The sequence below is a fragment of the Allosphingosinicella sp. genome (genome assembly GCF_035626655.1).
GTDB lineage: Bacteria > Pseudomonadota > Alphaproteobacteria > Sphingomonadales > Sphingomonadaceae > Allosphingosinicella.
The window spans coordinates 1-56,725 of the sequence record NZ_DASPNF010000020.1 but is presented as its reverse complement, the minus strand read 5'-3'; the positions used below and the strand labels follow the sequence as shown (position 1 = coordinate 56,725).

Here is a 56,725-nt window from a genome sequence, read left to right as displayed (position 1 = left end):
CACCCCGTCTTCTTCGCGAGCTGGCGCAGGAAATCCGTCTCGCTGAAATCATGGCCGTCCAGCGCGACATAGAGCGAGGGATTCTCGATCATGATCTGCCGGCCGAGCGCATGCTGGACGATGTCGATGTTGCGCGCGACGCGCAGCAGGGCCTCCAGCGTGCGCGGGAAAGGCAGCAAGTCGGGAAAGCAGGTCGTCCCCTCGCGCGACCAGGCGAGATGCTCGGAGACGAACATCGGCTTGTACTCATCGACCAGCTTCTTCAGCCGGGCCAGGTGAACCCGGTCGGGTTCTGCGGCGCCGGCGAGGCTGAGGCCGACGCCGTGAAAGGAGAGGGGCCGCGCCTCGCGAAGCGCGCGGAGCATCGCGAGCCGCGGCCCTCCGTCCACCATGTAATTTTCAGGGTGGACTTCGAACCACAACCCGGCCGCCGGCTCGGCGAGAGCCTCGTCGAAATGGCAGGGCTTGAAGCCAAGGCCGGCGGTCGGGGTCATGGCTTTTACCGGTTCACGGGGGTGAGGGAGCCCGGCCCGCGCGGGGTCTGGATGCGGGTGCAGGTGCCGCGCGCGACATATTTCCAGGCATTGCCCTGATAATTGCGCACCGACGTGCCGGCGCAGCTTGTGCCGGGGCCGGCGGCGCAGTCATTCTGGTGCGCCAGGCTGATCCCGTAGCACTTGTCCATGTTCGGCTGCGGCCGGACCGGCTGGGCGCTCGCGGCGCTGGCCGCGACGACGGCGGTGAGGACGGCCGCGGCAGCGGCGATCTGGGTGGACTTCATCTTGATCAACTCCTGTTCGGGTTCGGGGCGCCGCGGACCGGGGGCGGGCCTTGGCGTGGCTCAGGGGTAGGCAAAGGGGAGGCGCGCGTGAAATCGCGCTTCGCTATGGTGTCGATGCGCTCATGTTATTGGCGCCGCGCATGGCGCGCCGGCAAAGCTGGCGGCCTTCATTGCTCCGGTGTAATGACAGAGATGGAGGGGATCCCGGCATGGAGATGCAGCAGGTCCGCTATTTCGTCGCCCTCGCGGAGGAGCTCAATTTCACGCGCGCCGCCGACCGCTGCAACGTCAGCCAGCCGGCCCTGACCCGCGCCATCCAGCAGCTCGAGCACGAGCTTGGCGGTCCGCTGTTCCATCGCGAGCGCGGCAACACGCATCTCTCCGAGCTCGGCCGGATGATGCAGCCTTATCTGCAGACCATTCACGACCAGACCCTGGCCGCGCGCGAACAGGCGAAGGCGGTCAAGAAGCTCGACAACGTGACGCTCACCATCGGCACGATGTGCACGATCGGCCCGAACCTGATCGCCGATCTGCTGCTGCGCTTCAGCGCCGCGCATCCGGAGGTCGAGGTGCAGGTGATCGACGCGGGCGGCCCCGACATGATCGGGAAGCTGGAGAAAGGCGAGCTGGAGATCGCCGTGGTCGGAATGCCGGACGAGCTGCCGGACACGCTCCACCAGCTGCCGATCTTCGAGGAGAATTTCGTCATCCTGCTGCCGCCCAATCACCGGCTGGTCGCGCACAATCCGATCCAGGCGAAGGAGCTGAACGACGAGCCCTATGTCAGCCGCTCGAACTGCGAGGTGTTCGCGCCGGTGCGCGCGGACCTGAACAGCCGCGGCATCTATCTGCGCAAGGTGTTCTCCTCGCCGCGCGACGACTGGGTGCAGGGGATGATCCGGGCCGGGCTCGGCCTCGGCTTCTTCCCGGAGTTCGCGGTGACGCATCCGGATCTGGTCGTCCGGCCGCTTGTCGAGCCGAGCTACAGCCGCACCATCTATCTCGCCACGGTGCGCGGGCGCCCGCATTCGCCCGCCGTCGGGGCGTTCGTGCAGGAGGCGCGGCGTTATCCCTGGCCGCCCAGGGGGCAGGGCCCCCGCTATGCGGAGATGCCCAGGATCAGCGCGGCGGGGTGATCGTGAAGCCGAGCTGACGGACGATGAAGAGGCTGTCGGTGACGCTCCATTCCTCGACGATGCGCCCGTCGCGGAAGCGGGCGAAGGCCATGCCGCTCAGACGGACGCGCCGGCCATTGCCAGGAAAGCCCTGAGCACGGGCACGGTTCGTGCCGACCCCGCTCCAATGAAAGGCCACCAGGTCACCGGTCGCCACCGCCCGGTCGACGCGGGCGCGGAGGTCCGGGAAGGCGGTGCGCAGGTCGCGCATGTTCGCCAACGTGTCCGCGAGCGCATAGTCGCGGTCGTCGCCATGATAGACGTAATCCGGGTGGAAGACCTGATCGGCGATTTCGAACCGGCCCTGGCCCAGCATCTGCTCGATGCCGCGCCGGACTATGGCCTCGTTTTCGGCGGGTCCGGCAAAGGCCGGGGCCGGGGCGAGGGCGATGATCAGGGCCGTGAGGCGGGTGAGTCTCATGAGGCGTCCTTCTCTCCTTCGACGAGCAGATCGTGGCATTCGGCGAGCGCGTTGAGCGCGGGCGGGAAGCCGGCATAGATGGAGACCTGCATCAGCAGTTCGACGATCTCCGCGCGGGTCATGCCGAGATTGAGCGCGGCGGTGACGTGGACGCGCAGCTGCGGGATCCGGCCGAGCGCGGCGAGCGCCGATATGGCGGCGGTCTCGCGAGTCCCCAGATCGAGGACGCCGCGCGAATAGAGATCGCCGAACGGGAACTCGATCGTCATCCGCGCGAAATCCGGCGCGATCTCGGCGACCTTGTTGGTCACCTGCTCGATCGACTCCCCGCAAAGCGCCCGCAGCACCCTGATGCCCCTGCGGTAGCGATCGTCGGCGACGTCCATGTTCATTCCTCTTCGGACAGGCCGCGGCCGAGCCAGGCGGCGAAAGCGAGCGCGGCAAAGATGCCGGCGACGGCGGCGGTCCAGCCGGCCCGGTCGAAGAGCTGGCCGACCAGAGCCGCACCGGCGAGGCCGCCGCTATAGTAGAAGGAGAGATAGAGGCCGCTGGCGGCGGCGCGGTCGCGCTGTGCTCGGCGCCCGACCCAGGAGGTCGCCACCGCCTGGGCGAAGAAGGTGCCGACGCCGACCAGAACAAGGCCGGTCAGAACAGCCGGCAGACTCGGCAGGAGCAGCAGGGCGAGCCCGCCGAGCGCCACGGCCAGGGCCAGCGGCAGCACAAGTTGCGCGCCGAAGCGGGTCACCGCCGACCCCGCGAGCGGGGTCGTGATCATCGAGGGCAGGAAGACGAAGAAGACGAGGCCCGTCGCCATCACCGACAGCGCCAGCGGCGGCGCGGCGAGGACGAAGCCGATATAGGTGAAGGTGCCGATGAAGGCGAACAGGATCAGGAAGCCGACGGCGAAGGCGCGGCGCAATTTCGGATCGGCGAGATGCTCGCGCCAGGCGGACCAGAGGTGGCGGCCGGGCTCGGCAGCCGCCGCCGCAGGCTGCATGCCGGTGAGCGCGGCACAGGCCAGGGCGGCGCCCGCAAGGTTCAGAGCGGCGAAGAACCAGAAGGTCGCCTCCGCGCCCGCGAAGCTGGCGACGGTCGCGGCGCAGAGCCGGCCGATCAGGTTGGAGGCGACGCCGCCGGTCACATAGGCAGCGAGCGCGCCGGCCGCGTCGGCCTTGCTGCAGCGCTCGCCCAGATAAGCGAGGGTCAAGGTGAAGGCGCTCGCCATGCAGAGGCCCTGGGCGACGCGCAGCAGGGCGAAAGTTGTGAGAGTTGGAGCCGAAGCGAGCAGAGCCGTCGGAACCGACAGCAAAGCAAGGCTGAACCACACCCCCCGGCGGCGGTCGATCCGCTGCCCGAGGGCCCCGACCAGCAGGCCGGCGATCGCCATGCCGATCGTCGAGGCATTGGCGGCGACGCCGATCTGGGCGGGAGTAACGGCATAGCTGCGCGCGAGCGCCGGCAGGATCGCCTGGGTCGCGAACAGATCGACCAGGGTGAGGAAGCCGATCGTACCGATCACCAGCGACCGGCGCAGCGCGCCGGGGGAGACGTGCGCTTCGTCCGGCATCGCGGCGGTCAGGCTGAGCTCGGCCATTTCAATCTCGCGGCAAAAAGGGGGCGGGTGGCGCTCCGCCACAGGGGCAAGGCGGAGCGCCACCCTGGAGTGCCGGCGCGCAGGGGAGGGGGCGGGGAGCGCGCGCCGGGCGGGGAGCTAGTCCTGGGCCTTCACGTCGGCGGAGAGCAGGACGGCCGGCTCGCGGCCCTCGTTCACCCAATAATGGGCGATGCCCTCGGCCTCGCGCGAGACCTCGCCGGCGCGGTGGACGATGCCGACGCCGCAGGTGGAGCGATATTCGGTGACCTCCCCGCTGACCGTGATGATCAAAGCGGGCCGGCCGTCATGGCTGTGCCAGGGCACGACGCCGCCCGGCTGCACGACGAGGCGGCGCAGGCGGAGGTCGCGGCCGTTGACGCCGATCTCGGCGCCGAGGTCGACGCTGCCGATCACGTCGTCGGTCACGTTGGCGGGCGCGGTCGGATGGCCCGCAAGCGGGTTGGCGCGGATCTGGTCGGCGGGGCACTGGCCGGCGAAGGCGGGAGTGGCGGCGGCGAAGGCGGCGGTCCCGATGAAGGCGAGGCCGAGGCCCCGGATGGTCGATCTGATCATTGCAAACTCCTTGGAAAGCGAGGGCGGCGTCACCAGGGCGGTCGCGGAAGTGAGGGACTCCAAAGCTCCCGTGTCAGCTTGCTCCGGACCGGCCTGGTGACGAGCTGGAAATTACGGGGCGGCGGGGCCGGCGTGAAATCGCGTCTGGTTATGGAGTTCATGCACAGCCGGCATTTCAGCCGGCGCGCGCGATCCGCCATCCTTTGCGAAAGCCAGGCAAAGGAGCATAGCCATGGACGCTCAGGTCCTCGAGAAACTGGACGCAGCCCCCTCGCTCGCGGGACGCGTCGCCATCATCACCGGCTCGACCAGCGGCATCGGTCTCGGCGTCGCCCGCGCGCTCGCTGCGGCCGGCGCCGACATTGTCATCAACGGCTTCGGCGACCATGACGAGATCGATTATACCTGCGCCGAGATCGAGCGCGATACGGGCGCGCGCGTCGACTATGACGACGCGAACCTGATGGATCCCGCGGCCGCCGCGGGCCTGGTGACGAGCACGATCCGCGGCTTCGGCCGGCTCGACATCCTCGTCAACAATGCCGGCATCCAGTTCGTCAGCCCGGTCGAGGAATTCCCGGCCGAGAAATGGGACGCGATCCTGGCGCTCAATCTGTCCGCTGCCTTCCACACGTCGAAGGCCGCCTTCGCCGCGATGAAGGAGCAGGGCTACGGTCGGATCATCAACGTCGCGTCCGCCCATGCCCTCGTCGCCTCGCCATTCAAGAGCGCCTATGTCGCCGCCAAGCACGGCGTGCTGGGGCTCACCAAGGTGCTGGCGCTGGAGGGCGCGGAGCACGGCATCACAGCCAATGCGATCTGCCCGGGCTATGTCTGGACGCCTCTGGTCGAGAACCAGATCGGCGCGACCGCCGAGGCGCGCGGGATCAGCCGCGAGGCGGTGATCCGCGACGTTCTGCTCGCCGCGCAGCCGACCAGGCGCTTCGCGGAAACCGACGAGATCGGCGCCCTCGCCGTGTTCCTCGCCGGCCCCGACGCCCGCTCGATCACCGGCACCGCGCTGCCGGTCGATGGCGGCTGGACGGCGCATTGAGATGAACGCGACCCGCCCCCGCGTGGTGATCGTCGGCGCCGGCTTCGGCGGCCTCGCCGCGGCGCAGGCGCTCCGCAAGGCGCCGGTCGACGTGACCCTGATCGACAAGCGCAACCATCATCTGTTCCAGCCCCTGCTCTACCAGGTGGCGACCGCGGCTCTGTCCCCGGCCGATATCGCCGCGCCGATCCGCGCGATCCTCGCGAAAAACCTGAACACCCGCGTCCTGCTGGATCGCGTCGAGGGCGTGGACGCGGCGGCGAAAGAGGTCCGGCTCGGCTCGGGCGCCTCGGTCCCCTATGACTGGCTCATCCTCGCGACGGGCGCGCGCCATAGCTATTTCGGCCGCGACGACTGGGCCGAGCATGCGCCCGGCATCAAGACGATCGACGACGCCACCGCGGTGCGCCGCAAGGTGCTGCTCGCGCTCGAGCGGGCGGAGACCGAAACCGATCATGAAAGGCGCAAGGCCCTGCTCACCTTCGTGGTGATCGGCGGCGGCCCGACCGGGGTCGAGATGGCCGGCGCCATTGCGGAACTCGCCCGCAAGTCCGTCTCGCGCGACTTCCGTTCGATCACGCCCCATTGCTCGCGCGTCATCCTCGTCGAGGGCGGGCAGCGCCTGCTCGCGACCTTCCCGGAGACCTTGTCCGCCAAGGCGAAGCGGGCGATCGAGAAACTGGGCGTCGAGGTGCATCTCGGCGGCCGGGTGACTTCGGTCGGGGCCGATCATGTGCAGGTCGGCGACGAGATCATTCCCGCCTTCACCGCGATCTGGGCGGCCGGCGTCCAGGCCTCGCCCGCCGCTTCATGGCTCGGCGTCGAGACCGACCGCGTCGGCAAGGTCCAGGTCGCCCCGGATCTCCGCGTCGAGGGCCATGACGGCATCTTCGCGATCGGCGACACGGCCTGCTGCCCAGGTCCGAACGGCCGTCCGCTGCCGGGCGTCGCCCCGGTCGCCAAGCAGCAGGGCAAGCACGTCGCCGCGACCATCATCGCCGCGCTCAAGGGCCGCCGCGCGCCGGGCGCGTTCCGCTATCGGGACTATGGCAATCTCGCCACGATCGGCCGCCGGGCCGCAGTGATCGACTTCGGCAAGGTCCGAATGTCTGGCTTCCCCGCCTGGGTGCTGTGGAGCGTCGCCCATATCTGGTTCCTCGTCGGCTTCCGCAGCCGGATCGTGGTCGGGCTCAGCTGGGTCTGGAATTACCTCACCTTCGCGCGCAGCGCGCGCCTCATCACCGGAGAGATCAGATGAACGGGCTCCAGGAGGAGATCAGTGCACTCGGCCAGACCGTACTCGTCCTGCAGGGCGGCGGCGCGCTCGGCGCCTATCAGGCGGGCGTCTATCAGGCGCTGACCGAGGCCGGGATCGAGCCGGACTGGGTGATCGGCACCTCGATCGGCGCGATCAACGCCTCGCTCATCGCGGGCAGCCCGAAGGGCGAACGGCTCGCGCGGCTGAAGGAGTTCTGGCGCCGGGTCGAGCACGGCCACATGATCGGCGGACCCCTGCTGCCCGCCTGGGCGGCGGCGGCGATGCGCAACGCGCTGGCGGTCACGGCCGGCATCCCCGCCTTCTTCCGCCCGAACCCGGCCGCCTTCGTCAGCCAGCATGCGCCCCTGGGGCCGGAGGATGCGGGCTATTATTCCGTCGCGCCGCTCCGCCACACGCTTGGCGAGCTGGTCGATCTGGATGAGGTCAATAAAGGCGAGATCCGCCTCACGGTCGGCGCGTCCAACGTGAGGACCAGCGAGATGCGCTATTTCGACAGCCGCGACATGAAGCTGTCGCTCGACCATGTCCTGGCTTCCGGGGCGCTGCCGCCGGCTTTCCCGGCGGTGCGGATCGACGGCGAGCTCTACTGGGACGGCGGCATTCTTTCGAACACGCCGGTCGAGGTCGTGTTCGACGACAATCCGCGGCGCAACTCGATGGTCTTCGCGGTCCATATCTGGAACCCGAACGGCGACGAGCCGGAGACGATCTGGGAGGTGATGAACCGCCAGAAGGACGTGCAATATTCCAGCCGCGCCCACGCCCATATCAAGCGCCAGCGCCAGCTTCACCGCCTGCGCCACATCGTCGCCGAGCTGTCCAGGCTGGTCCCCGAGGAGAAACGGAGCAACCTCGTCTCGGACATGGCGGCCTATGGCTGCCTGACGCGGATGCACGTCGTCCGGCTGCTCGCCCCGGCGCTCAGCTATGAGGATCACGCCAAGGACATCGACTTCAGCCCGGACTCGATCCGCCAGCGCTGGGAAGCCGGCTACGCCCACACCATGAAGACGCTCGACAAGGCGCCCTGGCGCGCGCCGGTCGAGCCGGCCGAGGGCTTCGTCCTGCACGAGGCCTGCGGCGGCGAGATGATCGAGACGGCGGCCGCGGCATGAGCGCGCTCACCATTCCGGTGCTGCTCGGCTCGGTCCGCCGCGACCGCGTCGGTGACCGCGCCGCGCGCCTGGTCATGGACGGGCTCCATGCGCGCGGACACGAGCCGGTGCTGGTCGACGCGCTGGCGCTGCAGCTTCCTTTGCTCGACCGCATGTACAAGGAACATCCCCCAGGCGAGGCGCCCGAGCCGCTGGAGCGGCTCGCCGCCCTCTACCGCCGCGCGGACGGCTTCCTGGTGGTCAGCGGCGAATATAATCACGGCATCCCGCCGGCCCTGAAGAACCTGCTCGACCATTTTCTGGAGGAGTATTTCTGGCGGCCGTCCGGCATCGTCTGCTACTCGGCCGGCGCCTTCGGCGGCGTCCGCGCGGCGATGCAGCTGCGCATGAGCCTCGCAGAAATGGGCATGCCGAGCGTCCCGAGCCTGCTGCCGATCCCGCGGATCGCAGAGGAGCTGACCGAAGGCGGGCAGGGCAGTGAGCGGATCCTGCGCTCTCGCGACCGTTTCCTCGACGAATTCCTCTGGTACGCCCGGGCGCTTCGGCCCGCAAAGGCAGCCGGGACGCCTTATTAGGCCGAGGGTCCCGACAGGCATATTTGGAGATTTTGCGGAGGTTCGCGCATTGCGGCCGGTGGTTCCGGCCAGGCCATTGAAAAAAGCTGGTGACCCCTACGGAAGGGCCACAAGCTAGTCCTATCAGAGACTTAGGTTGGCGAACCTTTTACGCATCTCGAACGCTTGCTCTGTAGGCCATGATACCTCACGCTAGCGGCAGCGAAAGGAATGGCTGTGGATAGCTCTTCAACCATCGACACTATCGCGAGCATTGCATCCGTCGTCATGTCCGCGACATTGGCGACAGTCGCGCTGGTGTTCACCTACCGACAGAACGTCGGTTGAAAGCCGATCGTGCTCTCCCTAGGTTCCCAACTCTCAGGAACTGGCGGTTCTACCGACCACCAGATTGGCGTCCGCATAGAATTCTGGAACCGGCGGAAGTACCCCGTCGTCGTGCGCCACATTCAGACAGTCGTCTCGGGTGTCGAAATTCGGGAGGGTCTCGACGTCGGTCCCGACAATGAGTTTGTCCAACGCAATGTTGTGACCCAGAAGGTGGATGCGGCTGTCGCGTCTAATGCGCACGGCGCGTATCGGATCGCCGGCACGATCGGTGAACAGTCGCTCGACGCGTTGCGCGTGACGTTCAAGGTTTCAGTCGTCTATTTCGACCCGATCAAGGGAAAGGCGATGAAAGCGACCCTAGAGCACAAGCTCTTCCATCCGGAACTAGGTTGGTCAAAAACGGAGGCGGAACGGGAACAGGCTCGGGAAGCGTTTCGGGTCGCAAGCGAGCAGAAGAAAGCGAGGCGACCTGACCTCGATCGACAAATTGCCCGGCAATGACTCGCCACTTGGACCGACGCCCAGCTCGTCGAAGCTTGGGAGAAGATCGCCGGAGGGTGAGTTTGAAAACTCCTGCACGTCCTTCTCGGACTGATGCTTGCGATTGCGCACGCTACGTAGATGACACCGTAGGAGCGGGATCTAGACGCGGAAAATACCCGCCGGTCCCCGGCTATTGGCGAACCGCGCTGACGGGCTAAGTGCCTTTACGGCTTGCGATTTTTGAGAGCAGGATCGCGATTTGGCGAACCCTCCCCAGAGGGAAAGTCAGTTGGAAACTCCTAAACTATTGAAAAACCACAATAGTGGTGACCCCTACGGGACTCGAACCCGTGTTTTCGCCGTGAGAGGGCGACGTCCTGGACCGCTAGACGAAGGGGCCGCATTGCGCTGCGGCGTGGCGCATATGGGGGACAGGGGTCCGCTGTCAAGCAGAGCGGGGCGGCCGCATGGCGACCCTCCCGCTTTTTTCCGCCAATCGTGTGACGGCCTACTTGCCGCCGCTGCCGTTGGTCTCGGCTTCGCCCTCGCCCTCGGCAGCACCCTCTTCGGCGCCTTCTTCGGCCGGCGCCGCGCCTTCCTCGCCCTCGGCCGGGGCAGCGCCTTCGGCCGGTTTGCCGGCGACCGCATTGGCGTCGGCCGCTGCCGGCGCGGCCGCATTGGCGTCGGCGGGCGCCGCCGCATTGGCGGCGTTGGCGGTAGCGGCGTTGTTGGCGGCGCCACGGTTGCAGGCGGCCAGGGCGAGCAAGGCGAGCGCGGCGACGGAGGCGGTAAGCAGCTTCATTTCAGGGATCCCCCCAGGATTGTTTTGGCGCTGAAACCTAGCGAAGCCCAGGGGGCGAGGGAAGGGGAATAAGGGGCCTGCGGCGACCACGGTATGGCGCCGCGCACGGCGGCGCAGGCCTGTCCATTGGCTGCTTTATCGGGCGGGGAAGCTGTGCTTAGATGCCCGCTTCGCGCCGCGAGGGAGTCCTGCCTGCATGGTGAGATGGTTGCCCAGCTTTCGCCCGAAGCCGTCCGCGGCGGCCGCGGTGCCGAAGCCTGTGCCGCCGCCAGCCCAGGCGGCGCCGGCGCAGCCGCTCGACGGCGGCAGGTACCGGATCGAAAGCTATTCGCGCACCCATGAGGGCTGCGTGCGGACGCACAATGAGGACAGCCATGTCGCCCGCGACGATGGCGGCCTCTGGGCAGTGGCGGACGGCATGGGCGGGCATGAGGGCGGCGAATGGGCGTCTGGCCGGATCGTCCGCGAGCTCGGCCGCATCGATCTCGCGCTCGGCTATCAGGATACGTGCGAGGAGGCCGCCCAGGCGGTGACCGCCGCCAACAGGCAGATCCTGGCCGAAGGCAAGCGGCGCGGCAAATCCATGGGCTCGACCGTCGTCATGCTGGTCATCGAGGAGACGCGCTACGCCGTGCTCTGGGCCGGCGACAGCCGCGCCTATCTGATGCGGGGCGGCAAGCTCGAACGGCTGAGCCGCGACCATACCCAGGTGCAGGAAATGGTGACTCGCGGGCTGATGACCGCAGAGCAGGCGACGGGCCATCCGATGGGCCATGTCCTTTCCCGCGCCGTCGGCGTGCAGAAAGCGGTCGAGATCGACCGGGCCGAGGGTGAGATCCAGCCGGGCGACATCTTCCTCCTGTGCAGCGACGGCCTGCACGGCGTCGTCGGCGAGGAGGCGATCGCCGCCCATTTCGCCCGCGAGGCGCCCGAGCAGGCGCTCGACAGCCTGATCGCCCTGACCCTCGAGAAGGGCGCGCCCGACAATGTCACGGGCGTCGCGGTCTGGATCAGCGAGCCGACCCTCCTCTCCTTTGCGGAACCAAAGCCATGAGCGACGAGAAAGACAAGGACGCCAAGGGCATCCCGCCTGCGCCGGGCAGCGAGCCCGAGGAGGAGCGCACGGTCTTCATGCCCGGCGGCTTCACCATCCCGCCCGCCGCCGACGAGACGCCCGCGCCGGCGGAGCCGCGGCCCCTGCCCGAGGAAGCCGCCGCCGCGCCGCCGCCCGAAGCCCCGGCGCCGCCCGAGCCCGTCGCCGAGCCGCCGCCGCCCGCGCCGGAGCCGGCCCCTCCGCCACCTCCACCCCCGCCGGCGCCCGTGCCGACCAGCGCCGGCACCACCGGCGGCGGGATCCAGCCGCGCAGCGACGCCGTCGGCATCAAGGTCGGCGACGTGCTCAACCACATCTTCCGCGTCGACCGCTTCCTGGCGCGCGGAGGGATGGGCGAGGTCTTCGTCGGCTGCAACGTCAATGTCGACGAGAAGGTCGCGATCAAGGTGATGCTGCCCTCGCTGGCCGGCGACGAGAAGGTGGTGGCGATGTTCCGCAAGGAGGCGCGGACGCTGACCAAGCTCAACCATCCGGCGCTGGTCCAGTATCGGGTGCTCGCGCAGGAGCCGCAGCTCCACGTCCTCTACATCGTCACCGACTTCATCGAGGGCACCAATCTCGGCACCGCGCTCGGCACGCTGAAGCCGACTCCGGACGAGCTGGCGGGGCTGCTGCGCCGGCTGGCCTCGGGACTCGCGGCGGCGCACGAGCTCGGCGCCGTCCATCGCGACATGTCGCCGGACAATATCATCCTCGAGAATGACGACATTCACCAGGCGACGATCATCGATTTCGGCATCGCCAAGGATCTCGACGCCAGCTCGGCGACGATCGTCGGTGACGGCTTCGCCGGCAAGCTGAACTATGTCGCGCCCGAGCAGCTCGGCGATTTCGGCCGCGAGGTCGGGCCCTGGTCCGACGTCTACAGCCTCGGCCTCGTCATCCTCGCCGTCGCCCAGGGCAAGGCGGTCGACATGTCGGGGTCGCTGGTCGACGCGATCGACAAGCGCCGCAAGGGACCGGACCTGTCGGCGCTGCCGAATAACCTGCTGCCGATCGTCCGCGACATGCTGAAGCCCGATCCCAAGGAGCGGCTGCGCTCGATGGACGAGGTGCTCGGCCGGCTCGAACGGCTGAAGCTGCCGCCGGAGGAGCTGGTCGACCAGACCAGCCCGCCCGCGCCGCCGCCGGAGCCGCCGCCCGTGCATGAGGCGACGGTACCGCCGGCGGAGACCACCTATTTCGAATATGCCGAACCCGAGAGCGGCGGCGGCTCCCGGCCGCTGCTGATCATCCTCGCGGTGCTGCTCGTGATCGCGGCGGCGCTCGCAGTGACCGCCTATCTGACCGACGGCACGTTCGGCTTCGGCGGCGGGAATGACAGCCAGTCGAGCAGCGGATCGACCGGGGGCGCCGATCCGCGCACGGAGAACCGCCCCCCTGTGGAAATTGCCCGCGCGACGATGAACTCGGTGCTGCCCAATGTCGGCTGCACCTGGCTTGACGTCAGCAATATCGGCGCCGGTCCGCCGGTCGCCGTGGTGCTGCGCGGGGTTGCCGGCAACGTGCAGGCGGCGAGGGGCGAGGTGGGCCAGGCGCTGTCGCGGGCCGGGCTCGCCAATGCCTCGACCAGCTTCAGCGACGTGGCGACGATCATCCCCGCCGGCTGCTCGGCGCTCGACACCTTCCGGGGCATCCGCAACGGCGGCTTGCCGCGCATCTCCTCGCCGCAGACGCGGTACGAGCTCTCCATCCTCACCGAGGGCAGCAATGCCGGTCAGCTCGGCGCCCAGGTGCCGATCGAGATCGAAACGAACGGCGTGCCCGATTTCGCCCTGGCCGGCATCCAGCCGTCCGGGGAGATCACGCCTTTGCTGCTCAGCCGCAGCGCCCTCCAGCAGGAAGTCGCCAACGGCAACAGCCAGGTCAGCGATCTCGGCGGCGGCCGCTACCGGATCACGATCGACATCACCCACAATGGCTGGTCGGGCTTTCTGCTGCTGACCGGGACCGGGCCGTTCGATGCCGGCCTGATCGCGCCCCCCGTCGGCGAGCGCGGCCCCAATTGGCAGCAGCAATTCCTCGCCGCGGCGAGCGGCGGCAACTGGCAGGGGAACATGGCCTGGGTCCGAACCCAGGACCAGCAACCGGACTGAGGGTAAGGGCCTAGTTCAGCCCGTCGCGGAGCTGGCGCTCATAGGCCTTGCGGAATTCCTTCGAGAACACCTCCATGAAGGCCTCGTCGGATTCCTTCTTCACCGCCACGAATTCGCGCTCGTAATTGCGCCACAAAGCGGCGTCGCGCGCGCCCGGCAGGATGCGGGCGAGCAGGCCCATATTCTCGGCGCGGCGGCGGATCGAGCCCGGAGAGAAGCGGTCGAGCGTCGCACGCAGGGCGCCGGGGATGGCGCGCAGGGTCGCCACCTGGTGCGACTGCAGGTCCAGATAGGCGTCCTCCACGGCCTTGTCGGCCTCGAGGAAACCCGGCTGCGGCGGCATCAGCAGCTGCGCCAGCGCCTGGTCGGGCGAGCGCGCGAACTTGATCGGATTGTTGCCCTCGAGCGCGAGCCCGGTCATCTCGGCGCCCATCTGCGCCTTGGCGCGGGCGCGGGCCTCGACCATGACCAGCAGCCCCGCGACGAGCCGCTTCAGCAGGCTGCCCGCCTTCTGCACGGTCTCCGGCGTGCGCTCGACCTGGCTCTCCGCGATCGCGGCCGCCTCGAGCAGGGCGGTGAGCAATTTGTCGACCGTCGCCGGATCGGCGCCGACCACCGGCGCCGCCGCGGCATCGGCGACCCCGAACAGGCCGCGCTCCCGGTCGATCCTGTTGATGTCGGCCAGCGAATCGAACATCACCGTGGCATGGTCGGTGACGGGTGCCGCCTGTGCCTCGGCCGCCTCGGCGACGGGCTCCGCCGGCTGCGGAGGCACCGGCGGCGGCGCCTCCGGGATGTCGGCGCTGCCCGGCGGGATGGTGATCTGCTGCTCGGGCGGGACCGGCTCCGGCGCCGGCTCGGGTGCGACCTCCATCTCGAACGAGGCGATCACCTCATATTGGCCGATGCGGATCAGATCGCCGGCATTGAGCAGATGCTCCTCGGTCATCCGCTCGGTCGCGTCGTTGACGAAGGTGCCGTTGGTCGAAATGTCCTTCAGGACGAAGAAATCGCGGTCCCGGCGGATCTCGCAATGGCGCGAGGAGATGGCATTGGCCGGATCGGGCAGGTGCCAGTTGCAGTTGCGCGAGCGCCCCAGCACCGCCGTTTCGCCCTCCATCAGGTATTGCGCCGCCATCCCTTCCTGCAGGACTTCGGGATTCCGGATCGTGAGAATCAGGATCATGAAGCGGCCATACCCCCTGCAAACCACGCGACGAAAGGGCGCAGTCTGCGACCAAGGTAGCAAGCCGTGCTACCAACCTCAACCGCCGCTCCTTGCCGCCGAATCGGCCATGAGCTAGAATCGCGCGCCTTCGGACGGGACTATTTTCCGTCCGGTTCGAGAGGAGTTTTCGATGCGCAAGCTCGGTCTTTCCCTGCTGGTTTCGGCAGCCATTGCCGCGCCGGTCGCGGCCTGGTCGCAGGAGGGCCAGCCTTCGGCCAGCACCGACGATTATGTCTGCGCCTTCTCCGGCGAGTGCGCGGACGAGGCGACGGACGAGACGGCGGACGCGCCGGCCGCCACCGGCCCCGGCCCGCGCGTCACCGCCACCCGCGGCTTCGCCATCTCCACGAGCCGGACGCCGGCGCGGACCACCAACAACCGTCAGCGCCGTCCCGTCGCGAACAACAGCGCGCGCCAGGGCGCTTCCGCCCCGCGCCGCTTCTCCTTCGCGGTCAGCCAGCCGGCGGGCGCGCGCAACCAGCGCGTCAACCTCAGCCTGACCTTCCCGACCGGCTCGGCGACCCTGACTCCGGCAGCCGCCGCACAGGCCCGGACCTTCGGCCAGGCTTTGATGATGCCGCAGCTCGCCAATATGCGCTTCCGCATCGAGGGCCATACGGACGGCGTCGGCAGCCGCGCCGGCAACGTCGCCCTGTCGCGCCGCCGCGCGCAGAGCGTCGCCAATTTCCTGATCTCGATGGGCGTGCCGAGCAGCCGCATCGAGGTGCAGGGCTACGGGCCGGACCGGCCGCTGCCGGGCACCAGCCGCAACAGCCCCCAGAACCGGCGCGTGGAGGCGGTGAGGGTCAGCTAAAAAAGGGCGGCATCAGCCTGCCGGCACGGCAAGCGCCTGCGCGGCTTCGCGGAGCTGCGCCTGGGTGCCGGCATCGCCCTGGAAGGCGGCGAGCCCGGTGCGCAAAGCCTCGGCGGCGAGCTGCGGCTCGTTCAGGGCCATGCGCGAGCGCATCATCATGATCCACCCCCGGGCGTCGCGCGGATTCTGCCGCAGCCGCGCGGCGAGCCGCTCGACCATGCCGCGGCCCATCTCGTTCTGCTGGGTCGGGGTCATGCCGCTGGCCGCGCGCAGCTGGTCCTGCGTCGGGCCCGGAATGCCTGCGGTCGCCATCTCCGTGCCGGACGTGCCGCCCGCGGGCGGGGCGGTTTCCGGCGGCAGCCGGCCGCTGATGTCGATATTGGCGCGCTGGGCGATGAAGATGGCGGAGCGGCGCACCTGCGGCGGCAGCGGCTGGGCCTGCGGATCGCGCAGCAAGGCGATCAGGTCGTCGACGGCGCCGCGATGGTCGCCGCGATCGTCCTTGATCGTCGCCAGATAGAAACGCGACATCGCATTGCCGGGCGCCGCCTGCAGCGCGGCTCGGAGCAGCCGTTCCGCCTCGGGCGGCGCCGGCTGGCGCGCGCGGGTCGCCATGATCAGCAGCACTTCGGCGAGGAAATTGTTATAGTCGGCGCTGCGCGGCTGCAGCTCCATCGCCCGGCGGAAAGCGACACTGGCCTGCTGGAAATCCTCCATGTTCCGCCAGGCCATGCCGAGCCGGAACCAGCCCTCATGGTCATCCGGATTGCGCCGGACCTGCTCGACCAGCCCGGCGACCAGCGCCTCGACGCTCGGCGCCTGCCCGGCCGCAGCCGCCGCGTTGGCGCCGGCACTGTTGGCGTCGGCGGTCGCGGCGCTGCCGTCCCGCCGGAAGGCGAGCGTATAGACCAGCACGCCGATCGCGATCAGGGCGGCCAGAGCGAGGGCGATGGTGGCGGGCTGGACCCGGCGCGGGGAAGCGGCTGCGTCTGTCATCGCCGCGGATCATCGCGGCAAATGATCCGGCGTCAAGACCGGCTCGGCGTTCAGGTCGTGCCGCGTCTCAACGCCTCGCGCTAAGCCAGCGCCCGTGCTGCAAAATCTGGGGGGCGACGGGCCCTCGGCGCTGGCGTCTCGTCGCAACTCTGTTAGATTGCCGATTCTGGAAGATTGCGGATTTTCCGGTGTGCGGGGGCGCGGCCGGAATTCGCCTGTCGGGGAGCTGCGTCGGAGTGTCGGCCGCCTACAAGATCGCGATCGTGGGATCGGGCCCGGCCGGGATGAGCGCGGCGGGACGCGCGGCCGAGCTCGGCCTGTCGCACGTCCTGCTGGAAAAGACCGACCACCTCTCCGACACGATCTACAAATATCAGAAGGGCAAGCACGTCATGGCGACGCCGAGCCAGCTCGTGCTGCGCTCGGATTTCGATTTCGACGCGGGCAAGCGCGAGAAGATCCTCGGCGTGTGGGACGACCAGACCGCCGCTCGCAAGGTCAATGCCCTGGTCAATGCCGACGTGATCTCGATCAGCGGCGAGAAGGGCAATTTCACGCTCAAGGTGAAGGGCGGCAGCAATCCCTGGCAGCGGCCGGCGGAATCCGGCCGGCCCGACGCCCGCAACAGCGCCCCCGACAAGGCCGGCGCCACGCAGGAGATCAAGGCCGAATATGTGATCCTCGCCATCGGCACGCAGGGCAATCCCAATACCCTGCGCTGCGAGGGCGGGGACCTGCCGCACATCCAGTATCAGCTCGACGATCCCGGCGAATATGTGGACGAGCATATCATGGTGATCGGCTCGGGCGACGCGGGCATCGAGAATGCGCTCGGCCTCGCTGCCGATCCCGCCCAGGCCAACACCGTCTCGATCATGAACCGCAGCGCCGAATTCGCCCGGGCCAAACAGGCCAATGTCGACCTGCTCATGGAGGCCGGGAGGAGCGGCCGGGTCAACATTCTCTGCGAGACGACGCCCAAGCGCGTCCTGCCGGGCTTCCTCTACATGGAGACCCGCGACGGCGAGCAGAAGATCAGGTGCGACCGGATCATCGCCCGCATGGGCTCCTCGCCGCCGCGCAAGTTCGTCGAGCAATGCGGGATCGAGTTCACCAGCGAGGACCGCGACGCCTATCCCTCGCTCTCGCCGCAATTCGAGACCACGGTACCGGGCATCTACGTGATCGGCGCGCTGGCCGGCTATCCGCTGATCAAGCATTGCATGAACCAGGGCTATGACGCGGTCGAGTTCATCAACGGCAATGTCGACCTGAAGCCGGCCGACGAGCCGATCCTCGAGAAGAAGTTCCAGGTCCTGCCGGGCACGCGTACCGTCACCGAATGGCTGGCGTTTTTCCGCCGGCGGGTGACCGTGCTGAACGAGCTGTCGATGCTGCAGATGCGCGAGTTCATGCTCGATTCCGAGCCCCGCGCCTATCGCGCCGGCGAGATCGTGTTCGAGAAAAGCGATCCGGGCGCCTCGCTCTTCGCGATCGCCGACGGCTCGCTGATCGTCGAGATCGATCCGTCGCGGCCGGGCCAGGGCATCCCGATCGCGCAGGGCTCGATCGTCGGCGAGGTCGGGCTGATCTCGGGCCGCAAGCGCAGCGCCACGGTGCGCACCGCCTCCGGCTCGATCGTGATCGAGATCCCGCGCAACGCCGCGCTGAAGCTGATGGCGACCAATAGCGCCGCCAAGCGCGAGATCACCCGCATCGTCACCGAGCGCATGCTGCGCTCGATCGTCGGCGACGCCAGCGAGGAGGATCTGAAGGACCTGCTGGAGACGGCGGAGATTCAGGAGATTCGCGCCGGCCAGGCGGTGATCAACGAGGGCGACGAGGGCTATGACGTCTTCATCATCCGCCAGGGCTCGATGACCGTCGAGAAGGCGATCGGCGGCAAGCCGGTCTTCCTGCGCTACCTCCCTGCCGGCTCCTATGTCGGCGAGATGGCGCTGATCGACGGCGGCCGCCGCACCGCGACGGTGCGCGCCGCGATCAAGTCGGAAGTGATCAAGCTGAACGGCGACGCCTTCCGCAAATTGCTCGCCGGCAAGCCCGCCCTGCTCGAGAAGATGAAGACGGAAATGGCCGCGCGCCAGCAGACGACGAGCTTCATCGAGGCACGCAAGGACGGCTTCGGCGGCGCCGTCGACATGTATTCCTCGGTCGCCGGCTTCCTCGTCTCGGAGGGAATCGGCGAGGCGACCGACGTGCTGCTGATCGACGAGAAGCTCTGTGTCGGCTGCGACAATTGCGAGAAGGCCTGCGCCGACAGCCATGACGGCCTGTCCCGGCTCAATCGCGAGGCCGGCCGCACCTTCGCCCACCTTCACGTGCCGACCTCCTGCCGGCATTGCGAGCATCCGCACTGCATGGCCGATTGTCCGCCCAACGCGATCAATCGCGGGCAGGACGGCGAGGTCTATATCAACGACACCTGCATCGGCTGCGGCAATTGCCAGCGCAACTGCCCCTATGGCGTGATCCGCATGGCCAAGCCGCCGCCGAAGAAGCCGGGCCTCCTGTCATGGCTGTTCTTCGGGCGCGGTCCGGGCCCAGGCGAACCGGACCATAAATGGACGGATTCCAAGGTAAGTTCGGAGACTCCAAAAAAAGCGATCAAATGCGACATGTGTTCTGGTATCGAAGGCGGGCCGGCCTGCGTTCGCGCATGTCCGACGGGTGCTGCTATACGCGTATCGCCGGAAGAGTTCCTCACCGTAGCGAGGATGGGACAGGGGGGCTGATCGAGGGTGGCAAGCAGGGGGATTAACAGAACCGAATTGGGGGACGGGACGGCTCATGAGAGCTTCCTGCGCTACCGCCGCTATCGCTGGTTCAAGATCGCGACGTTCCTCTCCCTATTCCTCATCGTCGTCTACCTCTTCGTGGACGTCTCGCCGCGGCACAATGGCGGCTCCTGGCTCGGCTATACGCTCGGCACGATCGGCGCGCTGCTGATCGTCTGGCTCGCGCTGCTCGGCATTCGCAAGCGGGCGATGACGCGGGGGCGCTGGTCGCTCAAGGCCTGGACTTCGGCCCATGTCTATCTCGGCCTGGCGCTGATCGTCATCGGCACCCTGCACACCGGCTTCCAGTTCGGCTGGAACGTCCACACTCTTGCCTGGGTGCTGATGCTGCTCGTGATTCTCTCGGGCATTTACGGGATCTCGGTCTACGCCCTGCTGCCGCAGGGCCTGTCCGACAGCCGCTCGGAGATGACCGGGCCGCAGATGATCGAGGCGGTGAACAGCCTCGACAAGCAGATCCAGCAGGCCGCGCAGCCGCTCTCGGACGAGGACAGCGCGATCGTGCTCGGCTCGCTGGGCGAGGACCCGTTCGGCGGCGGCGTCTGGCGGCGCCTCTCCGGCTCCTATCCCAGATGCGGCAACATGGCCGCGCTCCGGATCATGCGCGAGCGGCAGGAGCAGAGCTCGGGCAAGGAGGAACAGGCGCTGGAGCAGGTCGTCGGCCTGCTCGAGAAGAAGGCGGCCGCCCTGCAGCGGCTGCGCGGCTATATCCGTCGTCGGGCCTTGCTCGAAGTATGGCTGTTCGTGCACATTCCGACGACCTTCGTGCTGCTTGCCGCGCTGACCGCGCATATCGTCAGTGTCTTCTTCTACTGGGGCTAGGGGGGAAGTAGAGCATGGCGTTCCTGCTTCGCAGCATCTCCCGCAGCGCCGACGGACGCGAGATCGTCCGCACGTCGAAGGTCAATGACGACCTGCTGAAGATCGGTCGCGACCCGGATTGCGATATCCGCCTGAACGACCTTGCGGTCGCCTTGCACCATGCCACGCTGGAGCAGGTCTCCGCCTCGAAGATCGGCGTCTCGGCCGAGGCCGGGCTGACCGTCGAGATCGATGGCAGCGTCACCCAGTTCGGGCAGATCAACCTGACCGTCGGCGGCGCCGTCAAGGTCGGGCCCTTCCTGCTGCGCATCCTGCCGCCGGAGATCGGCAGCGAGGACGTGCCGATCGACATCCAGCGGGCCGATACCGCGGAAGAGGACGACCGCTTCGACACCCGCCGCTTCGCGCTGCAGAGCGTCATGCCGGGCAAGCGCACCATGTCCTGGGTGCTCACTCTGATCGTGCTGGCAATCTTCCTCGTCTGGCCGATCATCTCCTTTTACCAGAACCGCGACACCGCCGACCGGATGGCGATGGGCGGCTTCCACGCCGACACGCTCTGGAGCACCGGCAGCCTGTCCACCGCCCATGCCGCGCTCAACTCCAACTGCCAGGCGTGCCACGTTCGGGCGTTCGAGCCGGTCCAGGACAATGCCTGCCAGGCCTGCCACGTGAACGTCCACGACCATGCGCCGCTGAACCTGATGCAGGCGGCGATGCCGCAGCTGACCGGCCTGCGCGGCTTCCAGCAGGGCATCCGCAACACCTTCGGCCAGACCGCGGGCCGCTGCGTCGAATGCCATACCGAGCATGAGGGGCCGCAGCGAATGGAGCCGACGCGGCAGCAATTCTGCGCGGACTGCCACACCGACCTCAACGCGCGCGTCCGCCAGACCCGGCTCGGCAACGCCTCGGACTTCGAGCGGCAGCATCCCGAGTTCCAGCCTTTGGTGCTGACCAGCTGGGACAATGGCCAGCCGCGCTACCAAAGGGTCGCGCTCAACCGGCGGCCGCTCGAGATGAGCAACCTGCGCTTCCCGCACGACGTCCATCTCAGCGCCACCAACGGCGTCGCCCAGGCGGCCCGCGCCAACGGCCTCGGCCAGCGGCTCGAATGTTCGAGCTGCCACACGCCGACGCCCGACGGCGTGCGCTTCCAGAATGTCGACATGCAGCGCAATTGCGGCACCTGCCACAGCCTGAGCTTCGACCGGATCGGCGGTACCTTGCGCACCCTGCGGCACGGCTCGCCCGAGCAGGTGATCGCCGACATTCGCGGCCTCTACCGCGCCGGCGGTCCCGCCTTCCCGCCGGAGCTCAGCCCGGGCGGCCGGGTGCGGCCCGGCGACGTCAACCAGATCCGCGCCGCCGTGCAGTTCGCCCGCGCCCAGGCGGACACCTCGCAGCGCGGCGAACGCGCGATCCGCGCGATCTTCACGGGCGAGAACGGCACCTGCTCCGAATGCCATGTCGTCGTTCCGCCGGCCGGCGGGACGCTCGACTACCGGATCGCGCCGATCCAGTTCACCAGCCGCTACATCTTCCACGGCTGGTTCGATCATCGCGACCACCTGATCGTGCAGCGGCCGAACGAGCGGCGGCTGGAAGGCTCGGCCGGCTGCCTGAGCTGCCACAACGCCAATGCCTCCGGCAGCTCCAGCGACGTGCTGCTGCCCAACCTGGCGAGCTGCCGCGCCTGCCATGGCGGCGAGCGGACCCGCCTGCCCGTGCCGTCGACCTGCGCGATGTGCCACGATTATCACATCCCCGCCGGCGCGCAGGCAGGGTCGCGCCAGCAGGGCTCGCCGACCCAGGCCCTGCGCGACCGGGTGCGGGGGCGGCCCTGGACGTCGACGGTGGCGAATCCGGCCCCGGGCGCGCGCAGGCCCTGATATGCTCGTCGCACAGATTACCGACCTCCACCTGGGCTTCGATCCGGGCAATCCGGAGGAATATAACCGGCAGCGCCTCGATCAGACGCTGAAGGTGCTGGCGTCGATGACGCCGCGGCCCGATCTGCTGCTCGTCACCGGCGACATCGCCGATAATGGCGACGACCGCGATTCCTACGAGCGCTTCAAGGCGGCGACGGCGGACCTGCCGTTCCGCGTCTGCCCGGCCATGGGCAATCACGACAATCGCGCGATCTTCCGCGAGGTCTTCCCCGGCACGCCCGCGGTGGACGGCTATATCCAGTATGTGGTCGAGGATCTGCCGGTCCGGATCATCGTCCTCGACACGCTCGAGATCGGCCGGCATGGCGGCGGCTTCGACGAGGTCCGCGCCAGGTGGCTGGAGGCGCGGCTCGCCGAGGCGCCGGAGCGCCCGACCCTCATCGTCCTCCACCATCCGCCGATCGCCACCGGGCTCAGCTGGATGACGGAGAATCCGGAGGCGCGCTGGGTGAAGAAGCTCAGGCCGATCGTCGAGGCGAACCGGAACATCGTCGCCATGGTCTGCGGCCATCTCCACCGCCCGATCGTCACCCGCTGGGCGGGCACCGCGCTCGCCGTCTGCCCCTCGACCGCGCCGCAGGTGGCGCTCGACATGCAGAAGATGGACGCGGATCATCCCGACGAGCGCCCGATGATCGTCGCCGACCGGCCGTTCTTCGCCCTGCATTACTGGAATGGCGACGGCCTGATCACCCATTTCGAGACGGTCGAGGAGCATGAGGTCCTCGCCCGCTTCAACCCCCGCCGCCAGGGCCTGATCCGCATGCTCAACAGGGAGCGGGCGATCGGGTAGGGGGAGGTGCGATGGCGAGAAAGCGGCTCACTCCGGTCGCCAGAAAGCTGCGCGCCGATATGACCGATGCGGAGCGATTGCTGTGGTCGCGGCTTCGTGGAGAGCAGCTGGGCGCGAAGTTCACCAAACAGTTTTCAATCGGGAATTTCGTCGCTGATTTTGCGTGCCGGAGCGCGAAGCTGATCGTGGAATTGGATGGTGGACAGCATGATCGGCTGGCCAAGGCGGATGCGGCGCGGACCCAGATGATCGAGGCGCACGGCTATTTTGTAATCCGCTACTGGAATAGCGACGTCATGGAGAATCTGGACGGCGTCCTGGCGGACATTCTTCGCCACCTCGATATCGCCCGGAATCGCTAGACCTCCTCCCCCTCAAGGGGGAGGGTAGGGTGGGGGTGTCGGGCGCTTGAGATCTTCCGCGAACCGGCGAGCCCCCTCACCCTAACCCTCTCCCCGCCGGGGAGAGGGGATTAGCGGCTCGCCACGTTGGCCTGCGGTCCCACCCAGTCCGCCATCGAGCTCTCCATCGTGTCGGTCACCCGGTACGGCCGCCCCTGGCGGTTCAGGTAGAGGCGTTCCATCTCGCTGCGGTTGAAGGGGCGGGAGCCGAGTCGGCCGAAGACCGCGATCTGGCCGCCCGTCTCGTCGACGGCGCGGTCGCGGTCGAGGCCCTTGGCGACGGCGAAGGCGCGGCTGGGCGTGCGGGCCCAGGCGATCAGCTCCGGCGCGGGCCGCGGCGAGAAGCCGTAGAAGTTCGGATTGCTCTCCGGGCTGAACAATTGCAGCACCTTCATCCCGTTGCGCCCGTCGGCGACATAGGCGAAGAGCGAGGCGTTGGTGGAGGCGACGGTCACGTCCTGCGTATCCGGCGTCTGACCGAGCCAGAAGGCGGGGTTCGGCATCCGCCAGAACACCTGCGGCTGCTCGGGCCGGGTCACGTTGACGATGACGAGACCCTCGGCGCCGGCGGCGACATAGGCATAGGTGCGGGCGAGATAGACGCGGCGCGCATCGGCGAAGGGCACGGTCGCACCCGGCACCGGCACCGGCTGGTCCATGCGGGTGACGTCGAACAATTTGAGCCCTTCGGCGTCGGTCACCCAGAGATAGCGGAACTGCAGCGCCGTCGCCCGGGCATCGTTCAGCGCGATGGTCGCAGTCACGCGCGGCGCCTGCGGGTTGGCCAGGTCGAGCACGACCAGGCCGGCATTGGCGGTGACATAGGCATAATTGCCGGCGAGCGTGATGTGCCGCGCCCCGGTCAGGACATTATTCTCGTTCCAGGCATTGGCGCCGTTGGCGAAGGCCGTGCGGCGCAGGCGGTTATTCCTCGCCTCGCCGTCGGCGAGGGTGTCGACATTGACGAGAATCAGGCCCTCCTCGGCGTCGGTGATCACCGCATAATGGTAGATCGGCTGGAAGCGCTGCTCCTGATTCTCCTCGAGCAGCGAGATGGTCGAGCCGTCCGGCTGGGCGCGCGGCGTCGTCGCCATGGCCTCGTTGCGGTTCGGCGCGATCGGCTGGTTGGTGGGCAGCGCCATGCAGGTCGCGTTGCGGCTCTCGACATGCGTGTCCTGGCCCAGCGGCGAGACCGGCGCGGTGACGATCCGCTCGGAGAAGCCCTTATTGGCGATCGAGGCGATGTCGTAGACGCGGAAGCCGCCGGACCCTTGCGCCACGAACATATATTCGCCGCGATTCTGCAGGCAGCCGACCCGGTCGGGCGTGCCCTGGACGATATTGTAGAATTGCTCGAGCGCGCGGGTCTCGCCGGAGAGGTTGCGGTCGAAGGTCCGGCCGCGCGTCCAGTTGATCAGCTCGCGATTGTTCCGGTCGACATGCATCCGGTAAAAGTCCGGATAGGCGAAGCGCTGCAGATAGGAGCCGATCACCGCCTGCGGCTCGTCCCATTCAGTGACGCGCACCGCCTCGAAGCCGCCCTCCAGGCCGATCCAGGCGTGCAGGCCGACGAAGTTCACGAAGTTCGTGCCCTGCAGCAGCAGCTGCGCCATGATCGCATTATTGTCGTTGTTACTGCTGACATGGCAGTCGGTGCACTGCTTCGTCTCGGTCGTGCGGACTGTGTGCGGGAAATGCGGCGCGAAGGCCTGGCTCGAGAAGCCGGAGGCCGAGACGGGCGGCTGCTGGATGTAGATCCGTTCCCGGTTGATGTTCGTCGAGGAGAGCACCAGCGCCGAGGTCGAGCGGACCGGGGCGATGATATTTCCCTTGCTGGTCTGGTGGCGGCCGAGCTGGAACATGTCCTCGCGCGCGACCTGCGGATTGTAGGTCGCGAAGTTGCGCGTCTCCTCGCCCTCGTAGCGATGGACGTTGGTGCGGAAATTGGCCTCGATCGGCAGGTGGCAGCCGCCGCAGCTCGTCGTCCAGCTGAGGTGGCAGGTGAAGCAGGCCATCTCTTCCGTGGGATGGGCGAGGTCGGCGTCCGCGATGCCGGTGCCGAAGGTGTAGCGCCCGGTCTCGGCGCCGGCGCGCGAGACCAATTTGGAGCGGGCCGAGCGCAGGTTGAAGCAGGGGCCGGGCTGGCGCTCGCCCGGCTCGCCGCAGCGGGGCAGGGTCGCATCGACGGAATCGGCGACCTGCTGCACGGCCCAGCTCAGGCTCGGATCGACGATCGAGCGCTGGACGAGGACGCGCCGGTTCGGCGTCGCGCAGCGCAGGTTCGGCACCTCCTCGCGCGCCAGTTCGCAGTCCATCCACTCGAAGCGGCGGCGGCCGTCCTCGTTGCGGATCACTTCCAGGTTGGTGCCATGCGTCGGCGCCGCGGGACCGGAGGTGCGCAGGTTGGCGGGCGCGCGGGCGGTGCCGTGGCAGTCGCGGCAGCCGATCTCGATCGCGTTCGCCACCTCGCCATAGATGAAGCCGTTGCCATGCGCGTCCTGGCTGAAATGGCAGTCGGCGCATTGCAGGCCGAGCTCGGCATGGATGTCCATCATGTGGACCGAGCGGCCCGGATTGACCCCGGCCGGGACGAACGCGCCCTCGCCCTGGCGGCGGAAGGTCTCCGGATCGCCCGGCGGGATGACGTTGCCGCGCGCGTCGAGCAGATTGCCCTCGCGGTCGCGGCGGAAGATGCCGCGGAAGTTCCAGCCATGGCCGTGATAGTCGGCGAACTGGGTGGTGCGGGCGAGCGGGTTCACCCGGTCATAGACCTCGCGCACGAAATTGGGATCGGCCCATAGGCCCCGCGGCGCCGCCGCCTCGGGATTGCGGTTCAGCACGTTCACCAGCTGCTCCGCGGTCGGATAATGCTGGCGGCGGAAGAGCTGCTCCTCGGCGGCGTTGCGCGCGGGCAGGCGGTTCTCCGGCCCCGGCCACATCAGGTCGGCGTCGGACTCATAGTCCCACATCGTGTAGCCGAGATAGGTGTTCAGGAAGATGTTCGGCTGGTGCATGTGGCAGACCATGCACTGCGAGGTCGGGATCGCCCGGGTGAAGACGTGGCGGATCGGGTGGCCGCTCTCGCCGACCGAGGCGTGGTTCCCGTCCGCCGGCGCATCATGCGAGGGCTCGCGCCGCGCGCCGCCGTCGGGCAGATGCTCCGCCCCTTCCTCCTCGACCGCGCCCAGCCGGTGCGCACCCTGGCGCAGGCTGGCGATCGTCGGATCGACCGTCGCCGTCTGGCCGTCGCGGCCATATTGCGCGTAGGTCATCGAATGGCGCGGCTCGCGGTCGTTCGCATAGACGACGTGGCAGCCGGCGCAGCCGGAATGGCGATAGTCGCCCTGCTGGTCGTTCGTGCCCATGAACCACATGAAGGGGTCGTTGAGGCGGGTCTTGTGGATGTTGAGCACGGGGATGGCGACGCGGATGCCGGTGCCCGGGCCGCGGTTCGACTGCCTGAGGTCGGGCCGGCCGGGCTCCTCGAGCCGCTGGATGATGCCGCCGATATTGGGCAGGCCGACCTCCGGGAACTGGGTGCCGATATTGCGGCCGCCGCGCTCGAACACGCGGAACACGTCCGACGGCGGTACGACCTGCCAGGTGGGCAGCGGATACATGGCCGCGAGCACGCCGCGCGCACGCTGCTGCGGGGTCATGCCGTTCGGCCCGAGCGGCGAGGTGATCAGCGCAGGCTCGCCGGCGCGCGTATAGGCCTCGCCGATGATGTAGTTCTTGAAGGGCAGGATGCCGTTATTATAGGCCGCGCCGCCGATCAGCATCGCGCCCGTCGACATGAGCGAGCGCTCCGCCGCCTCGATGATCTCAATATGGCAGGCACCGCAGCTGTCGCGGACCACACGATAGTCCGACGGGTTCATGAAGCGCACGAATTCCGGCGCCTCGCGGTTCATCAGGGCATAGGTCCGGGTCGGGTTGGCGCTCGACGGGAAATGCCAGGAGGCCGGATAGCGCGGCAGCACGTGGGCGCGGGTCTGCGCCTCGAAATAGGGCGCCGTATTCTGCTGCGCCCCCTCGGGGCGGGTGATGCGCGGATTGCCGCCATGGCAGTCGGTGCAGCCGAGGACCACGGCCGGCGAGCGGTGCATCGTATGGGCGTCGCTGTCGGTATGGCAGGACTGGCAGCCCTGGCTCTTCGCCTCGGCGTCGCGCCATTCCTGGGTGCGCGGGGCAGGGGCGGCGCGGACCAGGCTGTAGTCGCGGACCACCGCCTTCTCGCCCTCCGAGGCGCCGAGCCGGGACGCGCCGAACAGCGAGGCGGCGAGGATCGCCGCTCCCATGATCGCCAGCCGCCCGAATTTCGCCAGCCCCATCATCCCCTCAATAGGTCAGGATCGCATTGAACAGGACCGAATAATATTGCCGGTCGCGGTCGTTGTTGGTGAACAGGTCGCGGAAGCCGGTGCCCGCCTGCAGAATCGCGCCGGACAGCCGGAAGACGATGTTCTGCGTCGCGCGCGGGCGCCAGATCGCCGCCGCCGAAATGTCCCAGCCGATGTCGCGCCGGATCGTGCCCTGGACGCGCAGCGCCTGCAGCACGTCGGTGCGGTGGAACCAGAGGTGGTTGACGTTGCCGGAGATGCGGATGCCCGGCGTCAGATCGAAGTCCGCGCCGATGCCGAGCAGCATCGTGCCCGGATTGACGAAGTTGGACTGGCCCTGCTCCTTCGACGAGCGGAGATTGTTGAGGATGCCGTTGCGCTGGTCGAGCGCGACCGCGCGGCCGCCGCCCGCGAAGGGGATGGTCTGGCGAATCCAGTAGCTGGTGTCCGCGCCGGCGAAGATCGGGTTCTCGAAGATATTGTCGAAGCCGCGCTCGGTATCGTCATAGGGATTGCCGTCGCCACTCGAGAAGAGGCCGGCGCCGCGGATGCGGATCCAGTTGAGGTCGATGCTCGGCTCGGCCGCGAAGAAGAAGCTCCGGAGCCGCGCCGGCCGCTGCGTGAAGACGTTGTTCCGGTCCTGGCCGAGCAGGAAATAGAAGCTGCTCGTCCAGTTGAAGCGGCCGACATGGCCGTCGGTCGAATAGCCGAGATAAATGGCGTCGTAGCTGCGCGCGCGAAGATCGCCGATCAGCGCCGGGCGGACCGGAAAGCCGTTATCGTCCACCTCCAGCTCGCCACGCTCGCGGTTGAGGTTCCAGGTGATGCTCGCCTGGCTGGTCAGGCCGACGAAGGGGAAATCCTGGCGGAAGACGTTGGCGTGGAGGATCCAGTCGTCGCGCGGGCTCTGGAACAGGTTGTTGAGGCCCGAATTGGTGTCCTTCTCCAGCCGCCAGATCGCCGCCAGATTGTACTGGAAGCGGTTGTTGTCGCGCGTGCCGAACAGGCGGACGCCAAGCTGCTGGTCCTGGAACAGGAAGCCGCGGAAATCGAAGTTGAACGGCTGGATGCCGACGCGGACCGAGTCGAAGTCGAAGCGGGTGGACGTGTTGCGGATATGATAGTCGATGAAGGCTTCCTGCACGCCCAGCGCGTAATCGAAGCGGTCGGTGCCCTCGGACGGCTGCACGAACAGGATGCGCCGCTCGCCGACGTCGACATAGTTCATGTTGAGGGCGAGGGTCAGGCGGTATTCGATGTCCGGCGGCTTGAAGGCGGTGCTGCCCTTGATCAGGGCGACGCTGGCGATGAAGGTCTGCGAGAGGACCAGGCTGCGATTGTCGCCGAACACGTCGTTGCTGTCCGGCCGGTCGGTGGTCTGCACGCCGACCGGGATCGGGAAGCTCCGGGGCTCGATCACGGTGTCCGAAATGGCGCTCGCCACGAAGAACCAGTCATTGCCGGTGAGGCCGAGGAAGCGCGGCGTCGCGCAGCGGGCGATGCCGGCCTCGCGCCGGCGCCGCTGCTCCTCCTCGGTCGGCAGGCAGATCGGCCGGTCGCCCTTGAGCACATTCTGGTTGTAGGGATCGTACCAGCGCTCGCGGACGATGCCGAGCGTGTCGATCAGCCGCCAGCGGTCCGGGACCGCGATATGCTCGGCCGGAAAGGCCTCGGGCGGGGGCTGGCGGATCGCGCCCGGATTATACTGGTCGACCGGATCGGGCAGATCGTGGCGGATGTCCGGGCGGCGGCGGCCCTCGAGCAGCTCCTCCTCCGACGGCGGGGTCGGCTGCTCGCGCGGCTCCTCGGCGGGCAGCGGCTGGTTGGTGACCGGCTGGCCGCCGAAGGCCGGCGCCTCGGCCGGCGGCGCATCCTGCAGGGCGAGGAGGGTCGACCCGGAAACGGAGAGCAAAGAGTCATCCCGGCGAAAGCCCGGACCCATGAACACCGACGATGAAACCATCCCCGGGGCGGTGTTCATGGGTCCCGGATCGAGCCCGGGAGGACTCATGGGGGCCGGCCCCGTCGGCGCCACAGGCGCGCCCGCCGACGCCATCAGCGACAGGAGGGCGGCCGCGACCGTCATTTTCCCTGGCAGACGTTCTGCTCGTTCGTCCCGATGAACGGGTTGAACGGGCAATTGACCCAGCGCAGCCGGACGCCGCCGCCGGAGGCGCCGGCGACGGGCACGACGATCTGGTCGGAGCGGATGGCGGCGGGCGCATTGGCGATCGAGCCGACGCGGACGGACGCGTTATGCGTGCCAAGGAAGCTGATCATGTCGTCCTGGTCGATACCGTCGCCCGACACGCCGATCCCGCCCACCAGGGTGTTGCCGCGATAGACCGGCACCGAGCCGGGGAAGATCTGGATGCCGTTGGCCAGCCGGCCCGGCGTCGGATTGGCCGTGCATTGCTGCGCCGTGTCCGGATTGGCGCCGAGGATGAAGCCGACATGGGTGAGGACGTTTTCGAGGATCAGCGCCGACTGCAGGCCGGTCGAGAAGGGATTGAACTCGGCGACTGGGCGCGAGAAGGCGCCGGGCGGCCGGCCGAGCTCGCCGTCCGGGAAATAGGGCCGCGAGACGTTGCCGTTGGCGCGGTCCGAGAAGGCGAACTGGCCGGTCAGCGCATTGGGGTCGTTGAAGAAGGCGCGGGCGAGCGGGACGAAATTGCGGATGTCGGCGCGCACCGTCGGGTTCGCGGCATTGTTGTTGCTGAGCTCGGTGCCGGCGGTCGCCGAGGAGAAGAAGGCGGCGGTGCGCGCCTTCTGCAGCGAGACGTCGGTGCCGAAGATCGGCGCGTCCGGCCCGCGCACCACGCCGAGGATGTTGCCGCTCGTGTCGACCACCGAGATCGTCACCTGCGCGCGGCTGTCGAGCGGCTGGCGGATCTGGGCGCGCGCCGCGGCCATGATCTTGAACGCCTCCTCGAGCAGGGCGCGGACCTCGGCGGCGCTCAGGGCCGTCCCGGCCGGGGTCGTGCCCGCGACCGGCGGATAGCGGTTCGCGCCGGCGCCGTTGGTCAGGATATAGGCGTCGGGATTGGCGAATTCGGCGGCAGTGGCGAGGCGGATGCCCGAGGCCTCGCTGCCATAGGGCGTGCCCGGAATGATCGGCCCGAGCGTGTAACCGTTGACCGGGATCAGATTGCCGACGCCGGGGATCAGGCTGGCGAAGGCGGGGGTCGCGCCGGCCCGGAGATCGCCGACCAGGGTGTCGCTGTAGCGCAGGGTGGTGCCGTCGACGGTGATCCGGTTGGCCTGGATTTCGTCCGAGGCGGCGAAGTTCCGGGTGGCGGCGAGGGCGATCGCCTCCTCGTCGTCGGTATCGACATTCTGGATCTCGGGGTCGAAGCCGTAAATACCGTCCGCCATCACCCCGACGCCGCCGACGACGAAGCCGTTCTTGTAGAGCGGGAAGCCGCCCGCATCGGCGGAAAGGCCGAGCGGCGAGCGCTTCGGGCCGATCAGGGCCGCCGGCCCGGGCGCGCCGAAGCGCGAGGACAGATCGGAGCAGGGCAGCTGGCTGAACTGCACGCCGAACAAAGGACCGCTCTCCAGCCCCTGCGCGGCGACCGAGGGCGGGAAGTGCTCCTGCACGATCTGGCTGGCCGTCCGGGTGGAGAAGGCGTTGCCCGCCGAGGAAAGATAGGCGCCGGTGATCGCCTTGGCGATCGCGCCGGCGACCGCGCCGCCGGGGACGCTGACCCCCTGCAAATCGTGATTGATCCCGCTCGGCGAGGAGGGGACGGCGAGGCCGACATTGGCGCCGTTCATCTGGAAGGCGGCGAGCACGTTGCCGACCCGGTCGACGACCACGATCGTTGCCGGACGGCCCCGCGCCTGCGCCTCGGCGACCGCCTGGGCGATGATCTGCTGCACATCGGCGACGGTGAGCGCGACCTGCTGGGGGTCGGTGAACAGGCGTGTCGCCGCGGGCGGCACCGGGCCGGGCGCGGGCCCGGCATTGCTGCCGCCGCCGCCCCCGCAGGAGGCAAGCAGCAAGGAGGCGATGGTGATCGTGGAGGCGGCGTTACGCTTCATGATACTCTTATCTCAATCGTCTGATGGCAGCCGCGGCGCGGCCGAGGCTCGCCCGGAATCCTCCAGGATCATAGGCATTGGGATCGTGCACGGCGCGGTAGGCGCCGTTGATGTCGCGCCGGATCGCATTGGCCGTGGCCACGGGGACATGGCCGCCGCTGACCAAGGCGGAGAGCAGGGTGTCGGTGGCCATCACCGCCTGCACCGAGCCGGCATAATCGGTGAAGCGCGGGCTGATCGCCTGGCTGGTGATCGTGTCGATGATCGCGAAGGTCGCGTTGCGGCCCATGTCGGCGCCGGCAAAGGCGTTGGCGAGCTGGCGCAGGGTCGCGCGCAGCCGGTTGGCCGCGGCGATCGCCGCCTGCCGGCCCTCGCCCATCGCCTGGTGGAAGGCGCGGCTGTCGCGCTCGAACTGCCGGGCGAGGCCGGGGGCCACGACGCGCGCGGCCGCGTCGAGCATGATCATGTTCTCGTCATTATAGGGCGGCATGCCGGACGGGATCGGGCGGCCGGGATTGGGAACCGAGCCCGGACGGAAGCGCGGGTCGTCGGAGATCTGCCGGTGGCAGCTATGGCAGTCGAAGAAGTAGAATTCGGGGAAGATGCCCTCGGTGCCGCGCTGCGAGACGAAGAGCCTGAGCGACCGCTCCAGCGCCATCGCCTGGCCGGTCGCCCAGACCTGGGTGCCGGTCGCCAGATTCTTGCCGCGCTCGCGATAATCGTCGTCGATATTGTAATGCTGCTGCAGCGTGGTGAAGAGGTCGAGCTCGAAGCTGATCCGCGGATGGCCGGCGGCCATGATCCGATGGGTGACGAACTGGTTCGGCGCCTCGTCCGAGCCGAAATGGCAGTTGAGGCAGCGTTCGGCGCGGGCCCGCGCATCGTCGAGCGGGACGAGGCCGTTGCGGACATTGGCGGCATGGGTGCCGCCCACCGCATAATGGCTGGTCAGCCAGCCCGAGGCCGCGCCGTGGCAGGATTCGCAGCCGACGCCGTCGGTGGTCTGGAAGCGGACGCCGCGCGGGCCGGCGGGCGTGGCGTGGCAGCCGAGGCACATCGGCGCGCCGGTCGCCTCGCCGATGCCGAGCCGCTCGGCGATCGCGCGGGACCGGGGCTCGCGCAGCACCGCATAAGCGCGGCTGTGCGCGCCGGCCGCGGTCGCCGGATCCTGCCAGAGCATGATCTCGTCCTGGCGGACGCGCGGGCCGTCGCCCTGGCTGCGGCCGTGACAGGTGGTGCCGCCGCAGGTGGCGACGCCGACGAAATTGCCCGGGGCGACGCTGACCCCCGACTGGACGGCCTGCGCGTCATGGGGTTTGAACAGCAGGAAGAGGGCGGCGACGGCCAATGCGCCCAAGGCGCAGAGACCGATCGCAAGTTTGCGGCTGCCCCCCAATTTGTCCTCCATGCCGCCCTGTTTCCGGTCAAAGAAGTCGCCTCGGACTATGGGCCAGCATATTTGTGCATGCAAGCCGCAAAGACGCCCCGCAAGGCATTGGTGACAGCCGAAACAAAGCCCGGTAGAGCTAGAAATTCGACGGATACGGGGGGCCTCAGCCCGGCCTTGCGTCGTCGTTCAGCGTCCAGTCCAGCGATCGGAGCCCGCGCGAATGACCAAAGCCTCTGACCTGTTCATCCACTGCCTCGAGGAGGAGGGCGTCGAATATGTGTTCGGCGTCCCGGGCGAGGAGAATCTGGATTTTCTCGACAGCCTCTCGCGCTCGACCAGGATCAAGCTGATTCTGACCCGCCACGAGCAGGGCGCGGGCTTCATGGCCGCGACCTACGGCCGCCATACGGGCAAGACCGGCGTCTGCGTCGCCACGCTGGGCCCGGGCGCGACCAACTTCGTGACCGCCGCTGCCTACGCCCAGCTCGGCGGCATGCCGATCCTGATGATCACCGGCCAGAAGCCGATCAAGAAGTCGAAGCAGGGCCGCTTCCAGATTCTCGACGTCGTCGACATGATGGGCCCGATCACCAAATATACCCACCAGCTCGCCTCGGCCGACAATATCCCGAGCCGGCTGCGCGAGGCCTTCCGCCTCGCCGAGGAGGAAAAACCCGGCGCCACCCACATCGAATTTCCCGAGGACATCGCCGAGGAGCAGACCGAATCCACGCCGCTGAAGCGCAGCCTGGTGCGCCGGCCGCTCGCCGACGAGAAAGCGGTGCGCGCCGCGGTGCAGAAGCTGGAGGCCGCGCGCTCGCCGATCCTCGTCATCGGCGCGGGCGCCAACCGCAAGATGACCAGCCGGATGCTGCTCCAGTTCATCGAGAAGACCGGCATCCCCTTCATCACCACCCAGCTCGGCAAGGGCGTGATCGACGAGGCCCATCCCAAGTTCCTCGGCTGCGCGGCGCTCTCCTCGGGCGACTTCTGCCACAAGGCGATCGAGTCTGCCGATGTGATCGTCAATATCGGTCATGACGTGATCGAGAAGCCGCCCTTCTTCATGCAGCGCGGCGGCACCGAGGTGATCCACGTCTCCGCCAACACCGCGTCGGTCGACCCGGTCTATTTCCCGCAGATCGAGGTGATCGGCGACATCGCCAACGCCATCTGGCAGATCAAGGAGGACATCGTCCCCTCCGCGACCTGGAATTTCGAGAAGATGCTGGCGGCGCGACGGGCCGAGGTCGAGCATACCAACTCGCTCTGCGGCGACGACCGCTTCCCGATCTTCCCGCCCTGCCTGGTCGAGCGCATCCGCGAGGCGATGCCGGCCGACGGCATCGTCTGCCTCGACAATGGCGTCTACAAGATCTGGTTCGCGCGCAACTATCCGGCGCGGGCGCCCAACACTGTGCTGCTCGACAATGCGCTGGCGACGATGGGCGCCGGCCTCCCGAGCGCCATGGCGTCCAAGATGGTCCATCCGGACAAGAAGGTGATGGCGATCTGCGGCGACGGCGGCTTCATGATGAACAGCCAGGAGATGGAGACCGCGGTCCGCCTCAAGCTCGACATCACCGTCCTGATCCTGCGCGACGACGCCTATGGCATGATCCGCTGGAAGCAGGCCAATATGGGCTTCAAGGATTTCGGCCTGACCTACGGCAATCCGGATTTCGTCAAATATGCCGAGAGCTATGGCGGCCATGGCCACCGCGTGGAGAGCGCCGCGCAGCTGCCGGAGATCCTGAAGCACTGCCTCGACACGCCCGGGGTCCACCTGATCGACTGCCCGGTCGACTATTCCGAGAACGACCAGATCCTCAACAAGGACATCAAGGCGCTGAGCGCGAAATTGTGATCTTCTAGCCCCTCCCCTTCAGGGGAGGGGTTGGGGTGGGGCATGCGCCCATCCCGATAGGCCCCACCCCCGGCCCCTCCCCTGAAGGGGAGGGGTGGAGATGCGACAATGGTGAAGCTGAAGGACGTCTACCCGCTCTACCTCAACAACGAGGCGCAGCAGCCCAATGCTGACCTCGAGGTCACCGACAAATATACGGGCGAGATCGCCTTCCGCGTCGCGCAGGCCGATGCGGCGACGATCGATGCCGGCATCCAGGGTGCGGTCGAGGCGGCGGAGCCGATGGCGCGGCTGCCCTCCTACCAGCGCCAGGCCGTGCTCCAGCATTGCGTGGACCGGTTCAGGGAGCGGTTCGACGAGCTGGCTTTTGCGCTCTGCGTCGAGGCGGGGAAGCCGATCAAGGACAGCGAGGGCGAGGTCACCCGGCTGATCGACACCTTCCGGATCGCCGCCGAGGAAAGCGTGCGGATGACCGGCGAGGTGCAGCCGCTCGACATCAGCCCGCGGGCGAAGGGCTATCAGGGGATCTGGAAAAGGGTACCGATCGGGCCGTGCAGCTTCGTCTCACCGTTCAACTTCCCGCTCAACCTCGCCGCGCACAAGATCGCGCCGGCGCTGGCCGTCGGCTGCCCGTTCGTGATGAAGCCGGCGAGCCGGACCCCCTTGGGGGCGATCATCATGGGCGAGGTGCTGGCCGAGACCGACCTGCCCAGGGGCGCCTTCTCCATCCTTCCCGCGCACCGTGAAGGGGCAGACCTGTTCACCACCGACGAGCGCCTCAAATTGCTGAGCTTCACCGGCTCGCCGGCGGTCGGCTGGGACCTGAAGGCCCGCGCCGGCAAGAAGAAGGTGGTGCTGGAACTGGGCGGCAATGCGGCGGTGATCGTCGACAGGGACGCAGACCTCGCCGACGCGCTGGAGCGCGTGATCTTCGGCGCCTTCTACCAGTCCGGCCAGTCCTGCATCGGCGTGCAGCGCATCCTGATCCACGCGGACGTCTATGACGAATTCCGCGACATGCTGGTCGCGAAGACGAAGACGCTCGTCGCCGGCGATCCCAAGGACCGGAACGTCTTCATCGGCCCGATGATCTCGGAGGGGGAGGCGAAACGGCTCGCTTCCTGGATCCAGGAAGCGGTGGGGAAGGGGGCGACGCTGCTCTGCGGCGGCGGCCGCGACGGCGCCATGCTCGAGGCGACCCTGCTGGAGAATGTCGACCGCAACACCAGGCTCAACATCGAGGAGGCGTTCGGGCCGGTCGCTTTCCTGATCAGGTTCGACGACTTCGATCACGCCCTGGAGATCGTGAACGACTCCAAGTTCGGCCTCCAGGCCGGCATCTTCACCCGCGATCTCTTCCAGATGTTCGACGCCTGGGACCGGCTCGAGGTCGGCGGCGTGGTGATCAACGACGTGCCCAGCTACCGCGTCGACAACATGCCCTATGGCGGGGTCAAGGATTCAGGCCTCGGCCGCGAAGGCATTCGCTTCGCGATGGAGGACATGACCGAGATCCGGAATCTGGTGATCCGGCGCCGCGACGAAGGGCCGCCCGGGCGCCAGACGGGCGAATAGGCTCAGCCGCTGGTCGGCCGCCCCGCCGGCGCCGGCGGGCGGGTCGGGATGACCAACTCGGGCGGCGGCTCGCCCGTCGAAAGATCGTAATATTCGACGCGGGCGCGCTGGCCCCGCTGCATGATCCGCGTGCCGCTCACACGCTCCAGATCGGCGGTATAGGTGTAGCGTTCCAGCCGGAAGGTCGGCGTGTTGTCGGTCGCGACCGTATAGCGGCGGCCGCGGATCGAGCGGAGCAGGGGCTCGGCCCAGTCGATATTGCCGCGCTGACGGATGACCTCGAGCCCGTCGACACGGCCGTCCGGCATCACCCAGAAGCCGACGTCGATCCAGGTGCGGTCGAACGTGTCCGGGATGCGGGTGTTGACGTTGACGGTGCCCCCTTCCTCGATCGTCTCGCGGGCCTGCAGCACATAGGGCGGCGAGAAGACGAGGGCGCGGCGGCCGGTGTCGCGCCGGGCGAGCTCGGCGACGAGCTGGTCGGCGCGGCGGGGATCACCCTGGTCGCGATAGATGCGCGCGAGCAGGATCTGCGCGCCGACTGCCCGCATCCGGTTCGAGGGGTCGCGCGTCATTTCGAGCAGCCGGGCGCGGGCCGGGCCGTACGGGGCGAGCAGATAGGAAATCCAGGTGCCGCGCAGCTCGGCGAGGCTGGCGACGTCGGGCCGGTTGGCGGCGCGGGCGGCGCGGGCGAGGTCCTCCAGCTCGGCGCGCGCCTCCTCGAGCCGGCTGGCCCTGGTATAGGCTTCGGCCACTTCCAGCCGCGCGGTGAAATGGCGGTAATCCTCGGTCGGGATGCCCTGCTGCAGCGTGCGCCGGACGTCGAGCGTCGAGCGCAGGCTCTCGTCGCCGCGGCCGAGATGGCGCGAAACCCGGGCGCGGGAGCGGTAGAGATCCGCGACCGGCTCCGGATATTGCCGCGCATGGCGGCGGTTGCGGTCGAGCGACTGCAGGATGGTGCGGCGCGCGCCCTCATATTCGCCGGCCTCGAACTCCACCTCGGCGAGCGCCAGCGAGGCGTCGACATCCTCGTTGGGCGGGCAGCCGCGGGCGAGGCAGGCGCGCAGGCGGTCGCGGAAATCCTGGATGCGGCGGCCGGTGACGGTCACCTCCTGGCCCTCGCCGGATTGTGGCTGGGCGCTCCGGGCGAAAGCCGGCGCGGATGGCACGGCGAGAAGCGGGGCGACGAGCAAGGCGATCAGCAAGGCGGTACGCATGGCATCACTCCAGGGCCTGGGGGCGGCTTTACCCGCACGCCCAGGCCATTGAAAGACCACACCGCAGATTCGGCAAGCCCGATCAGCCCCGGGCTCAGGTGGCCGGGCGGCCTCCCGGGCGTGGCGCCGCCGCCGCCGCGGTTTCGGCAGTGGTCGTCAGATCGAGATATTCCACCCGCGCGCGCGGCGAACGCACATAGAGGCGCGAGCCGGTCGTCTGCACGAAGGTCGACGTGTAGGTGTAGCGCTCGATCTTGTAGGTCGCTTCGGGCGCGCCGGCATAGCGCCGGCCGCCGATCGCATCGAGCAGGGGTCGCGACCAGCTCGCATCGGCACCGCGCCGCAGAATCTCGACCTCCGAGACCCGGCCGTCCGGACCGATCCAGAATCCGACGTCGATCCAGCCATTTTCCATGTCATCCGGAATCTGCAGGTTCGTCGAGAGCGAGCCAATGTCCATATCGTCCCCTTCCATCCTGGCCTGTTGGGCAAGCTGGAAGCGGGGCGAGAAGAGCAGCCTGCGGCGGGCGCCCGCGGCCGAGGTGCGCGCAATCTGCGCGAAGAGCTGGTCCGAGCGCGCAATATTGCCTTCGTTGCGATACAGCCGGGCGAGCGCGAGGCGGGCGCCGGTGGCGCGGAGGCGGTTGGCCTCTCCCTCGAGGTTCGCCCATTGCTGCAGGCGCCAGCGCGCGTCACCGCCGCCGGGAATGGCCATGAGCTCGTAGGCGAGCTCACGCAGTTCCGCCATCACCACGACGTCTTCGCGGCCCGCGGCGCGCGCAGCCTCGACCAGTTGATGCAAGGCCCGCTGCGCCCCGGTGAGGCTGCCGTTGAGCATCTGCATTTCGGCGATCTCGAAGCGGGCGGTGAAGTGGCGATAATCCTCTTGCGGGATTCCCGCCTGCAGCGCGTTCAGGATGTCGAAGGCGGCGAGCCGCGCCTCGCGGTCGTAGCCGATATGGCGCGCGAGCCGGGTCTGGACGCGGTAGAGATCCGATACGGGCACCGGGAAGGCGCTTGCCTGTCCGCGATTGCGGCCGATCGAGGCGCGGACCACCGAGCGGGCGTCGCGATACTCGCCGTTGAGAAACAGGCTCTCCGCGAGCGCCAGGGTGGCGTCGACATCCTCGTTCACCGGGCAGCGCCGGGCAAGGCAGGCGGCCAGCCGGTCGCGATAGCGCTGGAGATTCTGGCCCACCACGGTGACGGTCGAGCCGTCGGAGCGGTAGTCCTGGGCGGCGGCGGGCGTAGCGGTCAGCGCGAGAGCGGGCAGAGCAAGGATGGCAAAACGGCGCATTACGGTCTCCTTTCCCGGTCTTGATGTCCTTCCGGCCGTCAGGCGGCAGGCCGGCCGCCGTCTCCCTCGGGCCGCGGCGGCGGTCCGGGAAGCTCGTCGCTGGTGGTGAGATCAAGATATTCGACCCTGGCGCGCGGCGATTGCTGCATCATCCTGGTGCCCGTCGCCTCCCTGTAGCCCGCCGTATAGGTATAGCGTTCGAGCCGGTAGGTCGGCTCCGGACCGCGCGAATAGACGCGGCCGCGGATCGCCTCGAGGAGCGGCTCGGACCAGCTCGTCACGCCGCTACCGTTGCGGACGATTTCCAGGCCCGTGACGCGCCCGTCGGGCATCACCCAGAAACCGACGTCGATCCACTTGTCGCGATAATTCTGCGGTATGCGGTGAATAGTGCTGCCGAGGCCGACCGCCATCCGGGTCGCATCCGGCCCGCCGGCGCTGGCGATGACGTCGCCGCTGTCCGCAACCTCCTGCTGCGCGAGCTGATAGGATGGCGAGGAAATCAGCCGCCGCCGCGGGCTGCTGCGCCTGGCGAGCGCGGCCAGCAGCGCGTCGGCGCGCGCGGCCTCGCCATTGGCCCGATACATGCGGGAAAGCAGCACGGTGGCGCCAACCTGGCGAAGGCGCTGGGCGGGATCGGTGATCGCGGCCATAGCCTCGAGCCGGCGCCGAGAATCGCCCTGACGGCTGACGATATAGTCGAACCAGATCGTCCTCAGTTCGGCCATCACGGCCACATCCTCGCGGCCATTGGCGCGTGCGATCGCGATCAGCTCGCCAAGCTCGCGGCGCGCCCGGTTGGCATTGCCCATCGCCATCTGCAGGTCGGCAATCTCCAGGCGGGCGGTGAAGTGACGGTAATCCTCGCGAGGAATCCCCAGCTGCAGCGAGCGCAGGATATTGTCGGTCGAACGCGCGGCCTGGGCGTCGAAGCCGAGGTGCCGCGACAACCGGCTGTTGACCCGGTACAGGTCCGCCACGGGCTCCGGATGGCGCGCCGCCTGGCGCCGGTTACGGCCCAGCGAAGCGAGGACGGTGGACCGCGCCTCGTCATAATCGCCTTCCAGGAACAGCACCTCCGTCAGCGCCATGGTCGCGTCGACATCCTCATTCACCGGACAGCGCCGGGCGAGGCAGGCCGCGAGCCGGTCACGATAGGTCTGGATGCGCGCGCCGGTGACGGTGACCGACTGGCTGGAGGGCGGTCTCTCCTGCGCCATTGCGGGCATGGCGGCCAGCGCGAGAACGGCGGCGGGGACGGCGAGAAGGACCGCAGTGAGACCGGTGACGAGGGCCAGGCGCATGGCGAACTCCCCCTTCTGCTTTTCCCGCCGATCCTATCGCAAGATCATGATTTTGAAAGAACTATTATTCGCCGAAACAGATTGACCGGATCAGGGGTCAGTGCGGCGCGGCGGCGCCCGCGGCGCCCGCGATGGTGCGGTTGGAGGCGCGCAGCTTTGCCTTCAGTACGGTGGCGAAGCCATGCTCGATCGCCCGGCGAATGTCCTCGTGCGCCTCGACATAGGGCCTGAGGTCCTCCGCCGGCGCGCACCAGAAGCGGGACGGCCGGGTGAGGATCACGGTCGCGGTCGCAGTCTCGCCGGAGAGCACGGTGAGCTCGCCGATCAGATCGCCGGGCCCGCAATGGCCGACCTCGACGCCTTGGCACATCACCCGCGCGTCGCCGTCGGCGAGATAATAGAGATGCTCGACCGGCTCGCCCTCGCGGGTCAGGGTGTCGCCGGCCCGGCCCGAGATCCAGACGCCTTGGTCGACGAGATGGCGCGCGCGGCTGCGCGGCAGGCCGTCGAACAGGCTGTCCATCATATGCTGCTCGTCCGGCGTGAAGCGCACCGCGCTGTCCCGCCAGATGCGCCGGCCGACGATCGCCGCAGCGAGCAGGACGAGAATGCCGCCCAGAATGGCGTCGGCGACATCGCCCGTGAGCAGGGCCTGGACCAGCCAGATGACGCCCACGCCGCCGATCAGGCTGCGCGCCAGGATCGGCCGCTTCACGAGCACGGCCGCACAGAGCAGCAGGAAGATGGCCAGATGGAGGAGCAGCCTGGTCAGGACCATGTTGCCCCCCGTGCGAGGATCAGTTGCTCGCCGTCTGCTGCGGCTGGCTCTCCACGAGCACGTCGAGTTGGCCCTGGCAGCCATTGGCAATCAGGGCCGAGGCGACGCCTTCCACGTCGCGCGGCTCGGTGGCCAGCACGCGGAAGGTGATGGTCACCGGCACGGCGACGCCGGGCTGGGTGATCGTGTAGGTCCCGCCGTTGGCGACCGGCGCGCCGGGCCAGGCGAAGGTGGGCTCGTTCGCCGCCCAGTTGATCGTCCGCGTCCCGCCCGGGCCGGTGATGGTGTAGCGCACCGGCGCGGTGGCATCGGCGCGCCAGAGGATGACGCGGTTCGCATTGGTCAGGCAGAAGGTGCCGCTCTGGGCGACGTCGACATGCCAGATGGTCAGGCCGGTCGGGAGGATACCGGCGTCGCGGACCGCGCCGATACGGGCGATGCGGCCGTCGCTGGTGACGGTGGTGCCGCTCGCGACCCGCATATTGGGCGAGAAGGTGCCGGGCCCGCGGAAGGTGCGCGTGCCGCCATTGGCGAGGATCGTCACCATGTCGCCCGCGCGCAGGGTGATCCGGGCATTGTCGGGGAGCGACCGGCCCGCGCGGTAGCTGGCTGCGGACGGTCCGCTCGAGCGCACGACCAGGACGTTGGCGGCAGCCGGCGCCGCCAGCCCGAACAAAGCGGCGGCGATCAGGCCGCGCCGCAAGATCTTGCTATTTGGACCCCAGGACAAAGTGACCTCCAGAACCGACTTCGCGGCATCTATAGACGAAATATTGCAGCGCCGCATCCTCCTTATGGTCGGCGGCGATTGCCTCAAGCTGAACGAGCGCCTCTCTGTCGCCTGCGTCGAAGCGTGCCCAGACGTCGTTGAGTTGAGCGACAAAAGCGGGCTCGAGATCGGGCGCCGGCTCCCAGACCATGACCGGCGTCGCCCGGCCGGACAGCACGATCCGGCCCATCGGCCGGAAAAAATCGAGGCTGCTCTCCCGCTTCGCCTCGTCGCTGACCAGCATGGTCGTCTTCAGCGCCTTGTTGGCCGATTCCAGCCGCGCGGCCGTGTTCATCGCGTCGCCGAGGGCCGTGTACTGAATCCGGCCCTCGCCGCCGAAATTGCCGACCACCGCCTCGCCCCGATGCAGGCCGACGCGGGTGACGCCGATCGGTGGAATGTCCTCGCCGGCAATCTCGCGCGCCTTGCCGCGGAAGGCCTCGCCAGCTTCGTACATGGCGCGGCCCGCACGCACCGCCCGGTCGGGGTCGTCCGCCCGGGCGATCGGCGCCCCCCAGAAGGTGACGAGCGCATCGCCGACGAACTTGTCGAGCGTCCCGCCATGTTTGAGGACGATGTCGCTCATCACGTCGAGATAATTGTTGAGCAGCTTCGACAAGGTCTCCGGCGTGATCGCGTGGCTGAGCTTGGTGAAGCCCTCCAGGTCGGTGAACAGGGCGTAGATCTCGGTCTGCTCGCCGTGCAGGGCAAGCTGCTCGGGATTGCGCATGATCTCCTTCGCGACGTCCGGCGGGAGATACTTGCCGAGCGCGGACTGAGCGAAGCGCCTTTGCTCTGAGCCGATGGCGCGGGCGGCGGTGCCGACGCCGATAAAGGCAAGCAGCCAGCCGCCGACCCAGCCGAAGGCCGGCAGGTCGATCGTGTCGACCCGCATGGCCTGGAGCTGGAACGGAAGCCAGGCGAGGATCGCCGCCTGCACGGCAAGCGCAAGCGCGAGCTTCCAGCCGCGCGGATCGAAGAAGCCGGTGAGGCCGCCCGCGGCGACGGCGACGAACGCCGCCAGCCAGAGCACCCAGACCGGAATCGCGGCCGGCATCCGGCCGTCGAGCTGCTGCGCAAGCATCTGCGCGTGGACCTCCAGCCCCTTCATCCGGCGGTCCGTGAAGCGGGTCATCGGCGTCGAATAATCGTCCAGGTCGTTGATATCGCCGCCGATGAGGATGTAGCGGCCCTCGATCTGCGAGCGCAGGCCCTCGCCCGCATCCCGCACGAGCTGGATCGGGAAATTGGTGAAGACCGGCACCTCGTCCGAGCCCGGCAGCCGGAAATCGATGCTGCGCGTGTAGGTCTGGAACGCGGGATGCGCCGCGGTCAAAGCGTTGGCCATGAGCGGCGGCAAGCCCTCTCGCGCCGAGGGCCATCGCCGCACGACGCTGTCGGCGTCGGTTTCCTGGCGAATGCTGGTCGGGCGAACCGGCCCGGGCGCCGCCTGGCGCAGGAAGCCGCGCAGGAATTGCTCCTGTTCGAAGCTGATCTGGTCCGGGTTCCGCTCGCTCGACGCATAGGCAAGGAAGACCGGCGTGCGCATCTGGCGGAGGACCTGGAGCAGCTCCGCATCTTCCTGCTGCGTCTGGTCGATCAGGATGTCGATGGCGATCGCCCGGGGACGCTGCGCGTCGAGCGCGCGCAGGGCCTGCGCAAGCAGGCGCCGGTCGAGCGGGGAGCGTTTCTGCAGCTCTGCGAGCGTGTCGTCATTATAGGTGACGAGCGTGATGCGCGGATCATTCTCCAGCACGCGTTCGGCGGAGCGGTAGAAGCGCCAGTCGTACAGCCCGCGCTCGGCGTCGCCGGCGAGCGGGAGCTGCCAGGAATAGCGGGCGAGGTAGAGGCCGCCGGCAAGAAAGAGCAGGACGAGGACGAGGCGGATCGCGCCGATCTGCGCGATCGCCCGCTTCAGCCTGGTGCCCGCCGCAGCCATTCGCCTCCCCCGCCTGCTTGCGGGGAGGGATAAAGCGAAAGCCACATCGAGTCATCCCGGCGAAGGCCGGGACCCACGCACCCTTATGCCGCCCCGGCCCGCACCGCCTGCGCCCAGCCCAGCTCGGCGAGCGGCTCGAGCGTCGCGGCGGTGGCGGCGGCATGGGCGGAGGCGGCGGTGCCGCGGACGATGCGGCCTTTGATGCCGTGGACGATGCCCGCGAGCCGGAAGAGGTTGAAGGCCATGTAGAAATCGAGGTCGGGAATGCCGTCGCGGTTGGTGCGCCGGCAATAGGCGTCGACATAATCTTCCTCGCCCGGGATGTTCAGTGCGGCGAGGTCGAGCCCGGCGAGGCCGGTGGTGATGCCTTCGGGCATCCGGTACATCATCAGATGATAGGTGAAGTCGGCGAGCGGATGGCCGAGCGTCGACAGCTCCCAGTCGAGCACCGCCAGCACGCGCGGCTCCGTGGCGTGGAAGATCATGTTGTCGCAGCGAAAGTCGCCATGGATGACGCGCGGCTGCGGCTCGTCCGGCGGCAGATTGGCGGGCAGCCATTCCACGAGCCGGTCCATCGCCGCGACCCGCCCGGCCTCGACGTCGCTTTCATATTGCTTCGACCAGCGGGCGATCTGGCGCGCGAAATAATTGCCGGGCTTGCCATAATCGCCGAGCCCGGCCGCCTCCGGATCGATCCGGTGGAGGGCCGCCAGGGTCGCATTCATCGCGTCGAAATAAGCTGGCCGGTCGGCGGCCGGCAGCTCCGGGAAGGCGGTGTTCCAGAAGATCCGGCCCTCGACCATCTCCATCACGTAAAAGGGTGTGCCGATGACGCTCTCATCTTCGCACAGGCCGTAACTCCTTGCGACCGGAAAACCTTGGTTTCCCAAAGCGGTTATGACGCGATATTCACGTTCAATCGCATGTGCGCCGGGCAGCAATTTACCCGCCGGCTTGCGCCGCATCACATAGGCCCGGCCGGGGGTGATGAGCTTGTAGGTCGGGTTGGACTGGCCGCCCCGGAACTGCTCGACCGTCAGCGGACCCGCATAGTCGGCGACATGGTCCCGGAGCCAGGTCTCCAGCGCCCCGCTGTCGAAGCCCTGGCCGGGCCGAACGGCGCCGCTGCCGCTGTTCTGCGCGCTTCTGTCCATCCCTGTTGCCTGCCCCAGTCTCTCCTTCGGCTCAAGCGCATAAAATTTCTGTCTGGATTCAACTGGTTCCAAGAAAAGTAAAAATATTTTTAGGGTTACCGACATGTTTACGAATGTGGCGGGACTAAAGCAGACGGAAAGGTATGGGCATGGTCCCGTGCGGGCTTCCGGAGGGTCGCGGGCTTATTTTTTGCCCGGTCGCGACGGAAGCGCCCAAGCCGCCGGCGGTTTTTGGCCGAACCGTAGGTGCCCAGGCCTTTCCTCCTTTGTCGGGGGTCGACAAGTTTCAGAGGGGAACGATGATGAAGAAGAAGATCGATATCGCCGCCATTCCGGAGCTCAACACCAGCGTCGGCATGCACGGCTCGGTCAAGCAGAAGGAGGTCGGTGGACCTCTGTGCCTGGGCGTGGTCATCGCGATCATCATCGGGATCTGAGAGCTTCGGACCCTGAACTGCGCTTGGCGAGGGGCGGAGACGTAGCAGCGTCTCCGTCCCTTTCACATCCGCAGCGCAGGGCCTAAGCCAGAGTCCCGATGGACGACTCCGCAGCCATGCGGGGGAAGGGTTGATGCGATGATTGCCGGCGCAGCGCTTGCCGCCTGGCTGGCCGATCGCGACGCGCAGCAGCGCTCGCGCGATGCGGTCGATGCGGTGTCCCTGACCTGGGCCCGCCATTCGTTGATGACCGATCTCGAGACGCGGCTGGCGGCGCTGCCCGAACGCAGCGCCGCCGCCGTCCTCGATGCCGCCCGCGCCTTCATCGACCGCGAGGCGGACATTGCCGCCCTGCTCCAGGATATGCTCGCCGGCAGCCGGGCGGATCCCTTTTTCCGGCCGCCGCTCCACCCGGTGTCGAGCGACGTCCAGGCCGGGCTGCTGCTTTTTCACCACCGCGACCTTTCGATCTCGCTGGGCGTCTCCGGCGCGGACATGCTCGCCGCCAAGAAGGCCGGCCCGCGTGGTGCGTCATCGATCAGCTTCACCGGCATTACCGGCCTGTTCCGCTTCGTGAAGGCGGGCGGTGCGACGCTCTCCTTCTGGGAGGCGCCGCCGATCGACGTGAATTTCGTCGCCGCCAGGGCGGGCAGCTGCCGCTTCGTCGAGCGGCGCCGGATCGCGGACGGCGAGGAGATCGTGCTCGACGGCCGCTGCCAGAGCTTCGTGATCGAGCATGCCGCCTCCGACATCCTCTATTTCCACGCCATGGTCCGGCCGGAGGCGGCGCCGCTCTCGGCCGAATATGACAGCAAGACCCTGGCCTTCGTCGGCGCGAGCAGCACCGACGAGACCGCCTCGCGCATCCAGATGATGGTCTCGCTGCTCAGGACGATGGAGCGCGAGGATGCCGCGCCCCTGATCGTCGAGGCCCTCGCCAGCCCGCATTTCTACACGCGCTGGCACGTGATGCGCGAATTGCTCGCGCTCGACGCCGAGGCTGCGCATCCGCATTTGGCGCGCATGGCCGGGGCCGATCCCCATCCCGAGGTCCGGGCCGCCGCCCGCCAGACCCTCGACCTGTTCTTCGCGGACGAGCCCGCGCCGGAGAATGCCCAGTGCCGCGCGTGATCGATTGCCCGACCGAGGAGAGCTGGGAGCTGGCCGAACTGGTCGAGGCCCTGGAGACGGGCGGCTTCGACAGCGACGACGAGGAGAATTTCGCCTCCTGGGGGACCCAGCTCCGCAAGCTCGCCAACAACCGCCGCTTCCTGGCCGAGATGATGATGACGGAACTGAAGCAGCGCTGCGCCGGCCAGCTCAAGGACAATCAATATTCCGCGCAGGTCGTGCTGCTCCACGCCCATCCGCGGTCGAACTTCGTGCTGCGCGCCAATTTCTGGCCCGCCATGAAGGACAGCATCGTGCGCCATTCGGGCCCGGACCCGTTCTTCTACGGCGTGCCGCACGACCATAATTTCTCGTTCCTCACCGTCGGCTATCTGGGGCCCGGCTACTGGAGCGACTATTACGAATATGACTATGGCCAGGTGGTCGGCTATCCGGGCGAGCCGGTGAACCTGCGCTTCGTCGAGAAGGCGCGGCTGGAGCAGGGCAAGGTGATGCTCTACCGCGCCCACAGGGACATCCACCTGCAGCTGCCGGCCGACGCCATGTCGGTCAGCCTCAACATCCTGGAAGCCTCGCACAGCAGCGTGTTCCGCGATCAGTACCAGTTCGACCTGGAGGGCTCGACCATCGCCGGGATCATGACCCGGACCTCGCTCGAGCCGATGCTCGGCCTGGCCGCCCATTATGGCGGCGAGGAGGGCGAGGACCTGCTCCGCAGCTTCGCCGCCTCCCATCCGAGCGAGCGCGTGCGCTGGGCCGCGCTGAAGGCGCAGGCGGCGGCCGCGGCGGATCTGGACGGCCGGATCGCCGTGCTCGAGCGCGGCACCCGCGCCGATTCACGGCTGGTCGGGGCGATGGCCCGGCGGGAAATCGGCCGGCTGGAGGCGGCCCGCGCCTGGCTCGCGGGCGCGCATCTTTCCCAATAATCGCCATCCCGGACCCGACCCTGGACCCCCTCCGTCAGGCGCGTCAAAGCGTTTCGTCGAAAAACTGGCCCGCTCGCGGGACAAATGGCGTACACAAGGATCGGGCTGCTCCCCGGGTTGCGACCGATCGGTCGCTGCTTGACGCCCGACGAGGACGGGGCGGCCCTGGTGGGCTGTCTTGGAGGGAGTCGATCATGATCAACCGCTTCTATCTGCTCGGTGCCGCCGCCGGTCTTGCCGCCTGTGCCGGTGCCTTCACCGCACCCGCGTCGGCTTCCGTCATGATACTCGGCAATACCGACGCCAGGATGTGCTTCCTCGCTGCGGACAGCCCGATGCTGCCGATGGCGCGGGACCTGCGCCGCTGCGACGATGCGCTGACCCGCGACAGCCTGTCCGCCTATGAAGTGGTGGCGACCCACGTCAATCGCGGCATCCTGCGCCTTCGCCGCGGGCAGATCGACGCGGCGATCACGGACTTCGACCGGGCGATCGAGCTCGATCCCAACCAGCCCGAAGCCTATCTCAACAAGGGCGCGGCCCTGCTGCGGCGGGAGAATGCGGGCGAGGCGATGAACCTGTTCACCATCGCGCTCGAGCGCAACACGACCCGGCCGGCGCTGGCCCATTATGGCCGCGCCGTCGCGAACGAGACGCTCGGCAATCTGAGCGCGGCCTATCGCGACTATACGGCGGCGAGCAGGATCGATCCCGAATGGCGGCAGCCGCGCGAGGACCTCTCCCGCTTCCGGGTGGTGAGCCAGTAATTACGGGAACGATCCGGCTCCCCGACGGTTGGCCCTGCGCGGGCAAAGGGCCCGCGCAGGAGATCGTTTCCCGATGAGTTTCACCCTTCCTGATCTGCCCTTCGCCAAGGATGCGCTGGGCCAGTACATGTCCGCCGAGACGTTCGATTATCATCACGGCAAGCATCACAAGGCCTACGTCGACAAGCTCAACGGCTTCGTCGCCGAAAAGGGGTTGCGCGGGTCGCTGACCGACATCATCCGCCAGGCTAGGGCCGACGGCGACAAGGCCGTCTTCAACAATGCCGCCCAGCACTGGAATCACAGCTTCTTCTGGCAGTGCCTCGCCCCGCCCGAGGGGCAGACGCCGGAGGGCAGGCTCGCGCAGCTGATCGCGAGCGCCTTTGGCGGGATCGACCCGATGCTCGCCAGGCTCAAGGAGGAAGCGGTCGGCCATTTCTCCAACGGCTGGGCGTGGCTGATCCTGGACCGCGACGAGCTGAAGATCACCTCGCTGCACGACGCCGACACGCCCGTGGTCCACGAAGGGATGAAGCCTTTGCTCACGCTCGATGTGTGGGAGCATGCCTATTATATCGACTATCGCAACGAGCGGCCGCGCTTCGCCGAGAGCGTGCTCGGCAATGTGATCAACTGGGAGTTCGTGGCCCAAAACCTCGACGGCGACGGCGTTGGCCGCGCCGACCAGGAGGCGGCGAGCGAGGCCTTCGCCTAGCGCTCGCCGTCGCCCAGCCTGTCCGCCATGTTCAGCACGACGGTGCCGCGCTGCTGCTGAGGTCCCCAGGTCGGATCGACGCTGTAGAGCGCGCGCAGCCAGGCGATGTCCTGCCGCGTCAGCGCGGTCGGGCGGCGCTCCGGCGGGCAGGCAGGGTTCATCAGGTTGAGAATGGTGTCGGTCGCGTCGCAGCCTTCCGCGACCGGCGTCTGCGCGAAGGCGAGATAGGCCAGCAGCTCGGCGATGGCGTCGGCCTCCGCACCGGCGACGATGCGCGTGTCGGCGAGGATCAGCACATGGGTAAGCCCGCTGGCGATCCCGTTGCCGAGCCGGCTGCCGGCCGCGCCGCCGGGGGCGCGAACCCCCGCCTGATCAACCACCTCGGGCCGGTAGCCTTCCGGATCCATTCGCCCCGAGCCGAGCGGCGCCATGGTTGAGGTCACGTACCAGGCCTGGACCGGCTGGCGGATGCGCATCGTCTCCTCGCGCCGCGCGACATAATGGAAGCCGATCACCTGCGGATTGCGCCGCACCGCCCGCGCCATCATCGCCTCCGGCTCGGCGGTGAAGCCGATACGCACGTTCGGCGCGCAGCGTTCGGCGCGGTTGGTGGGGATGCCGAGGCCGTCGGCAATGTCCATGATCCTGGTGGCGACGCGGGCGCCGAGCGCGGGCGGCAGGCCGCCGGTGCGCACGCAGATCGGCCGGTGCCAGCGCGCCAGCTGGCCGATCCGGGTCCTGACCGCATGCGTATCGAAGAAACGCGACGCCTCGCGCCGCCGCTCTGCCTCCGTCGCCTCCCGCTCGCCGGTGACGGTGACCGACTGACCCTCCTCACTGGGCGGCGGCGGGGATGACTGCTGCGCGGCGAGCGGCATCGCGAGGCAGAAGGAGGCGCAAAGCCACGGGAGCGGATGAAGAAATCTCATCGTCTCGGCCCTCTCGGAGCGTTGCTTTCCTTCTATCAGGTCTTCAGGCGGTAGCCAGTCCGGAAGATCCACCAGACGATGCCGAGGCAGACGAAGAAGAAGCCGAGCGTCGCAGCCAGGCTGACGCCCACGCCGATGTCGGTGGTGCCGTAGAAGCTCCAGCGGAAGCCCTCGATCAGATAGACGACCGGGTTGAAGTGGGTGATCGTCTGCCACGGCTCGGGCAGCATGGTCACCGAATAGAAGGCGCCGCCGAGGAAGGTGAGGGGCGTCACGATCAGCATCGGGATGAACTGAATCTGCTCGAAATTCTGGCCCCAGATGCCGATGATGAAGCCGAACAGGCAGAAGGTCGTCGCGATCAGGATGAGGAAGGCGGCCATCCAGAAGGGGTGGAGGATCTGGATCGGCACGAAGAAGGCGGCCGTGGCGAGGATCACCAGCCCGAGCACGATCGACTTGGTCGCCGCCGCGCCGACATAGCCGATCACCGTCTCGAACGGCGAGACCGGCGCCGAGAGCAATTCGTAGATCGTCCCGGTGAACTTCGGGAAGAAGATGCCGAAGCTGGCGTTGAAGATGCTCTGCGTGAAGAGCGAGAGCATGATCAGCCCGGGCACGATGAAGGCACCATAGGGCACGTTGCCGGTGGCGCCGGGCTGGATCGAGCCGCCGATCGCCGCGCCGAACACGATGAAATAGAGCGAGGTGGTGATGACCGGCGTGACCAGGCTCTGCCAGATGGTGCGGATCGCCCGCGACATCTCGAACTTGTAGATCGCCCAGACGGCGTGGCGGTTGATCAGCCCGCTCATGCGTTCGCCGCCTCTTCTCGCTGCTGGTGGACGAGGCTGACGAAAATCTCCTCGAGCGAGCTCTGCCTGGTGTGCAGGTCCTTGAAGCCGATGCCGAGGTCGCTCATCCGCCGGAGCAGGGAGGGGACCCCGGTCCGCTCGGCATTGGCGTCGAACGTGTAGAGCAATTCATGGCCCTCGGCCTGCAGGACGAGATTCCATTCGGCGAGCTCGGGCGGGACCGTCTCCATCACGTCGGAGAGATTGAGGGTCAGCTCCTTGCGGCCGAGCTTGCGCATCAAAGCCTTCTTCTCCTCGACCAGGATCAATTCGCCCTTGCGGATCACGCCCACCCGGTCGGCCATCTCCTCGGCTTCCTCGATATAATGGGTGGTGAGGATGATGGTGACGCCGTTCTCGCGCAGGTGGCGGACCAGCTCCCACATGTCGCGGCGCAATTCGACGTCGACGCCGGCGGTCGGCTCGTCGAGGAAGAGGATCTCGGGTTCGTGGGAGAGCGCCTTGGCGATCATCACCCGGCGCTTCATGCCGCCCGAAAGCTCCATGATCTTCGCGTCCTTCTTCTCCCAGAGGGAGAGGTCGCGCAGGACCTTCTCGATATGCCTGGGATCGGGCGGATAGCCGAACAGGCCGCGCGAGAAATTGACCGTCGCCCAGACCGTCTCGAAGGCGTCGGTGGTCAGCTCCTGCGGCACAAGCCCGATCCGGCGGCGCGTCTCCTTATAGTCGCGGCCGATGTCGAAGCCGGCGACGGTGACGCTGCCGCTGCTCGCGGTGACGATGCCGCAGACGATCGAGATCATCGTCGTCTTGCCGGCGCCGTTGGGGCCGAGCAGGGCGAAGATCTCGCCCTTCTCGATCTCCAGGTCGACGGGCTTCAGCGCCTCCACGCCGGTGGCGTAGGTCTTGGTCAAACCCTTGATGGTGAGGACCGCGCTCATTCGGGCGGCAGGTCCGGCGTCCCGGCGGGCTTCTCGTCGCCGAGCCCGTGACGCAGCAGCATGGGGACGTTGGCGGCGGCGAACAGGAAGGTCGCCGGGATGAAGAACCAGAGCTTGAACGCGACCCAGGTGTCGGTGCTGGTCATCCGCCAGACGATCTCGTTGATCACCGCCATGGCGAGGAAATAGGCGATCCAGTTGCGGGTCAGCAACGTCCAGCCGCGCTCGCGCAAGCCCGGATAGGCGGTGCCGAGCACGATCTTCAGGAAGTTGCGGCCGGTGTAGAGGCCGAAGAAGAGCAGGCCCGCCACGGTCAGATAATAGATGGTCGGCTTGATCTTGATGAAGGTCTCGTTCTGCAGCCAGAGCGTGAGCCCGCCGAAGATCACCACCATGACGCCCGAGAACCAGAGCATCGGCGAGATCTTGCGGTAGCGCGCGACCGAGAAGGCCATGGCCGCGATCATCGCCACCATGAAGACGCCGGTCGCCCAGTAGATGCGCTGCTCCTGCGGGACCGGGGCGAGGAAGTTGGTCAGGAAGAAGAGCAGCAGCGGCCCGTAATCGATCAGCAGGGTGCCGCCGAGGCCGGGCTTGCGGGTCTGCGTGGCGGCACCGGTCATGCCGCGGCTCCGGCAATGGCGCGCGCGGCGAGGGCGGGATCGAACGGGCGCAGGTCGTCCATCCCCTCGCCGACGCCGATGGCGTGGATCGGGAGGCCGTATTTTTCCGCCGCAGCGACCAGCACGCCGCCGCGCGCGGTGCCGTCCAGCTTGGTCATCACCAGGCCGGTGACGCCCGCCACCTCGCGGAACACCTCGATCTGGGAGAGGGCGTTCTGCCCCGTCGTCGCGTCGAGCACGAGCACCACGTCATGCGGCGCCGCCGCATTGAGGCGGCCGAGCACGCGCCGGATCTTGGCCAGCTCGTCCATCAGGTCCTTCTTGTTCTGCAGGCGGCCGGCCGTGTCGACGATCAGCACGTCGATGCCCTCGGCGGTCGCCTTCTTGACGCCGTCATAGACGATCGCCGAGCTGTCCGAGCCTTCGGGGCCGGCGATGATCGGCACGTTCGCCCGGTCCGCCCAGATCTTCAGTTGCTCGATCGCGGCGGCGCGGAAGGTGTCGCCGGCGGCGAGCAGGACCGAATAATCCTGCTCCTCGAAGAGATGGGCGAGCTTGGCGATGGTCGTGGTCTTGCCCGAGCCGTTCACGCCGACGACGAGGATCACCTGCGGGCGCGGGAAGGCGTCGATCTCGAGCGGCTCGGCGACGGGCTGCAGGATCTTCTCCAGCTCCTCGGCGACGACGGCGCGGACCGCGGCCTCGGTCAGGCCCTTCTCGAATCGTTCCCCGGCCAGCCGCTCGCGGACTTTCGCGGCGGTGGTCGGGCCGAGATCGGAGGCGATCAGCGCCTCCTCGATCTCGTCCAGCGTCTGCGCGTCCAGGCTCGCTTTGGTGAACAGGCCGGAGAGATTGTCGCCGAGCCGGTCCGAGGTCTTGCGGAAGCCGGCGCGCATGCGCTCCAGCCAGGAGGACTCGCTCATGCAGGCACCCCGACGAGAGTGCCTTCTTCCATGCCCGTGACTTTTACGTCGACGATTTCCCCGTCACCCCAGCGCAGGCTGGGGTCCATGCTGACTGCGCCTGGATGCCAGCCTTCGCTGGCATGACGGAGTCGCACGGGGGCGAAATTCTCAGCGTGACCAAAATTGTCTTTCTCAAGCAAAATCTTCTGCCTCGTCCCTACCAAGCCTTCTAGCCAAATTTCCTTCCGCCGCGCGCAGGCCTCCCGGAGCTTCCGGGCCCGTTCCTTCGCCACCCCGGGAGAAACCCGGGGCATGCGCGCCGCCGGGGTGCCACGCTTCGGCGAGAAGGGGAAGATGTGGCCCATGACGATGTCGCATTCCTCGACGAGGCGCAGCGAATTTTCGGCCATTTCGTCCGTCTCGGTCGGGAAGCCTGCGATCAGGTCGGCGCCGATCGCGATCTCCGGCCTCTTCGCCTTCAGCCGCGCGACCGTCCCGACCGCGTCCGCGCGCGAATGACGCCGCTTCATCCGCTTCAGCACCATGTCGTCGCCGGCCTGGAAGCTCATATGGAGGTGCGGCATGAAGCGTGGCTCCTCCGTGGCCAGCGCGAACAGCCGCTCGTCCAGCTCGATACAGTCGAGCGAGGAGAGGCGCAGGCGCGGCAGCTCCGGGACATGCGTCAGGATGCGCTCGATCAGCTGGCCGAGGCTCGGGCTGCCGGGCAGGTCCGGGCCGTAGGAGGTGACGTCGACGCCGGTCAGCACGACCTCGTTGAAGCCCTCGCCGACCAGCGCCCTGATCCGCTCCACCACCAGCCCGGCCGGCACCGAGCGGCTGTTCCCGCGGCCATAGGGGATGATGCAGAAGGTGCAGCGATGGTCGCAGCCATTCTGCACCTCGACAAAGGCCCGCGACCGCTCGGCGAAGCCGGTGAGCAGGTGCGGCGCCGTCTCGCGGACCGCCATGATGTTGGAAACTGCCAGGTCCGGCGCCTCCGGCAGGAAGGCGCGGAAATCGAACTTCTCGCGGTTCCCCAGCACCCGGCTCACCTCGGGCATCCGCGCGAATTCCTCCGGCTCCACCTGCGCGGCGCAGCCGGTCACAATCACCCGCGCCTCCGGCCGGGCGCGCTTGGCGCGGCGGATGGCCTGGCGGGTCTGGCGCACGGCCTCGTTGGTGACCGCGCAGCTGTTGACGATGATCAGATCGTCTTCCGCTCCGGCAAGCGCCCGCATGGCCTCGCTCTCGGCCATGTTCAGCCGGCAGCCGAGGGTGATGACCTCCGGACCGCTCACAGGTCCATCTCGCCCGAGAAGACGAAGGCGGCGGGCCCGCTCATCCGGATGGTCCCGCCCGGTTCCCAGGCGATGGTGAGGGTGCCGCCGGGCAGGTGCACGTCGACCGGGCTCGTCACCAGCCTGCGCCGGATCGCCGCCACCGCCGTGGCGCAGGCGCCGGTGCCGCAGGCCCGGGTGAGGCCGGCGCCGCGCTCCCAGACGTTGAGGTGGATCGCATTGTCCGCCACCGAGGCGACGTTGACGTTCACCCGCTCCGGGAAGAGCGGGTCGTGCTCGATGATCCGCCCGAGCCCGGCGAGCGAGACCGCGTCCGCCTCGGGCACGAAGAAGACGACGTGGGGATTGCCGACATTGACCGCCGCGGGCTCCTGCAATTCCTCCCAGCCCACGGGCATGGCGGCCGTGTCCATCGCATAGGCGAGCGGGATTTCCTCCCAGCCGAATTTCGGGGCGCCCATGTCGATCCCCTCGGGGTCGCCTTTCAGCAGGCCGCCTTTGGTCTCGATCGTGGTGCTGCCGCCCTCCAGCTTCACCACGCAGCGCGTCGCATTGCCGCAGGCTTCCACTTCGCTGCCGTCGGCGTTCCAGATCCGCATACGAAGATCGGCGACGTCGGAGGGCTCCAGCAGGATCACCTGGTCGCAGCCGACGCCGGTCCGCCGGTCGGCGATCGCCCGGGCGCGCGCGGCATCCATCGCCACCGCGCCCCGGCGGGCGTCGAGGATCACGAAGTCGTTGCCGAGCCCGTGCATCTTGATGAAAGGCTGCGCCATCGCCGGTGCATCTAGGGAGGGGAGGGCATTCAGTCCACCTTCGGGTAGCGCGAATGCTTGCCTTCGCCGGCCTTTCCCCCTATGTGCCCGCCATCCCGATGACGGGTGAGTGTCGACGCGTCGATGACGCACGCTGGCCGGCGAGGTTTCGCCCGCCGGCGTTTTTTGCTTGGCGCCCGCCCCGTCGGACCGATGTGGAGAAGTGAATGTTCGAGAGCCTGAGCGATCGTCTGAGCGGCGTCTTCGACCGGCTGCGCGGCCGCGGTGCGCTGAGCGAGGGCGACGTGCGCGAGGCCATGCGCGAGGTGCGCATCGCCTTGCTCGAGGCCGACGTCGCGCTCCCCGTCGTCCGCGAGTTCGTCGACCGGGCGACCGAGCAGGCCGTCGGCCAGCAGGTGCTGCGTTCGGTCACGCCGGGCCAGCAGGTCGTCAAGATCGTCCATGACGCGCTGGTCGAGATGCTCGGCGCCGAGCAGGCGGACCTCCAGCTCGAGGTCACGCCGCCCGCTGTCATCATGATGGTCGGCCTGCAGGGCTCGGGCAAGACCACGACCACCGCCAAGCTCGCCAAACGCCTGACCGAGAAGGACCGCAAGAAGGTCCTGATGGCCTCGCTCGACGTCGCCCGCCCGGCCGCGCAGGAGCAGCTCGCCGTGCTCGGCCGCCAGGCCGAGGTCGCGACCTTGCCGATCGTCCCCGGCCAGCAGCCGGTCGAGATCGCAAAGCGCGCGCTCAACGCGGCGAAGCTGCAGGGCTATGACGTGCTGATGCTCGACACGGCGGGCCGGCTCCATGTCGACCAGGCGCTGATGGACGAGATGAAGGCGGTGGCCTCCGCCTCCGCCCCGAACGAGGTCCTGCTCGTCGCGGATTCGATGACCGGCCAGGACGCGGTCAACGTCGCCAAGAGCTTCACCGACCAGATCGAGCTGACCGGCGTGATCCTCACCCGCATGGACGGCGACGCCCGCGGCGGCGCCGCGCTCTCGATGCGCGCGGTCACCGGCAAGCCGATCAAGTTCGCCGGCACGGGCGAGGCGATCGACAAGCTCGAGCCTTTCCATCCGGAGCGGGTCGGCGGCCGCATCCTCGGCATGGGCGACGTGGTCAGCCTGGTCGAGCGCGCGCAGGAGACGATCCAGGCCGAGGAGGCCGAGGCGCTCGCCAGGAAGATGGCGAAGGGCCAGTTCGACCTCAACGACCTCAGGAACCAGCTCCGCCAGATGCAGAAGATGGGCGGGCTCGGCGCGCTCGCCTCGATGCTGCCCGGCATGAACAAGATCAAGAACCAGGTGAACGAGTCGGGCGTACTGGAGGGCAATGTGCTCGGCCGGCTCGACGCGATCATCGGCTCGATGACGCCGAAGGAGCGGCTGAAGCCGGACCTGCTCAACGCGAAGCGCAAGATTCGCGTGGCCAAGGGCTCGGGCACGACGGTGCAGGAGGTGAACCGCCTGCTGAAGATGCACCAGGAAATGTCCACCGCGATGAAGAAGATCAGGAAGATGGGGGGGCTCGGCAAACTCGCGGCCATGTTCGGCGGCGGGGGCGGCATGGGCGGCCTC

General features: G+C 68.1%; 49 protein-coding genes and 1 tRNA gene (1 of these 50 cut by a window edge). 22 read left to right on the top strand and 28 right to left on the bottom strand.

The features are described from left to right. Together bufB and VEC11_RS15930 are read right to left on the bottom strand one after the other, a co-directional pair. Window positions 1-494: the 5' portion of an MNIO family bufferin maturase gene (bufB, locus tag VEC11_RS15935; protein WP_464133995.1), read on the bottom strand. Its footprint begins 346 nt before the window's first position; only the first 494 of its 840 coding nucleotides appear in the window; the start codon lies at window positions 492-494; its stop codon lies off the left edge, out of view. Between the two features lie 5 nt (window positions 495-499). After that, entirely contained in the window at window positions 500-781 is a 282-nt protein-coding gene (locus VEC11_RS15930; RefSeq protein WP_464133991.1) for a BufA1 family periplasmic bufferin-type metallophore, read from the bottom strand. A 209-nt stretch (window positions 782-990) separates the two neighbouring features. Here VEC11_RS15930 and VEC11_RS15925 point away from each other — a divergent pair, with 209 nt between their 5' ends. Next, the gene (locus tag VEC11_RS15925; protein ID WP_464133986.1) at window positions 991-1,920 is read left to right on the top strand and encodes a LysR family transcriptional regulator; all 930 of its coding nucleotides are present in this window, start codon (window positions 991-993) and stop codon (window positions 1,918-1,920) included. Here the strand turns inward: VEC11_RS15925 and VEC11_RS15920 are convergent. The 4 genes from VEC11_RS15920 to VEC11_RS15905 all read right to left on the bottom strand — a co-directional run bounded on the left by VEC11_RS15920 (window position 1,904) and on the right by VEC11_RS15905 (window position 4,547). Beyond that, a complete protein-coding gene (locus tag VEC11_RS15920; RefSeq protein WP_464133983.1) occupies window positions 1,904-2,380 on the bottom strand; it encodes an ester cyclase in 477 nt (158 codons plus the stop codon). The genes VEC11_RS15925 and VEC11_RS15920 overlap by 17 nt on opposite strands. Further along, window positions 2,377-2,766, bottom strand: a complete 390-nt coding sequence (locus VEC11_RS15915) for a carboxymuconolactone decarboxylase family protein (protein WP_464133977.1) — start codon at window positions 2,764-2,766, stop codon at window positions 2,377-2,379. Before VEC11_RS15915 ends, VEC11_RS15920 begins: the two co-directional genes overlap by 4 nt. Window positions 2,767-2,768: 2 nt before the next feature. Next, complete coding sequence (locus tag VEC11_RS15910; protein WP_464133973.1) at window positions 2,769-3,974, bottom strand: MFS transporter; 1,206 nt, start codon at window positions 3,972-3,974, stop codon at window positions 2,769-2,771. 117 nt (window positions 3,975-4,091) lie between these two features. Further along, window positions 4,092-4,547 (bottom strand): cupin domain-containing protein, encoded by a 456-nt coding sequence (locus tag VEC11_RS15905; RefSeq protein ID WP_464133968.1) that lies wholly within the window; start codon window positions 4,545-4,547, stop codon window positions 4,092-4,094. 232 nt (window positions 4,548-4,779) lie between these two features. On the opposite strand from VEC11_RS15905, the gene VEC11_RS15900 reads away from it, so the two are divergent. The 5 genes from VEC11_RS15900 (at window position 4,780) to VEC11_RS15880 (ending at window position 9,401) form a co-directional block, all read left to right on the top strand. Further along, window positions 4,780-5,601 (top strand): 3-hydroxybutyrate dehydrogenase, encoded by an 822-nt coding sequence (locus tag VEC11_RS15900; protein ID WP_464133964.1) that lies wholly within the window; start codon window positions 4,780-4,782, stop codon window positions 5,599-5,601. A 1-nt stretch (window position 5,602) separates the two neighbouring features. Next, entirely contained in the window at window positions 5,603-6,859 is a 1,257-nt protein-coding gene (locus tag VEC11_RS15895) for an NAD(P)/FAD-dependent oxidoreductase (protein WP_464133959.1), read from the top strand. After that, entirely contained in the window at window positions 6,856-7,995 is a 1,140-nt protein-coding gene (locus tag VEC11_RS15890; protein ID WP_464133954.1) for a patatin-like phospholipase family protein, read from the top strand. Before VEC11_RS15895 ends, VEC11_RS15890 begins: the two co-directional genes overlap by 4 nt. Continuing rightward, complete coding sequence (locus VEC11_RS15885; protein WP_464133950.1) at window positions 7,992-8,570, top strand: NADPH-dependent FMN reductase; 579 nt, start codon at window positions 7,992-7,994, stop codon at window positions 8,568-8,570. The genes VEC11_RS15890 and VEC11_RS15885 overlap by 4 nt, the downstream gene beginning before the upstream one ends. 438 nt (window positions 8,571-9,008) lie before the next feature. Next, entirely contained in the window at window positions 9,009-9,401 is a 393-nt protein-coding gene (locus VEC11_RS15880) for a dsRNA-binding motif domain-containing protein (RefSeq protein ID WP_464133948.1), read from the top strand. A gap of 306 nt (window positions 9,402-9,707) precedes the next feature. Here the strand turns inward: VEC11_RS15880 and VEC11_RS15875 are convergent. Both VEC11_RS15875 and VEC11_RS15870 read right to left on the bottom strand, forming a co-directional pair. Further along, window positions 9,708-9,783 (bottom strand) — tRNA-Glu (locus tag VEC11_RS15875). A 108-nt stretch (window positions 9,784-9,891) separates the two neighbouring features. Continuing rightward, window positions 9,892-10,185, bottom strand: a complete 294-nt coding sequence (locus VEC11_RS15870; protein WP_464133944.1) for a hypothetical protein — start codon at window positions 10,183-10,185, stop codon at window positions 9,892-9,894. 247 nt (window positions 10,186-10,432) lie between these two features. On the opposite strand from VEC11_RS15870, the gene VEC11_RS15865 reads away from it, so the two are divergent. Together VEC11_RS15865 and VEC11_RS15860 are read left to right on the top strand one after the other, a co-directional pair. Further along, the gene (locus VEC11_RS15865; RefSeq protein WP_464133940.1) at window positions 10,433-11,239 is read left to right on the top strand and encodes a PP2C family protein-serine/threonine phosphatase; all 807 of its coding nucleotides are present in this window, start codon (window positions 10,433-10,435) and stop codon (window positions 11,237-11,239) included. After that, window positions 11,236-13,395 carry a serine/threonine-protein kinase gene (locus VEC11_RS15860; RefSeq protein ID WP_464133936.1) on the top strand — a complete coding sequence of 720 codons (2,160 nt, stop codon included), beginning with the start codon at window positions 11,236-11,238 and terminating at the stop codon, window positions 13,393-13,395. Before VEC11_RS15865 ends, VEC11_RS15860 begins: the two co-directional genes overlap by 4 nt. Before the next feature lie 10 nt (window positions 13,396-13,405). Here VEC11_RS15860 and tagH read toward each other — a convergent pair whose 3' ends face one another. Beyond that, entirely contained in the window at window positions 13,406-14,581 is a 1,176-nt protein-coding gene (gene tagH / locus VEC11_RS15855) for a type VI secretion system-associated FHA domain protein TagH (protein ID WP_464133932.1), read from the bottom strand. 172 nt (window positions 14,582-14,753) lie between these two features. Between tagH and VEC11_RS15850 the strand changes: the two genes are divergently transcribed. Continuing rightward, the gene (locus tag VEC11_RS15850) at window positions 14,754-15,437 is read left to right on the top strand and encodes an OmpA family protein (protein WP_464133929.1); all 684 of its coding nucleotides are present in this window, start codon (window positions 14,754-14,756) and stop codon (window positions 15,435-15,437) included. A 12-nt stretch (window positions 15,438-15,449) separates the two neighbouring features. On the opposite strand, the gene VEC11_RS15845 is transcribed toward VEC11_RS15850, so the two are convergent. Further along, a complete protein-coding gene (locus VEC11_RS15845; RefSeq protein WP_464133926.1) occupies window positions 15,450-16,433 on the bottom strand; it encodes a tetratricopeptide repeat protein in 984 nt (327 codons plus the stop codon). Between the two features lie 236 nt (window positions 16,434-16,669). Here VEC11_RS15845 and VEC11_RS15840 point away from each other — a divergent pair, with 236 nt between their 5' ends. From VEC11_RS15840 to VEC11_RS15820, 5 genes are read left to right on the top strand one after another with little or no spacing between them, the layout of a single operon-like run. Beyond that, window positions 16,670-19,186: a cyclic nucleotide-binding domain-containing protein gene (locus VEC11_RS15840; protein WP_464133922.1), complete on the top strand. Its 2,517-nt coding sequence runs from the start codon at window positions 16,670-16,672 to the stop codon at window positions 19,184-19,186. Between the two features lie 6 nt (window positions 19,187-19,192). After that, window positions 19,193-20,071: a hypothetical protein gene (locus VEC11_RS15835; protein ID WP_464133919.1), complete on the top strand. Its 879-nt coding sequence runs from the start codon at window positions 19,193-19,195 to the stop codon at window positions 20,069-20,071. Window positions 20,072-20,085: 14 nt separating this feature from the next. Continuing rightward, complete coding sequence (locus VEC11_RS15830; protein ID WP_464133917.1) at window positions 20,086-21,963, top strand: cytochrome c3 family protein; 1,878 nt, start codon at window positions 20,086-20,088, stop codon at window positions 21,961-21,963. 1 nt (window position 21,964) lies between these two features. Further along, window positions 21,965-22,819 carry a phosphodiesterase gene (locus tag VEC11_RS15825; RefSeq protein WP_464133913.1) on the top strand — a complete coding sequence of 285 codons (855 nt, stop codon included), beginning with the start codon at window positions 21,965-21,967 and terminating at the stop codon, window positions 22,817-22,819. Between the two features lie 11 nt (window positions 22,820-22,830). Next, the gene (locus VEC11_RS15820) at window positions 22,831-23,181 is read left to right on the top strand and encodes an endonuclease domain-containing protein (protein ID WP_464133909.1); all 351 of its coding nucleotides are present in this window, start codon (window positions 22,831-22,833) and stop codon (window positions 23,179-23,181) included. Between the two features lie 110 nt (window positions 23,182-23,291). On the opposite strand, the gene VEC11_RS15815 is transcribed toward VEC11_RS15820, so the two are convergent. The 4 genes from VEC11_RS15815 to VEC11_RS15800 form a co-directional block, all read right to left on the bottom strand. Further along, on the bottom strand, window positions 23,292-27,554 hold the full coding sequence (locus VEC11_RS15815; protein WP_464133905.1) for an LVIVD repeat-containing protein: 4,263 nt from the start codon (window positions 27,552-27,554) through the stop codon (window positions 23,292-23,294). Window positions 27,555-27,561: 7 nt separating this feature from the next. Beyond that, window positions 27,562-29,505, bottom strand: coding sequence for a hypothetical protein (locus VEC11_RS15810; protein WP_464134517.1), 1,944 nt, complete (start codon window positions 29,503-29,505; stop codon window positions 27,562-27,564). A gap of 140 nt (window positions 29,506-29,645) precedes the next feature. Then, window positions 29,646-31,607, bottom strand: coding sequence for a heme-binding protein (locus VEC11_RS15805; RefSeq protein ID WP_464133903.1), 1,962 nt, complete (start codon window positions 31,605-31,607; stop codon window positions 29,646-29,648). 7 nt (window positions 31,608-31,614) lie between these two features. Next, window positions 31,615-33,015 carry a multiheme c-type cytochrome gene (locus VEC11_RS15800; protein WP_464133900.1) on the bottom strand — a complete coding sequence of 467 codons (1,401 nt, stop codon included), beginning with the start codon at window positions 33,013-33,015 and terminating at the stop codon, window positions 31,615-31,617. A 202-nt stretch (window positions 33,016-33,217) separates the two neighbouring features. On the opposite strand from VEC11_RS15800, the gene VEC11_RS15795 reads away from it, so the two are divergent. Both VEC11_RS15795 and VEC11_RS15790 read left to right on the top strand, forming a co-directional pair. After that, entirely contained in the window at window positions 33,218-34,864 is a 1,647-nt protein-coding gene (locus tag VEC11_RS15795) for an acetolactate synthase large subunit (RefSeq protein ID WP_464133898.1), read from the top strand. Between the two features lie 108 nt (window positions 34,865-34,972). Continuing rightward, complete coding sequence (locus VEC11_RS15790) at window positions 34,973-36,439, top strand: aldehyde dehydrogenase family protein (RefSeq protein ID WP_464133893.1); 1,467 nt, start codon at window positions 34,973-34,975, stop codon at window positions 36,437-36,439. A gap of 2 nt (window positions 36,440-36,441) precedes the next feature. Here the strand turns inward: VEC11_RS15790 and VEC11_RS15785 are convergent, their stop codons facing one another. The 7 genes from VEC11_RS15785 to VEC11_RS15755 form a co-directional block, all read right to left on the bottom strand. Continuing rightward, window positions 36,442-37,656, bottom strand: coding sequence for a tetratricopeptide repeat protein (locus tag VEC11_RS15785; protein ID WP_464133890.1), 1,215 nt, complete (start codon window positions 37,654-37,656; stop codon window positions 36,442-36,444). 94 nt (window positions 37,657-37,750) lie between these two features. Next, on the bottom strand, window positions 37,751-38,953 hold the full coding sequence (locus tag VEC11_RS15780) for a hypothetical protein (RefSeq protein WP_464133887.1): 1,203 nt from the start codon (window positions 38,951-38,953) through the stop codon (window positions 37,751-37,753). Between the two features lie 38 nt (window positions 38,954-38,991). Beyond that, the gene (locus tag VEC11_RS15775; RefSeq protein ID WP_464133884.1) at window positions 38,992-40,257 is read right to left on the bottom strand and encodes a hypothetical protein; all 1,266 of its coding nucleotides are present in this window, start codon (window positions 40,255-40,257) and stop codon (window positions 38,992-38,994) included. 97 nt (window positions 40,258-40,354) lie between these two features. Next, window positions 40,355-41,035 carry a cyclic nucleotide-binding domain-containing protein gene (locus VEC11_RS15770; protein WP_464133881.1) on the bottom strand — a complete coding sequence of 227 codons (681 nt, stop codon included), beginning with the start codon at window positions 41,033-41,035 and terminating at the stop codon, window positions 40,355-40,357. Window positions 41,036-41,054: 19 nt separating this feature from the next. After that, entirely contained in the window at window positions 41,055-41,738 is a 684-nt protein-coding gene (locus tag VEC11_RS15765) for a hypothetical protein (RefSeq protein ID WP_464133878.1), read from the bottom strand. A 7-nt stretch (window positions 41,739-41,745) separates the two neighbouring features. Beyond that, window positions 41,746-43,743 (bottom strand): CHASE2 domain-containing protein, encoded by a 1,998-nt coding sequence (locus tag VEC11_RS15760; RefSeq protein WP_464133876.1) that lies wholly within the window; start codon window positions 43,741-43,743, stop codon window positions 41,746-41,748. Window positions 43,744-43,826: 83 nt separating this feature from the next. Then, window positions 43,827-44,897, bottom strand: coding sequence for a phosphotransferase family protein (locus VEC11_RS15755; protein ID WP_464133873.1), 1,071 nt, complete (start codon window positions 44,895-44,897; stop codon window positions 43,827-43,829). Window positions 44,898-45,199: 302 nt separating this feature from the next. Between VEC11_RS15755 and VEC11_RS15750 the strand changes: the two genes are divergently transcribed. From VEC11_RS15750 to VEC11_RS15730, 5 genes are all read left to right on the top strand, one after another. Continuing rightward, on the top strand, window positions 45,200-45,334 hold the full coding sequence (locus VEC11_RS15750) for a hypothetical protein (RefSeq protein WP_464133869.1): 135 nt from the start codon (window positions 45,200-45,202) through the stop codon (window positions 45,332-45,334). A 138-nt stretch (window positions 45,335-45,472) separates the two neighbouring features. After that, on the top strand, window positions 45,473-46,465 hold the full coding sequence (locus tag VEC11_RS15745; protein WP_464133867.1) for a HEAT repeat domain-containing protein: 993 nt from the start codon (window positions 45,473-45,475) through the stop codon (window positions 46,463-46,465). Next, window positions 46,453-47,391, top strand: coding sequence for a transposase (locus tag VEC11_RS15740; protein ID WP_464133863.1), 939 nt, complete (start codon window positions 46,453-46,455; stop codon window positions 47,389-47,391). Before VEC11_RS15745 ends, VEC11_RS15740 begins: the two co-directional genes overlap by 13 nt. A gap of 194 nt (window positions 47,392-47,585) precedes the next feature. Beyond that, window positions 47,586-48,158, top strand: coding sequence for a tetratricopeptide repeat protein (locus VEC11_RS15735; RefSeq protein WP_464133860.1), 573 nt, complete (start codon window positions 47,586-47,588; stop codon window positions 48,156-48,158). A 73-nt stretch (window positions 48,159-48,231) separates the two neighbouring features. Beyond that, window positions 48,232-48,873 (top strand): superoxide dismutase, encoded by a 642-nt coding sequence (locus tag VEC11_RS15730; RefSeq protein WP_464133856.1) that lies wholly within the window; start codon window positions 48,232-48,234, stop codon window positions 48,871-48,873. On the opposite strand, the gene VEC11_RS15725 is transcribed toward VEC11_RS15730, so the two are convergent. The 7 genes from VEC11_RS15725 to dapF are packed head-to-tail and all read right to left on the bottom strand — an operon-like array spanning window position 48,870 to window position 55,160. Next, window positions 48,870-49,802, bottom strand: a complete 933-nt coding sequence (locus VEC11_RS15725) for a hypothetical protein (protein ID WP_464133852.1) — start codon at window positions 49,800-49,802, stop codon at window positions 48,870-48,872. The two genes, VEC11_RS15730 and VEC11_RS15725, sit on opposite strands and share 4 nt — an antisense overlap. A 35-nt stretch (window positions 49,803-49,837) precedes the next feature. Further along, window positions 49,838-50,617: an ABC transporter permease gene (locus VEC11_RS15720; protein ID WP_464133846.1), complete on the bottom strand. Its 780-nt coding sequence runs from the start codon at window positions 50,615-50,617 to the stop codon at window positions 49,838-49,840. Then, window positions 50,614-51,558 (bottom strand): ABC transporter ATP-binding protein, encoded by a 945-nt coding sequence (locus VEC11_RS15715; RefSeq protein ID WP_464133842.1) that lies wholly within the window; start codon window positions 51,556-51,558, stop codon window positions 50,614-50,616. Before VEC11_RS15715 ends, VEC11_RS15720 begins: the two co-directional genes overlap by 4 nt. Next, a complete protein-coding gene (locus tag VEC11_RS15710) occupies window positions 51,555-52,181 on the bottom strand; it encodes an inner membrane-spanning protein YciB (protein ID WP_464133839.1) in 627 nt (208 codons plus the stop codon). Before VEC11_RS15710 ends, VEC11_RS15715 begins: the two co-directional genes overlap by 4 nt. Continuing rightward, entirely contained in the window at window positions 52,178-53,104 is a 927-nt protein-coding gene (ftsY, locus tag VEC11_RS15705) for a signal recognition particle-docking protein FtsY (RefSeq protein ID WP_464133833.1), read from the bottom strand. The genes VEC11_RS15710 and ftsY overlap by 4 nt, the downstream gene beginning before the upstream one ends. Continuing rightward, a complete protein-coding gene (gene mtaB, locus VEC11_RS15700; RefSeq protein ID WP_464133827.1) occupies window positions 53,101-54,384 on the bottom strand; it encodes a tRNA (N(6)-L-threonylcarbamoyladenosine(37)-C(2))-methylthiotransferase MtaB in 1,284 nt (427 codons plus the stop codon). Before mtaB ends, ftsY begins: the two co-directional genes overlap by 4 nt. After that, window positions 54,381-55,160: a diaminopimelate epimerase gene (gene dapF, locus VEC11_RS15695; protein ID WP_464133823.1), complete on the bottom strand. Its 780-nt coding sequence runs from the start codon at window positions 55,158-55,160 to the stop codon at window positions 54,381-54,383. The genes mtaB and dapF overlap by 4 nt, the downstream gene beginning before the upstream one ends. 206 nt (window positions 55,161-55,366) lie before the next feature. On the opposite strand from dapF, the gene ffh reads away from it, so the two are divergent. Beyond that, on the top strand, window positions 55,367-56,725 hold a 1,359-nt coding region (ffh, locus tag VEC11_RS15690), incomplete at its 3' end, for a signal recognition particle protein (RefSeq protein WP_464133820.1).

What these genes read in the sequence shown, in the direction of transcription:
- VEC11_RS15930 (WP_464133991.1), bottom strand. Translation starts at nt 781, where the DNA reads ATGAAGTCCACCCAGATCGCCGCTGCCGCGGCCGTCCTCACCGCCGTC.
- VEC11_RS15925 (WP_464133986.1), top strand. Translation starts at nt 991, where the DNA reads ATGGAGATGCAGCAGGTCCGCTATTTCGTCGCCCTCGCGGAGGAGCTC.
- VEC11_RS15920 (WP_464133983.1), bottom strand. Translation starts at nt 2,380, where the DNA reads ATGAGACTCACCCGCCTCACGGCCCTGATCATCGCCCTCGCCCCGGCC.
- VEC11_RS15915 (WP_464133977.1), bottom strand. Translation starts at nt 2,766, where the DNA reads ATGGACGTCGCCGACGATCGCTACCGCAGGGGCATCAGGGTGCTGCGG.
- VEC11_RS15910 (WP_464133973.1), bottom strand. Translation starts at nt 3,974, where the DNA reads ATGGCCGAGCTCAGCCTGACCGCCGCGATGCCGGACGAAGCGCACGTC.
- VEC11_RS15905 (WP_464133968.1), bottom strand. Translation starts at nt 4,547, where the DNA reads ATGATCAGATCGACCATCCGGGGCCTCGGCCTCGCCTTCATCGGGACC.
- VEC11_RS15900 (WP_464133964.1), top strand. Translation starts at nt 4,780, where the DNA reads ATGGACGCTCAGGTCCTCGAGAAACTGGACGCAGCCCCCTCGCTCGCG.
- VEC11_RS15895 (WP_464133959.1), top strand. Translation starts at nt 5,603, where the DNA reads ATGAACGCGACCCGCCCCCGCGTGGTGATCGTCGGCGCCGGCTTCGGC.
- VEC11_RS15890 (WP_464133954.1), top strand. Translation starts at nt 6,856, where the DNA reads ATGAACGGGCTCCAGGAGGAGATCAGTGCACTCGGCCAGACCGTACTC.
- VEC11_RS15885 (WP_464133950.1), top strand. Translation starts at nt 7,992, where the DNA reads ATGAGCGCGCTCACCATTCCGGTGCTGCTCGGCTCGGTCCGCCGCGAC.
- VEC11_RS15870 (WP_464133944.1), bottom strand. Translation starts at nt 10,185, where the DNA reads ATGAAGCTGCTTACCGCCTCCGTCGCCGCGCTCGCCTTGCTCGCCCTG.
- VEC11_RS15860 (WP_464133936.1), top strand. Translation starts at nt 11,236, where the DNA reads ATGAGCGACGAGAAAGACAAGGACGCCAAGGGCATCCCGCCTGCGCCG.
- tagH (WP_464133932.1), bottom strand. Translation starts at nt 14,581, where the DNA reads ATGATCCTGATTCTCACGATCCGGAATCCCGAAGTCCTGCAGGAAGGG.
- VEC11_RS15850 (WP_464133929.1), top strand. Translation starts at nt 14,754, where the DNA reads ATGCGCAAGCTCGGTCTTTCCCTGCTGGTTTCGGCAGCCATTGCCGCG.
- VEC11_RS15845 (WP_464133926.1), bottom strand. Translation starts at nt 16,433, where the DNA reads ATGACAGACGCAGCCGCTTCCCCGCGCCGGGTCCAGCCCGCCACCATC.
- VEC11_RS15830 (WP_464133917.1), top strand. Translation starts at nt 20,086, where the DNA reads ATGGCGTTCCTGCTTCGCAGCATCTCCCGCAGCGCCGACGGACGCGAG.
- VEC11_RS15825 (WP_464133913.1), top strand. Translation starts at nt 21,965, where the DNA reads ATGCTCGTCGCACAGATTACCGACCTCCACCTGGGCTTCGATCCGGGC.
- VEC11_RS15820 (WP_464133909.1), top strand. Translation starts at nt 22,831, where the DNA reads ATGGCGAGAAAGCGGCTCACTCCGGTCGCCAGAAAGCTGCGCGCCGAT.
- VEC11_RS15815 (WP_464133905.1), bottom strand. Translation starts at nt 27,554, where the DNA reads ATGGGGCTGGCGAAATTCGGGCGGCTGGCGATCATGGGAGCGGCGATC.
- VEC11_RS15810 (WP_464134517.1), bottom strand. Translation starts at nt 29,505, where the DNA reads ATGGGTCCGGGCTTTCGCCGGGATGACTCTTTGCTCTCCGTTTCCGGG.
- VEC11_RS15805 (WP_464133903.1), bottom strand. Translation starts at nt 31,607, where the DNA reads ATGAAGCGTAACGCCGCCTCCACGATCACCATCGCCTCCTTGCTGCTT.
- VEC11_RS15800 (WP_464133900.1), bottom strand. Translation starts at nt 33,015, where the DNA reads ATGGAGGACAAATTGGGGGGCAGCCGCAAACTTGCGATCGGTCTCTGC.
- VEC11_RS15795 (WP_464133898.1), top strand. Translation starts at nt 33,218, where the DNA reads ATGACCAAAGCCTCTGACCTGTTCATCCACTGCCTCGAGGAGGAGGGC.
- VEC11_RS15790 (WP_464133893.1), top strand. Translation starts at nt 34,973, where the DNA reads ATGGTGAAGCTGAAGGACGTCTACCCGCTCTACCTCAACAACGAGGCG.
- VEC11_RS15785 (WP_464133890.1), bottom strand. Translation starts at nt 37,656, where the DNA reads ATGCGTACCGCCTTGCTGATCGCCTTGCTCGTCGCCCCGCTTCTCGCC.
- VEC11_RS15780 (WP_464133887.1), bottom strand. Translation starts at nt 38,953, where the DNA reads ATGCGCCGTTTTGCCATCCTTGCTCTGCCCGCTCTCGCGCTGACCGCT.
- VEC11_RS15775 (WP_464133884.1), bottom strand. Translation starts at nt 40,257, where the DNA reads ATGCGCCTGGCCCTCGTCACCGGTCTCACTGCGGTCCTTCTCGCCGTC.
- VEC11_RS15770 (WP_464133881.1), bottom strand. Translation starts at nt 41,035, where the DNA reads ATGGTCCTGACCAGGCTGCTCCTCCATCTGGCCATCTTCCTGCTGCTC.
- VEC11_RS15760 (WP_464133876.1), bottom strand. Translation starts at nt 43,743, where the DNA reads ATGGCTGCGGCGGGCACCAGGCTGAAGCGGGCGATCGCGCAGATCGGC.
- VEC11_RS15755 (WP_464133873.1), bottom strand. Translation starts at nt 44,897, where the DNA reads ATGGACAGAAGCGCGCAGAACAGCGGCAGCGGCGCCGTTCGGCCCGGC.
- VEC11_RS15750 (WP_464133869.1), top strand. Translation starts at nt 45,200, where the DNA reads ATGAAGAAGAAGATCGATATCGCCGCCATTCCGGAGCTCAACACCAGC.
- VEC11_RS15745 (WP_464133867.1), top strand. Translation starts at nt 45,473, where the DNA reads ATGATTGCCGGCGCAGCGCTTGCCGCCTGGCTGGCCGATCGCGACGCG.
- VEC11_RS15735 (WP_464133860.1), top strand. Translation starts at nt 47,586, where the DNA reads ATGATCAACCGCTTCTATCTGCTCGGTGCCGCCGCCGGTCTTGCCGCC.
- VEC11_RS15730 (WP_464133856.1), top strand. Translation starts at nt 48,232, where the DNA reads ATGAGTTTCACCCTTCCTGATCTGCCCTTCGCCAAGGATGCGCTGGGC.
- VEC11_RS15725 (WP_464133852.1), bottom strand. Translation starts at nt 49,802, where the DNA reads ATGAGATTTCTTCATCCGCTCCCGTGGCTTTGCGCCTCCTTCTGCCTC.
- VEC11_RS15720 (WP_464133846.1), bottom strand. Translation starts at nt 50,617, where the DNA reads ATGAGCGGGCTGATCAACCGCCACGCCGTCTGGGCGATCTACAAGTTC.
- VEC11_RS15715 (WP_464133842.1), bottom strand. Translation starts at nt 51,558, where the DNA reads ATGAGCGCGGTCCTCACCATCAAGGGTTTGACCAAGACCTACGCCACC.
- VEC11_RS15710 (WP_464133839.1), bottom strand. Translation starts at nt 52,181, where the DNA reads ATGACCGGTGCCGCCACGCAGACCCGCAAGCCCGGCCTCGGCGGCACC.
- ftsY (WP_464133833.1), bottom strand. Translation starts at nt 53,104, where the DNA reads ATGAGCGAGTCCTCCTGGCTGGAGCGCATGCGCGCCGGCTTCCGCAAG.
- dapF (WP_464133823.1), bottom strand. Translation starts at nt 55,160, where the DNA reads ATGGCGCAGCCTTTCATCAAGATGCACGGGCTCGGCAACGACTTCGTG.